The following is a 57,671-nucleotide window of genomic DNA, read 5'->3' as shown; positions in this document are numbered from 1 at the left end:
TGTACATGGAGGCTCAAGCGTTAAACGAGGAGCTGCAGGCTCAATCCGAAGAGCTGCAGGTGCAGACGGAAGAACTGCAGGTGCAATCCGAAGAACTGCAAATGCAGACGGATGAACTTCAGTCCTTGAATGAAAAGCTGGAAGTGCAGAAGGATCAGGCGGAAAGCGCAGCTATTGAGTTGGAGAAATATGCAGGAGAGCTGAAGACCAGCTCCAATTACAAATCGGAATTTTTAGCGAATATGTCGCATGAGCTTCGAACGCCACTGAACAGCATGCTGATATTATCCCAGATTCTGGCTGAAAATCGTTCGGGTAACCTAACCGAGGAAGAAACGAATTATGCATCTGTCATCCATTCATCAGGGACGGATCTGCTTCATTTGATCAATGATATTCTTGATTTGTCCAAGGTTGAGGCCGGGAAAATACAGCTTGAAATTTCTGCGGTGAATATCAGGGAATTGCCTGAATCGATGGAACGGTACTTTAGCAAAACGGCGGAGAACAAATCGGTTGAATTCAAATGTGATATTGCTCCCGACGTTCCGGATCTGTTCTATAGCGATGAGCTCAGGCTGCACCAAATTATCCGGAACTTGCTGTCCAACGCCTTCAAATTCACGGAGCGCGGGGAGGTCAACCTGAGTATCTCCAGGCTTGATTCGGTGAAAACCAGCGGATTCTCCATTCCGTCGGAAACCCTTGTCTTTGCCGTTCGCGATACGGGAATCGGAATTTCGGAAGACAAGCAGAAACTGATTTTTGAAGCCTTCAAACAAGCGGATGGAGCTACGGCGAGAAAATTTGGAGGGACCGGCTTGGGTCTTTCCATCTCGCAGCAATTTGCCCAGCTGCTCGGCGGCGAGCTGACTGTGCAAAGCGTGCCGGGTATCGGCAGCACCTTTACGTTGTATCTTCCTTGCACAACGGAGCATGTGGATGTTTCGCCGATGATGCTGATGCATTCGGAGGCGGCCGTGGGTGCCGCATCCCAAGCGGCGTGGCATGACGGAAGCAATCCGTATTCTGCCGAAGAACTGGCAGCCCGGGTACCGGCGCCTAACCACATGGTGGAGGAGCCGCTGATCCTCGAGGAAACGGATCTGTTCGACGGCAAAAAAGTGCTCGTCGTTGATGACGACATCCGAAATGTTTATGCGCTTGCCAACGCGCTTGAACGATATAATATGAAGGTCCTTACAGCTCAAAACGGTTATGAATGCCTCGATATTCTACAATCTGAGCCGGATATAGCCATGATCTTGATGGATGTCATGATGCCTGAAATGGATGGCTATCAGACCATGAAAAATATCCGCGGCACGCTTGAAATGAATGAATTGCCGATCCTGGCATTGACCGCCAAGGCGATGAAAGAGGATAAAGACAAATGCCTCGCTGCAGGTGCTTCGGATTATTTGAGCAAACCGCTGAATATTAACGAAGTGATTGCGCGCATGAAGGTCTGGATGACCAAAACGCAAATGGAATAAAGCAGGAAAAGGGCTGTCTCAGGGTTGTTACCCGGACAGCCCTTTGTTTGTTGTGAGAGTAAGGCTTAACCATGTAAGGCTATAAAGTCTGGGCAGCGAACAATAAATTTTTGACCTTCTAGTCAAGGATGACTATACTTAATAATAGGACAAGAACCAAAGGAGCATTAAATATGGATGAACGCGAATTGCTCGTTCTGGGGCTGTTAATGACCCAAAGCCAGCATGGCTATCAAATTAACGATTTTATAGAACGAAATTTGGGGCAAGTATCCGATATGAAAAAAGCGACAGCCTATTCCATTCTGAAGCGCCTTGACAAGCAAGGCTGCGTGGACGTGACCGTCGAGCAGGAGGGCAACCGCCCGCCCAGACAGATTTATTCCATCACCGATCACGGGAAAAAGGAGTTCTACGATTTACTTCGTTCCTCATTAGCTCACGCAGAGAACGTTACTCCTGCAGGTGAGATCGGTTTAATGTTTATAGACCATCTCTCCCGGAATGACGCCAGGGAGCTGCTAGAAATTAAGCTTGATAAAATGAACGAGCTGATCGAAACCTTAACCAAGATTCCTCCCCATGAGGAGGGGATTGGTGTTAATCTGTCCTTCCGCCACCGGCTTGCTTTGCTGGAATGCAACCGCAAGTTCCTGCAGGAAACGATAAAGGAATTGCAGTAATCATAGATATCATGTAGATTTTGAAATTAGCTTAAAACCGCAGCGATGCTGCGGTTTTCTTTGTTTTCAGAGAGTTAAGCCCCGGAATCCATCGCAATTGTTGAGCAATTCTGCCGCTATCCTACGTATATTTTTCCAGCCGCTATGCACACTAACCTTGTCTAATGTTTCCAAAAGAGAGGAGCTGGCGGCATGAAGGAAAACCCTGCACCAAGCCTGGAATACATTCTTCATGAATTTGATCAGTGCGTCGATCTGATTCATCGGAAATTTCCGCTTCTTGCCGCGGATATCTTATATTTCGATCATTTGATAGACAAGAATGAGCTGGAAAGAGAAATATTACAACCCTTCGCCAACGTTCAAGCCGATGAAATGGGTCCGCTGCTGTCGGGATCCCCATTCAATGCCTCTTTTAACAGCAAGGAAATTGTTCTTGGCATCTTAAAAGGCGATGCTGCCATATTCCATGATTCATGCGTTTACCTGGTTGCCTTATACGGTCCAAGCAACCGTTCCATAGAGCAGTCCGAAACGGAAACCGTTATTATCGGTCCCCACGATGCCTTTACGGAATCAGCCTTTACCAATTTGTCCTTGATCCGCCGCAAACTAAGAAGCTCCCATCTGAAGGTGATTCAGTTATCTGTCGGTGAAGTGGTGAAGAGTGATGTTTTTGTGCTGTTTATCGAGGGGATTGTGAATATGGAGTACGTGAATGAGATGATTAAACGGATACGCGATATAGAAGTCGATATCATCTCAGACAGTAATATGCTGGTGCAGCATATCGACGATTATCCCAATACCATTTTCCCGTTGTTTTTAACTACGGAACGGCCGGATGTGATAGTCTCGAAGCTTTCCGGCGGACGCCTTGTCGTCATTATGGATGAGAGTCCTTCGGTCATCTCGGGGCCCACATCGCTGTTTGAGTTTTTTATGTCGCCGGATGATTACTACCAGCACTGGGTGATTGGAACAGCGACGCGGATTCTGAGGTATATCGCATTTGTCATCACCATTACGTTTACAGCGATTTATGTATCGATTACGACCTACCATTATGAGATGATTCCGGAGAACCTGCTCTATACGCTCATCGAATCCCGCAGCCGTGTTCCTTTTCCGCCGGTGTTCGAAGCGCTCCTTATGGAAATCACGATCGAGCTTTTACGTGAAGCGGGAGCACGGTTGCCCAGCAAAATCGGCCAGACGATCGGGATTGTAGGCGGTATCGTGATCGGGCAGGCCGCGGTGCAGGCCGGCTTGACAAGCAATATTCTCATCATCGCCGTCGCACTGTCCGCAATCGCGTCTTTTGTTATCCCCAGCTATGTGATGAGCGCATCAATCCGGTTTGTGCGATTCTTCCTTATCATTCTGGCAGGCATTTGGGGGAACTTCGGCCTGATGATCGGAATTTCGGTGATTGTCATTCACTTAACCAAGCTAACGAGCCTCGGATCTTCGTATATTACTCCGATTGCGCCGCTGAAGGTCAATGACTGGAGGGATATTTTCATCCGCGGTCCGTTCTGGATGCTGAAGGACCGGCCTTCGCAGTCCCGGACCCGCAATAAAGTGCGCAATAAAATGAAGCGGTAAAGGAAGGCATTCATATGAAAGAGAGACTCTATGCATCCCATATCACCTTGCTTGTGTTTATGATCCAGACCGGCGTGACAGCGCTCAGTCTTGCGCGATCGGCGGCCATGTATTTCGGTACAAACGGCTGGATTTCCATCTTGATATTGGGCGGCGTAGCTTCGGTCAATATTATGCTGATTGGGATCGTTAACCGGATGTGTGGCGGCGAGTCGGTATTCGCGGTGATGGCAAAATCGTTACCGCGTTTCGTGACGATCCCCATCTATCTGGTGTTCACGGTCTATCTGGCTCTTATTGGCTGTATGGTTGGCAAACAGTATATCCATATCTTTCAGCTGATCGCCTTTCCCACGGCATCCACGTTCATGCTCAAGGCCTGCTTCGATCTAATGGTTATCTTCCTCGTAACGAAAGGGATATACAATATCGGCAAAGCAGCGACCGTCTTTTCCATTTTGATCCTATGGATGGTCTTCTTACTGTTTGCTTTTTCCAATGATTTTGAGTTTGACCGCATGTCGCCGTTCGTGTTCAAACAAGGACATCATATGTTGAGAGGCGCCGTAGATATGTTCGCCGCTTTTGCCGGCTATGAGCTGATATTATTTGTCATGCCTTATGCGGACAAGTCCAAGAAATGGATCCGATCCGTTCAAACCGGCAATCTCATGACAACGCTGACGTACTTCTCGTTTGTGTTCATCAGCTTTGGCTTCTTTAGCCTTGATCAATTGAAAATCATGCTGTATCCGTTGCTGGACATGCTTGCATATATACAGCTTCCCTTCGTGGAGAGGCTCGAAAATTTGCTGTTCAGCTTTCTGCTGTTCACGGTCGTTATCACCGTCGGAATGTATATTTGGTCGGCATGTGAATCCGCCCAGCAAGTATTTCCAAAGGCGAATCGCAACGTTATGGTAGTGTTTATCGTGTTTGTGAGCTTTCTGATTTCGATCCTCCCGGATACGCTGTTTCAACTGGAGCTGGTGCTCAAATATTTGACTTACGGCGAAACGGCGTTTTCGTTTGGATTTCCGTTATTTTTGATCCTGCTTCTGATGATTCAAAAACGATCGGAGGTTAAGGCCCGTGCGTGATCTGCAGCTCAAAAGGTTTGTCTGGCTTCTGGTCATTTTGGGGGTCGTTGTTAGCCAGACCGGGTGCGCCCGCAGCCAGAGAATACTGGAAAAGCTGGCGATTAATCATACCCTTGGCTATGATCTTGATGATGACAAACAGCTGTACGTCACGGCGGCGATCATCAACCAAGGGGAGGGAGGAAGCGAGGTTAAACAGGAGCTGATAAGCACGGAAGCAGATTCGAGCAAAGAGGCCAAAATCAAGCTCTCCCGCCAGACAAGCCGCAGTATTGTGAACGGTCAGATCCGAAACACGATGTACAGTATTGATGTAGCCCGCGAAGGAATCCGAAAGCTGATCGAAAATCTGGTTCGTGATCCTTCCATATCGCCCCGGGTAAAAATAACAATCGTTAACGGTTCCGTAAAAGAGCTGCTGGAAAGCAAGTTTCCCGATCACCCCAATACGAGCCAGTACGTGGACCATCTGCTTCAGAAGAACTGGAAAAATCAAAACATTCCTCAGGTTAATGTGTATCAGTTCGCGAGAGACTATCTGGAAGATGGCGTCGATCCGGTGGCTCCGGTTGTCCGCAAGAAAGGAGACAGTGTTGTCGTGGACGGATTGGGATTATTCCGCGATGACAAGTATGTAGGAAAATTAAGTCCGGATTATAACATGCTGTTTGCCATGACGAGGGGAAAGTATCGGCAGGGGGAAATATATATCAAGCTGGATCAGGAGAAATTGGACGGCTCCGTCATGTTGGGAACGGTGAGCAGCGATAAAAAATTCAATGTCCGGCGAAAACGGAACGGGGGCTTTATCGTTGAGCTGTTTCTGCAGGTCAAGGGAGACATCATGGAGTATAGCGGGAAGGTTCCGCTGGATAACCCCAAAGACATTCGGGTGATCGAGAATGGAATTTCCGCATATATCTCGGGCAAAATAGAGAAAATGGTCAACATCATGCAGGAAAAACGTTCCGATAATGTCGGTCTTGGCAAACAGGTTCGCAACAGACTCAGCTATGCGGAGTGGAAGAGACTGAACTGGGAAAAGGTATACCCTGAAGTGACTTTTCGATGCATAGTTCATACCAAAATCAAAAGCTCGGGTGAAATCCTGGAGATTCCGCCCCAGAGCAGCGAAAAATAAGAAAGACGCATTCCTGTCCGGATGCGTCTTTCGTTTTGAAAAGAAATAGACCTATCCTATTTTAATGAATCAGCTTGCTCTCCTTGGCTTTTTTGACAAGACCTGCCGCAAGCTGATTGATGATGCCTTTTAAAGCAAGTCCGACGATCAAGGTAATGGCCGCAAATATTCCCATGATGATCAGATCGTTCCGGACGATGCCCCAAATGATACCGCCCACAGACTCACGCATCATGCTGATACCGTAAGTAAACGGCAGAAAGGGATGGATCGCCCGGAAAAAAGGAGGCGTCGTCTGAATGGGGAACGTTCCCCCGGAACCTGCCAGCTGCAGGACCAGCATGACGATGGCCAGCGCTTTGCCTACGTTACCGAACACCGATACCAGCGTGTAGACCATCAGCATAAACACGGCGCTGTTGACCAGACCGAATACGACGAACCAGGGCTTGTCCACGACATAGGTTCCCAGCACGAACATGTCTCCCGTAGTCACGCAAATCGACTGGAGCAGGGCGAGCGTCAGAAAGGTCAGGAACCTGCCGAAATAAACCTCGTAGCTCTTGTAAGGATTCTCGTCGTGTACCTCGGTCGTCACCAGAGACACAAGCAGCGTGGCGCCCACCCACAAGGCAAGCGTCGAGAAGAAGGGCGACATGGCGGATCCGTAATTGGGAATCGGGTACAGCTGATTTTCCTTTAGAACGACCGGCTCGGCGAAAAACTGGCTTTCCAGCTGGAAATTGTTTTTCAAAAGCCCGATGACCTCCTGCAGGCTCCCTTCGGATTCAAATTCGCGCATCCGCTGGGCCAGCTCGGAAATTTTGGCCTCGACCGCAGGCAGCTCCTTTTGAATTTCGCTCACCTTTTGCGTGCCGATGGTCAGCCCTTTGGAAGCATCGCTAAGCACCTTTTGTACATCGGGAACGCTTTTAAGCGCATTGTTTAAAACGGTTTGAGTTTTAGCAGCGGTTTGCTGCGCTTTTTGCAGACCGCTCAGAATAGCGGGCTGAATTTCGCTGTCATATCGGCCGATGATATCTCCCAGGATTTTTGAAGTGTCCCCCGACACCTGATTCAGCCGGTCCACCAGATCGGCAGCTGGCTTCTCGCCTTTCTTGACGGCGCTGCTGATGCTGCTTACGAGCGTCTGCTGCTGTTTCATCTTGTCTTCAACCTGTCTCAGCTTGGTGCTGACGAAGCCGATGCGGTTGCCCGTTACTTGATTGAGCTGATCAAACCAGCCCACGAGCTGGCTTTGGACTTGGAGTCCTAGCTCCAGCCTCGAAGTAACATGATCCAGCGTGTCGGTAACCACGGACGGGTCGATGTTCGGGTCCTTCAGCACGGAGGTTAGCTGCTGCGTCGATTGCGCCGTCTGCTGAAGCAGCAGCAAATCCTGCTTGACGTTCGGACCGATGTCCTTGGCTGCACCGGAGGCGGCGGACAGAAACGTATCCAGCCCGCCGGCGAATGCCTGACCATTTTTTGCGATATCGGTGACGAGCGGCAGGTTCTTCTGCGCCGCTGTGACCAGCTGATCGGTTTTATGGATGTCGTCTATGGCAACCTTCACGGCCTGGTTGATCTCCGGAAAGTTTTTCTCCAGCCTGAATACGAGCGTCCGGACTTTTTCGATCGTCGGCAGCTGCTCCTGCAGCTCGATCCCAAGCTCATTGAAAATTTTGAAAATGGTGCCGTTGGCCGTCTTCACGAAGTTTTTGCTGACTTCCTGAATGATGCCGCTTGCTCCGGATGAAGTGATTTTCGGGGAGACGGCATTGATTTTTTCATTGACGTAGTACAAAATTTCCGCTTTGGTTGGATTATCGGAAAGAACGGTGGCAATGGTGGCTGAAAAGCTCTCGGGAATGATGATGCTCGCGTAGTAATCCCCGTGTTTCACGCCTCGCATCGCATCCGCCTCGCTGACGAAGCGCCAGCCGAGCTTATGATTGTCCTTCAGGGAGTTGATCACCTCGTTGCCGAGATTGATCGCTTTGCCTCTCAAGGTCGTACCCTTGTCATTATTGGCTACCGCGATAGCGATATCGCCTGTGTTGCCGTAAGGATCCCAGGATGCCTTGATATTAAACCAGGCATACAAAGAGGGCAGCATGACCAGTCCAAGCATGATGACCAGTGCCGCCCAATTGGTGATAATATTCCGGATGTCCCTGCTGAAAATGAATGCAATATTTTTCATGAGATCGCCTACCTCGCCTGTAAAACGGTTTTTGTTAGTATTTCATGGGACGGAAGGGAGCATACCCCTTGGTCGAAATTCCCTTGATTACCCACAAGTTAACCGTCACAGGCGAGAGCGAAACGCCGTTTACCAATCCATGCGCCGGCTCAGCGACGTAATATGAGCGAGATGATGTCGCCCGTGCCATGTGTAGAGCCCGAGGTGGCGGTCGAGTCTCGTTTTGCCGTTAACGGGATGAACATACGTGCGCTGCCAATCGCTTTCTTTGAAGTTTTTAAAGAGCAGCACCATGCGCGCATGAATGCCGTCCAGTATTTTGAGCGAAACTTCCGGCGGAGGAAGGAGTGAATCCGGGAGCTCCGCCCATAGCGTCTCTTCGTAGGGCTTGATGACGGGTTCTTCTTCTGTCAGTGCAAGTTTGATGCGGAGCAGCGCATTCATATGACTGTCCGCCAGATGATGCACCACCTGTCGCACGTTCCAGCCGCCGGGGCGGTAAGGCGTATTGAGCTGTTCATCGTTTAAGTTTTGAATGGCTTCCCGGACCTGGCCCGGGAGGGCGCGGAGCTGATCGATCCAGTAGCTGCGGTCGGCGGGACTGATCGTTTCGGCGGCTGTGAATTCACCAATCGGATAACGCAAATCTGAACTCATAACATGTACCTCCTCGATAAGTAAGTATGATTTCCATCCTCGTATGTCCTGTTATTATTATATGGCTGAGCGTCACGTAAAACGAATGTTTTCACAACTTTAACATAACGGCGGCTGATTCTACAGGAATTTTTTGGCCGTCAAACCAAACGGTTGACTCGCGGAAAGCGTATAGAAGGTGAGCTGGTAAGGAGGACGTAAAATTATGGACATGCAAGCATTATCCGAAGAGGAAGCAAGGGCTTTATATGAAACGCATTCGCCGTATGTCTACGGGATTGCATTCATGCTGACGCGTTCAGCCGCGGCCGCGGACGATATCATGCAGGAAACATTTCTGTGCGAATCCGAATCCCGCTGGATTGGTCTAAGCCATAAAAATGCTATATCCATAATTTCCCGCCTCCATTATAATAGGGAGCAACATCTGACTTGAACGGAGCGCGGGTACACTTGAAATGGAACCGGTCTTACTGGGTATTCAGCATTTTCTTCTTTGTTCACTATTTCGGCTTTTCTTCGGTCATGTCCCTTTTCGGCATTTGGCTTGGACAAGCGGTGGGACTGGATGGAACCGAGAAGGGCATCGTGTTTGCGATCAATTCCCTGGGAACGCTGTGCTTCCATCTATTATACGGATACATTTCGGATAAAATCGGACTTCGCAAGCATTTGCTTTCGGTCATCATCGGCCTTTTGATGCTTGCGGGTCCTTTTTTTCAGTTCGTCTACAGCCCGCTGCTGCACAGCAATATCTGGCTCGGGGCTTTGGCGGGGAGCATATACATAGGGGCAACCTTCAGCTCCGGCAATGCGTCGATCGAATCCGTTATCGAGAAGATCAGCCGATTGAAGGCTTTTGAATACGGAAAAGCAAGAATGTTCGGATCGCTGGGATGGGCCGTCGCTACCTTTTTCGCAGGCCAGACCTTCAACCGCAATCCGAACTGGAACTTTTGGATCTGTAGCTGCACGGCTCTGCTGCTGGCTTTTTTGCTGCTTCGAACCAAGCTCGCAAATGCATCCGCGGGGGAAGAGGGCAGCGGCGATGAGCCGAAATCCTCCGAGCCCTTCCGATTCGCCGATATCGGCAGGCTTTCCCGCAATCGGAAATTTTGGGCGTTCATACTGTATATTGTTGGCGTGATGTGTCTTGTTCCGGTTTACGATCAGCAGTTTCCGGTATACTTCTCCTCCTTGTTCGAGACTAAAGAAGCGGGCAACCGCATGTACGGCTATCTCAATAGCGTGCAGGTGTTCGCGGAGGCGCTCTGCATGTTTCTTGCGCCTGCATTGATCAATAAAATAGGCCCCAAACGGGGCCTGCTTCTCGGAGGAGTGCTGATGTTCATTCGGATTTCGGTTTCGGGCATGGTCGACGGTCCGCTGGAGGTCGGAGCAACGAAAATGATTCAGGCGCTGGAACTTCCCGTGATGCTGATCTCCATCTTCAAATACATTCGTTTGAACTTCGATCTTCGCGTTGCTTCAACCCTGTACCTTGTCGGTTATCAATTTACCGGTGCGCTTGGCGGTTCCATCATGTCTCCGCTTGCCGGCAGCCTGTATGACCGCATCGGATTTTCACACACGTATTTGTGGATGGCCGGTTACGTGCTCCTGTTTACGCTGATTGCCGCGTTTGCCTTATCCGGGGGTGAGAGGGAGACGGGTCAAGGGATGTTGTACCGCGCCAGCTCGGAGACGGTAACGAAGCGGTAGCCTCTTTTTTTCAGCTCGGGTAAAATTTCCTTCAGCGCGTCAATGGTTTGCGATTGGCCCTCCACATGGTCATGCATCAGGACGATATCGCCGTTGCGGGCGTTGCCCAGCACCTTTTTGACGATTTTACCGACGCCTGGTCGGTTCCAATCCCATGTATCCTGATGCCAGGACCACATGACGACCAAATATCCTTCTTTTTTACAGGTCTCGATCATCCGGTCGCTGTAATAGCCTCCAGGCGGACGGAACAGATAAGACCTTTTTCCTGTGGCTTTGAAAATGGCGTCCTGGGTTCGACTGAGCTGCCCGGTGATGCTTTCCACAGAGCTTCGACGGTTAAAATAGGCGTGATCATAGGTATGGTTGCCGAGCTCATGTCCCTCCGCTACCGCTCTTCTCGCAAGATCCGGGTTTTTCTCCACTTGTTTGCCCACCACAAAAAAGGTTGCCTTCGCATCATATTGCTTGAGCAAATCGAGAATATGCGTCGTTTCTTGGGGATCCGGCCCATCGTCGAAGGTGAGGGCAATGACCTTTTCCTTATTGGGAATTTCCCAAATCACGTCGCCTCGCTGCTCATAATATTCCCTCCCCCGATTCCCGGAAGGGGATGCAGCCGAGACTGGAGAGAGGAGCTCCAATGCCAGAGCAGCCGCGCAAGCGGCAAGCAGGGAACGGCGTATGTAAATATGCATGTTTAACCTCCTCTTATCATGTTGGCCGTGCCGCACCCGTCCATAAAGTCCGTTGGTAGTATGCGACAGGGCCTTCGTAAACATACATGCGGCGGATGAGCAGGCATTTTTTCCGGCTTCATGCTACAATGTTCTGGAACTTATGGTCATTCGGGAGGATGTTTATGTCTTATAAGCAAATCAAATGGATGATATTGATTGTCCCGACCTTGACGGTGGGACTGTGGGAATATGTCCGCCATACGCTATTAATGCCCTATATCTCAATGGAGGCGGGCAATTTTCTGACCCCGGTCTTCGTGTTTTTGATCAGCATGACGCTGCTCAGTCAGCTTTTTCACCGCCTGGAGCAGGTTCAGGAGGAGCTGAACAAGGAGCGTGCGGAGAACGCGGCGTTGGCCGCGAGGGATTTGCTTGCGCGCGAGCTGCATGACGGGATTGCACAATCACTTTTTCTTCTGTCCGTCAAAATGGACCGGGCCGAAGCCCGGCAGCAAAATGCCCAGGAACGATCCGATTTCCAGGAATTGCGCAAGCTGGTGCATGAAGTGAACCGGTACGTAAGACAAGCCATTGCCAATTTGAGATTTCCGTCCCAGACGGATGAAAAAGAATATGAGGATTCCATCAAATCGAGGATCGAGCATACCGCCAAGGAAGCATTCATCGACCCGGACCTCGATTGGTCCATACCGGATGACATGTTTACGGCCAAGGAAAAGGTGGAGCTGCTGGCATGCATCCGCGAAGCACTGCTCAACATTCAAAAGCATGCTCATGCAGACCGGATATCCGTAACCGGAATCCGGGAAGGTGCATCGTGGACAGTTCGCATCGATGACAACGGGAGAGGAACGGACATCGACCCGTTCCGCGTAAAAGACAGGTATGGGCTACGGATTATGAAAGAGCGGGCGCTGGAACTGCAATGGCAGGTTGATTTTATCCCCTTGCAGCAAGGGAGCAGGGTTGAAATTCGGAAAGGGGCTGACTAGCGATGGAATGGTTTCGGGTGTTAATAGCGGACGACTCCGCACACGCAAGGGAAGCGGTCAACGAAATTCTGGCGGCGGACGATTCCTTCGAGGTGGTTGGACAGGCAAAAAGCGGCGAAGAAGCGATCGCGATGACGGAAACGCTGATGCCGGATTTAATATTAATGGACATTCAGATGCAGGGGATCGGCGGACTGGAAGCGACACGTCAGATTAAACTGCAGTACCCATACGTGAAAATCGTCATAATTACCGTCTCTGACGATGCCTCGCATTTATTCGAAGCACTCAAACAGGGGGCCCAGGGATATTTGCTGAAAAATCTGTCTCCATCGACCTGGATCGAATACCTGCGCGCGATCATGAGCGATGAAGCGCCGCTCAGCCGGGAGCTTGCCACGCAAATTTTAAGGGAGTTTCCATTGGCGGTCAAAAGTCCGGAGCATCATGAGACGTTAACGAACCGGGAACGTGAAATATTGAACTGGGTAGCTTCAGGCCTGACCAACAAAGAAATTGCGGCGCAGCTGCATATTTCGGATCAGACGGTTAAGAATCATCTCAAAAATATTTTGCAGAAGCTGCATTTGGAGAACAGGGTCCAATTAACGCGGTACGCTCTGGAAAAGGGACTTGTCGGAAGAAAACAAGGCTTATTCACCAAGCTGTGGAAAGAATAATTTGACTTTCAAAGTTGATTCGAAGTTTCAGTCCATCCTACGAAAGCGACGGGAGCAATCTTGCTCTCCGTCTTTTTTTGCGTTTGGATGTTTCCGGCCAAAAATGGTAATAATAAGCTCATTAATCGACCGAGGTGCAGTCACATGTCCGGCTATTCCGTTTTCCTGAAAAAACAACCATCGAAGACTTCGCCGACCAAAGATGAGACGGAACATTTGATTAGCGGGCATCTATCGGAGTCCATGAAGGAAAACTTGCAACAGCTTCAGGACGATATGGGTCACAGCGTGGATTTGATCATACGCGAGATCGAGTCGGAGAAGCTGGGACTGCAAATGGCTTTCGTATATATCGATGGTCTTGTAGACAATACGGCGGTATCCGAATTCACGATTCAAACGGTGCTGGATGAGACGAGCCTGATTACAGACTCCGATAACAAGCCGGACATAGATGAACTGGGTAAAGTTTTCAAACATAGAGCCTTTTCCGTGGGACAGATCAGCAAATGCTCCGATTGGGCGAACCTGTATAGCCGGCTTATGTCCGGCTACACGATCTTGTTCCTCGACGGTTGCGAAGAAGTCATCATCGCTGGCACCGAAGGCGGCGAACGGCGCTCCGTTACGGAACCTACATCCCAAACCGTCATCCGCGGTCCAAGGGAGGGTTTCACGGAATCGATCCGTACGAATACTTCGCTTCTGCGCCGCAAAATCAAAAGTCCCAAGCTGTGGCTGGAAGAGATGCAGATCGGCCGTGTGACGATGACGGATGTAGGCATCATGTACATCAAGGGCATCGTTGCAGAAGAGATCGTCACAGAGGTCCGTAAACGTCTGAACAATATCGATATCGACGCCATCCTGGAATCCGGGTATATAGAAGAATTGATCGAAGATACGAATTTCACGCTGTTTCCAACGGTGTATCATAGCGAACGGCCGGATGTGATCGCGGCGAACCTGTTGGAAGGGCGGGTGGCGATTTTGGTGGACGGAACTCCGTTTGCCTTGATCGTGCCGAGCACGTTCAATATGTATTTTCAGGCTGCGGAAGACTATTACAGCCGTTTCGATGTGGGAAGCCTGATTCGGCTGCTGCGATTTATTTCCTTCTTCATCGGTCTCCTCATGCCATCACTCTACGTGGCCATCATTTCGTTTCATCAGGAAATGATACCGACGCCTTGGCTGATCAAGCTGGCCGTGCAAAGGGAAGGTGTGCCGTTTCCAGCTTTCGTTGAGGCTTTTATCATGGAGACGGTGTTTGAAATTCTCCGTGAAGCGGGTGTGCGTATGCCAAGAAGCGTCGGGAACACCATCTCCATTGTCGGTGGATTGGTGCTGGGGCAGGCGGCTGTTGAAGCCGGTATTGTCTCTCCGGCGGTCGTGATCGTCGTTTCCCTTACGGCTATCGCGAGCTTTGTCTCGCCTGCTTACAACATCGGAATTACGGCGAGAATGCTGCGTTTTCTCTTTTTGTTCGCATCGTCCTTCATGGGGATATATGGCATGGCCTGCCTGCTCCTGATCATTTTGCTGCATATGTGCAGCCTTAAATCCATGAATGTTCCTTATATGGCACCCTACGGTCCCGCCATTCTCTCAGACCTGAAGGATACGCTGCTTCGCGTTCCTATGACCCTGATGAAGACGAGACCTAAGCTGATTAGTGAAAATAATTCCGTTCGTCAAAGTCGAAGCGCTTCAGATAAACAGCATCATGAAATCTTGGCGGGTAGGCAAACGGACGCGGCCTCATCCTCACCGTCTTCGGGCGCGGGAAGAAGTTCAACATCGAAGGCTAATGAACAACCCGAACCTTCAGAGGAGGGGTGACATCATGCAGCGGAGGCTGTGGCTTTGTACAGTTTGTCTGATCCTGCTTCTTCCGCTTGGCGGATGCTGGGATAGCAAATATCTCGATGATTTGTCCATCGTCGTGGCCATCGGGGTCGATAAGGATCCGAAAAACGACGACAACATCCGGGTAACGCCTCAGGTCGTCGTGCCTAATCAAGTCTCCGACTCGCAAAGCGGAGGCGGAAAAGAGGGGATTCCGGTAACCAATTACACCGGAACGGGCAAGACCCTGCTGGAGACGTTTACGAGCATGACATCCCTCGCCTCGAGAAGGCTTTACTTCGCTCATAATCAGGTGATGATCCTTGGCGAGGAGCTGGCCCGTAAAGGAGTGGAGGATCTTTTTGACATCGTGGATCGCGATCCTGAGATTCGTACGGATTTCGATATGCTGGTCGCCAAAAATGGGAAGGCGGAGGATATCCTTAAAACGATCACCTCCATGGAGAAAATACCGGTGCAGCAAATATACAACATGATTAAAACCTATCATGAAAGAGTGGGCGTCATATATCCGGTGAGAGCAAGAGAATTTATAGCTGCGCTGCAAAGCGATCAGAATGATGCGGCTTTGCCAAGTATCGAGCTCATCGGGAACGCAAACGAAGCCCAGAAGAAATCGAACACCGAACAGATTGAGCCTGAGAACTATCTGCGAATGGATTCCATGTCCGTTTTTAAAGACGGAAGGCTGGCCGGCTTTTTGAATCATGAGGAATCCCAGGGCTTAACCATCGTGAAGAACAAGCTTAAACGCATGCTTATCGAAATTCCGGTTGGAGATAAAGGGATCGTCTCCATTGCGCCAATACAAAATCAGACCAAGGTGGAAGCCGTGTTCCGCGGCCGTAAGCCCGTGATTACCATCAGCGTGGAGCACAAGGCTTATGTATTGGACAATAACAACTCGATCGTCAAGCTTCAGGATAGCGGGCAAATCCATTGGCTGGAGCATCAGGCGGAAAAAATACAGCGCGAGCTGATCCTTCGCAGCATGGGCAGGCTCCAATCGATGAACAGCGATGCGGCCGCTTATGCCAAATACGTGTACCAAACCAACCCGAAGTTTTGGAAAAGGAACAAGAAAGATTGGGATGCCATCTTTCCAGATATATCGACGAAGGTAGAAGTAAACATTGCCATTGTCGGGACGGGAATTCGTACGAGAACCTATATCGGGGAGAAATAACAGCGATCAGCACGGTCATGCCGGAGGAGGATCTAACGTGAGTTCTTGGGTTGGAATTGTTGTTTCTGCTCTGCTGACGGGAATTGTTCAAGCGAATTACTTAAGAAGACACGGCATCACCCGCGACGTGGTTGCCGCGACACTGATTCTGGCTTCGGGATTGGCGCTTTATTTGTTGCTGCTGTTTGAGGCGCCCATGCCAACGCTGACCAAAATCGTAGAATGGGCGCTCGAACCGCTGTATAAACCGGTAGCGAAATGGCTTATGGAAGGAACGGAAAATGGATAAAGCCAAAATAACATCCGCACAGTTTGCCGTCCTGATGTACATGTATATCCTGGGGACGGCAGCGATTGTCCAACCGCATACGATCTCGATCATTGCCAGATCCGATGAATGGTTTACCATGGTGCTGTCCATCTTTATTCAGCTCAGTATCGCTTGGTTGTATATGAAGCTATCTATGCAGTATCCCGATGAAACGATCATCGATTACAGCCAGCGTCTCCTCGGTAAACCGGCAGGCTGGGTGTTCGGGTTGATGTATTTACTCTTTTTTCTGGTATTGGATGCATACATCTTGCGGGTCATCAGCGGATTTCTCGGCTCCGTTATTTTACCGAGATCCCCGATGGATGTAATCAGTCTTGTTTTTATGCTCCCGGTGGTCTACGGTGTGTTTTTAGGTCTGGGCGTCATCGGCCGGGCGACGGAAATTCTCCTGCCGATTGCGGTATTTGTGTTCATCGTGTCCTCCATCATGCTGATCCCTAAGGTTGAGGTGGATCATCTGCTGCCCCTTTTTCCCGAAGGCATCATGCCCTCGATCAAAGGGCTGTACCCCATCATCGGATTTCCAACGTTCGATGTTATCGTCGTATTGATGCTTGTCCGATTTATCGTGGATAAAGACAAAACCAGAAAATACTTTTACATTGCCTCCGCCGCAGCCCCATTCACACTGGTGCTCATCACGCTCTATACCATTGCGGTCCTGGGTATCGAGGAGACCATCCGTGCGCCTTACGCGGTGTATGATCTGGCAAAAGAAATCCGGATCGAGCGCATTTTCGAGAGGGTGGAGGCGATCGTCGGTATTATCTGGATGAGCACCACATTCGTGAAAGTCACGCTGTGCTTTTATGCGCTCACGATTTCTGCCGTCCAGCTTTTTAAGCTAACGTCTTATAAATACGCGATCGTGCCATTTCTGTTTTTGCTGCTTCCGATGTCGAAGTGGGTGGTGGCCAATCCGGCAGAGATGGAATTTTTTATAGGCTATGTATATACGATATTCGCTCTTTTTCCATGCCTTTTGTTCCCTGTGCTCTTACTAGCCGTCGGTGCATTGAAAAAAAGGAAAGCGAAAGCCGGCAAAGGGGAGGACAGTAATGCGCAAGGAAATGCAAAGAGTCCGTCTGCTGAATGATCTGTCAGCAGCGGACTCTTTTACGTATGAGGTCGTAAGGGATTTAGCCGATAATGATGCGGCCTTCCGGATAGTTGAACAAGTCTTTTTTACGGTCGCGGGACAGCGCGTAAATGAGCGTCAGCGGTCCAATCCGTCCAAAGAACATCAGGAAGACGATCCAGATTTTGCCGAGCGGCGAGAGATGCGTCGTCAATCCCATCGAGAGGCCGGTTGTTCCGAAAGCCGATGTGGATTCGAATAGAATGCTCATGAAGTCCTGATGCTCGGTAACGGACAAAAGCATGGAGAACAGGATGATCAGAAGCAGGGAAAGGAGCGTAAGCGTAATCGCTTTGTAAACGACGTCCTTAGCGATGCGTTTGCGAAACAAGACGACGTCTTCGCGCCCGCGGATCATGGCATGCACGGCACCGAGCAGCAGCACGAAGGTCGTGATTTTGATTCCGCCTCCGGTAGAGCCTGGAGCCGCTCCGGTGAACATGAGGAGGATCAGCATGAACTGCGTCGATTGCCGGAACGAACCGATATCAAGCGTCGAGACGCCCCCGGAGCGGGTCGTTACGGACTGAAACATGGAGGCCATGAATTTCCCCCCGCCATGCAGCGGCTTAAGCGTGTTGGGATTGCTGAACTCCATCGCAAAAATGACGAGGGTTCCGACGACAATCAGCACAAGGGTAGCGCTCAGAACGACTTTGCTGTGCAGTGACAATTTGCGCGTTTTCGGAAAATCGATGAGATCCGAAAGCACGATGAATCCGATACCTCCCAGAAAAATAAGTATCATCGTCACGAGATTGATATAGGGATCATTGATAAACGGCGCCATGCCGCTGAACGGTCCGTTTACGGTTCCCATCAGGTCAAATCCCGCGTTGTTGAACATGGATATGCTGTGGAAAATGCCGAAATATACCGCTCTGCCAAATGTTAAATGAAGCGAGAAATAAAAATGAACCGCAAGCAGGAATGCACCCGCCAGCTCCACGAGCAGAGAATACAGAATGACTTTCTTCACCAGACGCACGACGCCGTTAATGGTTTCATGATTGAGGGCCTCCTGCAAAATCAGGCGCTCGCGGAGCGAAATCCGCTTATTCAGCGCGAGGGCAATCACGGTGGCCATGGTCATGAAGCCGATGCCGCCGGTATGGACGAGCAGGATCATGACAACTTGTCCGAATGCGGAATACACCGTCCCGGTATCCACAACCGCAAGTCCGGTGACGCATGTAGCGGAAGTCGCGGTAAACAAGGCATTTAGGAAGGGAACCCGGACGCCGCTTGCCGAAGACACAGGCAATGACAGCAGAAAGGTCCCTAGCGTAATCATCAGCAGGAATCCGATAACGAGTATTTTAGCGGGAGTCAAAATGCTTTTGGTTATTTTTTTCGATCGAATGGGACGTCACCTTCTTCGTCAAGCGTTCTTCATATTGTACCCAATTATTTGCCGATTGTCCTGGCTGAAGAACGAATGATGAGCTCGGAAGGTAAAATGACTTTCCTGCTTTCAGGCACGGCGCTCCCTTGAATGCGTTCGACGAGCAGCTGAATGCCCATGGCTCCGAACTGATACGCCGGCTGAGCGGCCACGGTCAGGAACGGATCGAGCGCGGAGGAGAGGTCGAGATCATCGAAGCAGACGACGGACATGTCTTCGGGCACCCGTATGCCGCGCTTTCTCAGGGCGTTGATGACACCGACAGCCAGAAAGTTGTTGGCCGCGAAAATAGCGGTCGGCGGCGATGGCTGCTGCAGAAGCTGGAGAAGCTGGTCTTCGTCCTTGTATTCACGGTAGCTCTTATGGATAACGAGTTCTTCGTCCAGAGCGATGCCGTGAAGCTGCAGGGCTTCGGCGTAACCCTGATAGCGCAGCCGGGCGGTGGAGACATCCAGCGAACCGTTGACAAGCGCGATCCTGCGGTGGCCGAGGTTGATCAGGTATTCTACCAGATTACGCGCACCCTGCTTGCTGTCTCCGGAGACGATGTCCGATTCGATGCCGGGTACGGCGCGGTCCATGATAACAAAAGGAATGTTATGCGCACGAAGCTTCTCCAGATGCTTGAGAGAGTGGTCCCCCGCCGGAGCAAACAGCACTCCGTCCACACGGGTGGATAGAATCATGTCCACGTAGTCCTGCTCCTTGGTGTAATCCTCGTCGCTGTTGCCGAAAAGGAGGCGGTAGCCCAGCTTTTTGGCGCTATCTTCCGCTCCGCGCGCAAGGCTTGTATAGAACGGATTGGTAATATCCGTGATCAGCAGAGACAATATCTGTGTCTGCTGCAGTACAAGGCTGCGCGCATTCGAATTTGGAATGTAGTTTAATTCCTCCATCACTTTTTTGACGCGCTTTCGTGTCTGCTCACTGATTCTCCCCGTATTGTTGATGACCTTGGATACGGTCATGGCCGACACGTTGGCTTTGGCGGCAATATCATAAATGGTAACCATATATAAACCCCTTCGTGGACTTCAAATGAATAATATCTGTGTCTGTCGTATTCCAATTCTAATTAAATTACGGATTGACAGCAACCGTTTTCATTGCTATTTTAAAGTTATCGATAACCTCATTATACTACAGCTACGGCACATTCGACTACCGCTTAGAAGCAGCTCTCTTTTTGTAAGATTATGAAAGAACTAATCGAGTTGATTATTTTTTCACTGGCAAAACGACAGCTGCTATTGCTTTCTCATTAGGGTTATCGATAACCCTAATGTTGGCTGCCCTAATCCCATCAGCTTTTTCACAAGGAGGAAAAACAAAGATGACTACGAAGGACGCAAGATGGAAGCAGGATTTCCCGAAAATCGGTATCCGTCCAACCATAGACGGAAGAAGAAAAGGCGTGCGCGAATCGCTTGAAGACATGACGATGAATCTGGCAAAAGCGGTTGCTTCGTTTCTGAGTGAGCATATGCGCTATCCGGACGGCTCTAACGTCGAGTGCGTCATTGCAGACAGCTGCATCGGAGGCGTAGCGGAAGCGGCCGCCTGCGCGGATAAGTTCGTGAAGTCCGGTGTCGGCGTATCCATAACAGTTACGCCATGCTGGTGTTACGGCACAGAAACGATGGATATGGATCCGGCCATCCCGAAAGCGGTGTGGGGCTTTAATGGCACCGAAAGACCGGGTGCGGTATATTTGGCGGCCGTGCTCTCGGCGCATGCGCAAAAGGGCCTTCCTGCATTCGGGATTTACGGCAGGGACGTTCAGGATATGAACGATCCGTCCATTCCGGAGGATGTACAGGAGAAGCTGCTCCGTTTCGCCAAAGCTGGATTGGCGGCAGCGCTCATGAAGGGACAATCCTATCTTGCCATCGGTTCGGTATCCATGGGCATTGCGGGCTCCATGATCGATCCGGACTTCTTCCAGGAGTATCTGGGCATGCGGAACGAATACGTGGACATGTCCGAAATTACGCGCCGCGTGGAAGAGGAAATCTATGATCCGGAAGAGTTTGCAATGGCGATGGCCTGGGTCAAGGAAAACTGCAAGGAAGGCCCTGATAACAATCCGGAGAACATCCAGACCTCGCGCGAGAAAAAAGACAAGGACTGGGAAATGGTCGTCAAAATGACGCAGATCGTCCGTGATCTCATGGTCGGTAACAAGCGGCTGGAAGAGCTCGGCTTTGCCGAAGAAGCGATGGGCCATCACGCGATTGTTTCCGGCTTCCAAGGGCAGCGTCAGTGGACGGACCATTTCCCGAACGGCGATTTCCATGAAGCCATTCTGAATTCGTCGTTTGACTGGAATGGAATCCGCGCGCCTTATTTGGTTGCAACGGAAAATGACAGCTTGAACGGCGTGTCGATGCTGTTCGGATATTTGCTGACGAATACGGCTCAAATTTTTGCGGACGTGCGTACTTACTGGAGTCCGGATGCCGTGAAGCGCGTCACGGGACATGAGCTGAGCGGGCTCGGGCAAAATGGATTGCTGCATCTTATCAATTCCGGACCGGCCGCATTGGATGGCACGGGCGAACAGCTGCGGGACGGCAAGCCGGTTATGAAGCCGTTCTGGGAAATTACAGAGGAAGATAAGAACAACTGTCTGAAGGCAACTTCCTGGCGGCCCGCGGCTGTCGAGTACTTCCGCGGCGGAGGATTCTCTTCCGATTTCCTGACGCGCGGCGGCATGCCGGTAACGATGTCGCGGCTCAATCTTGTCAAAGGCCTTGGGCCTGTACTACAAATCGCCGAGGGCTATACGGTCGACCTGCCGGAGGAAGTGCATGAGAAGCTGGACAACCGCACGGACCCGACTTGGCCGACGACCTGGTTTGCGCCGAACCTGACCGGAGAAGGCGCCTTTAAGGATGTATATTCGGTCATGGATAACTGGGGAGCAAACCACGGTGCGATCAGCTACGGCCATATCGGCGCGGATCTGATTACGCTGGCGTCCATCCTCCGGATTCCGGTGAGCATGCATAACGTCAACGAGGATCAAATTTTCCGTCCCAGAGCCTGGGGACTGTTCGGCACCCATGATCCTGAAGGCGCGGATTACCGCGCATGCAAAAATTTTGGTCCAATGTACAAGTAAGCCGCGGAGAAAAGCATCCGAAATGCGCGGTCCTGCATGTTTGCAGCGGCCGCGCCGGATGTTTTTTCTGGATAAAGAGGTGAAAACATGAGTACAAAATCATTGCAGATGATGGCGGTGGACTTCGGCGCCAGCAGCGGCAGAGCGGTCGCGGGTCATTTTGACGGGCAGCGGTTGTCGATACAGGAGGTGCACCGCTTTGACAATGAGCCGGTTCAGCTGGGCGAAAGGCTTCACTGGGATTTTCTGAGACTGTTTCATGAGCTGAAACGAGGCATGATGAAGGCAAGGCAGGAGCTTGGTGCAGTGCCGGCATCGATCGCCGTAGACACCTGGGGCGTGGACTACGGGCTGGTGGATCCGAAAGGAAGACTGATCGGCAATCCGTACCACTATCGGGATCTTCGGAGTGAACCGGCGATGAAGGAAGCCCTGAAATGGATCTCGGAAGCGGAGCTGTACAGCCTGACCGGTATCCAATCCTCCAGCATCAATACGATATATCAGCTGTACGCGGATGAGCATTTGCGTATATACCAAAATGCGGACGACTGGCGGATGCTCTTCATGCCGGATTTATTTCATTATTATTTGTCCGGTGAAATGGCCAACGAATATACGATTGCCAGCACAAGCGGTTTGCTGGACCCGGTTCAAAGGACATGGAACAGCAAGGTGATGCACGCTCTGTCTCTGCCCGAATCGCTGTTTAGCCCCGTTGTTATGCCAGGCACGCGTCTGGGGGCACTCCGGCCGGACATTTGCGCAGAGCTGTCCATCCCTGCGATGCCTGTCATCGCGGCTTCCGGTCATGATACGGCGGCTGCGGTCGCATCCATTCCTGCCTCCACGAGCCGTTATGCTTTCATCAGCAGCGGTACCTGGTCCTTGATGGGCATCGAGCTGGATGAGCCGGTCCTTACCGCGCGAAGCAGGGAGCTTCTCTTCAGCAATGAAGGGAGCGCGGAAGGAATGATCCGCCTGCTCAAAAATATTATGGGGCTGTGGCTTCTGCAGGAATGCCGCCGAAGCTGGGCGATGGAAGGAGACTCTCTCAGCTACGCGGAGTTAACGGAAATGGCGCAGCATGCACCGCAAAACGCCAGCTACGTTGATGCTGGGGACGCCGTATTCCTTCCGCCCGGAAACATGCCGGAGCGGATCCGGGAATACTGCCGGGCGAGCGGGCAGACTGTACCGCAGTCCCGTCCCGAAATCGTGCGCTGCATCCTGGAGAGCCTGGCGTTCAAATATCGGCAAACGCTGGGCGAAATTGAAGAGCTCACCGGAGAACGGCTGGATCATATTCATATGGTCGGAGGCGGTATCCAAAACCGTCTGCTCTGCCAGCTGACCGCAAGCGTGACCGGCAGAACCGTCATCGCCGGTCCGGTCGAGGCTACCTCGATCGGCAATCTGATGATGCAGGCCAAAGCGCATGGCGAGGTCCACGGCTTGGGTGAAATCCGGGAGATTGTCCGTGAGTCGTTCCCGCCCGAAATATATGTGCCTGCGGATGCGGAGCTCTGGGAAGAACGCTATCACGGGTTCGAGCAGCTGCTTGGGTTGCTGAAAATGAGAGGCTGACGGGTGAATCCTTCGATATGAGGCGCCTTAATGAAATAGAGGATAGGAGAGTGGATAAAGAAATGACGGATTCACTGGAACAAAAAGTACGAGAGGAACTGACGCTGTATGCCCGCAAAATCGTCGCGAAAGGGCTGGTTGTCGGCCCGGGAGGGAATATCAGCGCGAAGGCCGGCGGGCTGATGCTGCTGTCGCCCAGCGGCTTTGCTTTGGAGGATATCGCCCCGGATCAATGGATCCGGGTGGAGATCGAGTCAGGGAAAGTACTGGATACCGAAGTTCGGCCGTCATCGGAGGTGCTGATGCATCTGTTCGCATACCGCGAAAATCCTGAGATTCAGGCGATCGTTCATACGCATCCTGCGTACTGCATCGCTTTAACGCTGGTTGCCCAGGAGCTGCCGATGCTGTTTCCGGATCAGGCTGCATTGGTGGGCGAAGTGGCTTTTGTGCCTTACGTGCTGCCAACGACCGATCTGCTGGCGGATGCTGTCGCCGCCAAAGTAGGGGACTTCAATTCGATCTTGCTTGAAAATCATGGGTTAGTGACCACGGGTAAAAATCTGCGTGAGGCGTATTACCGTACCGAGGTCGTAGAGGAGAGCGCAAAAATATACTTGGCGGCGAAGGCCGCTGGCACGCCAAAAACGCTAACGGACGCGGAGTACAAGGAGATTCAGTCGCTGGAAAGTGAAGCTTACCGGGTACAGCTGCTGCAGATATTGAAATGATATAAAATTAATCATAGCTGAATACTTGACATTAAACCTCGTCATCCTGTAATGTATGGAAAAACAAACATGATTGTTTGCCATACATCACGAAAAGCTATGTCCCGGAAGTGCATTGATTTCCCCGTCGTGCTCTGGTTTTCCGAATCTCGGATTGCCGGTACAGGACAAGGAATGAGATTACAAGACTGGCAGGCTGCCGGATGAAAGAATCGCGCAGATTCAAGTACTCCTGCCGGGAGCGCCCGTTATGATGCTAACTGCGTTTTTTCGCTCCGTCAGCGGCGGTAATAAGGTATATAGGGTATTTCCGTGAACGCATTTGTCCCTGTGAAGGGCGGATGCGTTTTTAAATATAGATGCATTAAATTACATAATTAATTATTCTTATTACTAGAATTCAACTCATCATATGACGTTGTTAGAGTGAATCTCGTACATTGATTTGGTTTTCGCAGCATTTTATTCGTTATTAGAATACCGATCACCGGGAAAACAGAAGAGAAAATTGTCGAATATTCGATAAAATGAAGAAAATTATGTTGTATATTATGCATGACGATGCTAAAATGCTTTCAAGCTTTACAGCTTTCCATAATAGAATGATAGAGAGCAAGCTGGAATGTAGAGAAGATCAAGGGGTGGAGAGGACATGAAGAAGACAACGTTCAGCAAGCTGCTGATCAGCCTTTTTGCGGTGGCGATCGTAGCTACGGGCTGTGGCGGCGGGGGAAGCAAAGCGCCGGAGAAGAAAGTGGTTGAAGGCGTACCGGATAAAATCGCCAAGGATGATCAGGTGAAAATTATGGTGGTCCGCAAAATCGGCGGAGACGACCATACGGCGCAGTTCCTGGCGGGAGCCAAGCAGGAAGGCACATCGATGGGCTTTACTGTGGATACCTTCTCCGCGAACGGCGATACGGCCAAATTCCATGATGCCATTTCGCAGGCTTTGGAAAAAGAATATGACGGCTTTATCATTTCCCATGGCGACGATGCTGCCACGGTAGATGACGTCAAGAAAATTACGGCAAAAGGCATTCCGGTCGTCACGTTTGACTCCAACACGGACCTCGCGAAGGTTGACGGCGTCACACTGACTTCCCAGGATGACGAGAACTTGGCCAAGCTCGCTTTGACCCAAATGAATGACGAGCTGAAAGGCCAAGGCAAAATCGTCTACCTGTGGGTGGACGGATTCCCGCCAATGGTAAGACGCAATACCGTTTATAAAGAGTTTATGACAGCGAATCCGGGCATTCAGGAAGTCGAACGCTTCGGAATCGCCTCTGCAGATACATCGGTTCAAACGCAAAACGCGGTTGCGGCGATGCTGACCAAGCATAAAAAAGGCGAGATTAATGCGATCTTCGCGACGTGGGACGCTTTTGCAATCGGCGCGGCACGTGCCGTGAAAGAAGCCGGACGCGACGAGATCAAAATTTACGGCATCGACGTTTCCAACGCGGATCTGCAGATGATGCAGGAAGACAAGAGCCCATGGGTATCCACGGCGGCCGTTGATCCGAAAGTAATTGGGCAAGTCGACGTGCGTCTCCTTGCCAAGAAAATCGCGGGCGAGGAAGTGCCGCAAACGTATGACCTGGCAGCGTCATTGATTACACAGGACAAGCTGAAGGGTTCGGCAGAAAGCGTGAATATGGTGAACCTGGCGAGCATCATGCCGGGCTGGGGTGTAAGCGATGCTTACGAAGAACCGTGGATGAAGAAACTGAAGGAAGCATACGCGAAATAAATAGCAAAGCGGCTAATGAGCGGCCGTAAGGAGAAGGGAAGTGCTGCCGAGCAGCACTTCCCCTACTTGCGATAACATCCTTTTTTAGAAGGTGAAGACATGGGCGAAGGTAAGCCGATACATTTACAGATGAAGGAAATATCCATAGAATTTCCAGGCGTAAAAGCACTCCATCAGGTGGATTTCCAGATGACGATGGGAACCTCGCATGCCTTGATCGGAGCCAACGGCGCAGGGAAATCGACCTTGATGAAGGTGCTGTCGGGCGCATACGGTCATTATACCGGCAGCATTCACATTGACGGGGAGCCTGTGCAGATCCGGAATCCGAAGGATGCCAAGGATTTGGGCATTCAAATCGTGTATCAGGAAGTGGATACGGCCCTGGTGCCGTATTTAACGGTAGGAGAAAACATTATGCTGGACCATACCGTGAACGATATGGGCAAAAAGCAGATCATATCCTGGAAAGCCATCCATCAACGCTCGAAGGAAATTCTGGACAAGATGAACGTGAACGTGTCCTCGAAAAAGCTGGTCAGCGAGCTGACGCTCGCCGAGAAGCAGATGGTTTTGATTGCCAGAGCCATCTCCAAAACCTGTCGGTTTCTCATTCTGGATGAGCCGACGGCACCGCTTAGCCATGCGGAGACCGAAGAGCTGTTCCGTATCGTCCGCAATCTTAAACTAGAAAACGTCGGCGTGATTTTCATATCCCACCGCCTGCCGGAGCTGTTCGAAATTTGCGACGAAATCACCGTCATGAGGGACGGGGAATTTGTCGTCCGCAAGAGCATCGAGGATATGAGCCAGAATCAGGTCGTTGAGTATATGCTGGGACGCAAGCTGGGGGACCAGTTCCCCACCATGGATATCGTAAAAGGCGAAACGATTTTTGAAACGCGGGGCTTCAGCGACGGGGAGAAGATCCACGACATTGACATGCACGTTAAAAAGGGCGAGATCGTTGGCATTGCCGGGCTCGTCGGGGCCGGAAAAACGGAACTGTGCAAGGCGCTGTTCGGTATCGGTAACGGGCATTCCGGGGAGGTTGTCCTCCACGGCAAGAAGCTTCGTTTGAAGAGTCCGCATGCCGCTGTTAAGGAGGGCATTGCGCTTGTGCCGGAGGAACGACGCAAAGAGGGCATCTGGGTAGGGGAATCGGTCGCTACGAACCTCAGCGCGGTAAACCTGAAAAGGTTTAGCCGGATGAATCTGTTCCTGAACTTCCGGAAGGAACGGGAGGCTGCGCGCGACATCATCCAGACGCTGGACATCAAGACGCCGGGCGAGCAAGCCAAAGTGCAAAACCTGTCCGGAGGCAACCAGCAGAAGGTGGCGATAGGCAAATGGCTGATCACGGACGCGGAGGTCTATATTTTCGATGAGCCTACCAAAGGGGTCGATGTCGGCGCGAAAAAGGATATTTTCGAGCTGATCCTGCAGCTTGCGCAGCGCGGGAAATGCGTGATCTACGCATCCTGCGAAATGTCCGAAATGATGGGCATCACCGACCGGATGTACGTGCTGTACGACGGGCGCATCGCGAAGGAGCTGCAGACGAGCCACACCAATGAAGAAGAAATTCTGTTTTATTCCACGGGAGGAAACGAAGCATGAACACAGTCAAAACCATTCAAACCGCAAAAGCTCCCAAGACGTTTGGCTTTTTCGATTTTCTGTATAAATACGGCACCTTAATTACGATCGCTCTGCTGATTCTCGTCTTTGGTCTGCTGTCTGACAGCTTTCTGCAGCCCTCGAACATCATTAATATTTTGCGGTCGATTTCGATTGTGACGATCATTGCGATCGGCATTACAATCTCCTTGTCCGTAGGCGGATTCGACCTTTCCGTCGGCTCGGTCGCTTCGTTTGCGAATGCGCTTGTCATTTCCATGTTTGTGTGGCATGGTCAAGGCGTATGGGTGAGCGTCATCCTGACGCTGCTGATCTGCTTGTCCGCAGGCATCATGAACTCATTCATGATCGTCAAGCTGAAAATACAGGACATGCTGCTGACGCTCGCGATGATGTTCGTATTCCAGGGCATCGCCCAAACCTATACCAAAGGGGCAACCTTGTCGCAGAACATGATCATGCAGGACGGATCGTTCTCTACCGGCATCATCAGCCCTGTTTTCGCGAAAATCGGCCAGGTGCCATGGATTATCATCATCATGCTCATCGTCGTCATTATTGTCCATGTGTTCCTGACGTACACCAAGCATGGACGCTACATGTACGTTATCGGCGGAAATAGGGAAGCGGCGAAGCTGTCCGGCATTCCCGTCAATAAATACCGTGTCGCAGCCTACCTCTTATCCGCACTGTTTGCGGCTATCGGTGGCATTATGCTGGGAGCGCGGGTGATGACGGCAGAGGTGAATTCGGGCGCTCCATACCTGATGGATTCCGTTGCCGCTGCATACATCGGGTTCGCCGTGCTGGGCGCAGGCAAGCCTAATGCCATCGGCACGTTCGTGGGTGCTATTCTGATCGGCATATTGCAAAACGGATTAGTCATGCTCAGCGTACCGTATTACGCGATGGACATCGTGAAAGGCACGGTACTCGCATTCGCGCTTGCGATTACGTATTACAGATCCAAATAGATAAATGGAACTTTAGTTCATTTCAAATCGTTAAGGGAGAGCTGGAATGAGGGGAAAATATAGCGAATATTTCACGATGAACGAAAGCGATGCCGCAGACTATGCGGCGACGCAGCTGGATATGTTCAGTGAGGGCGCCAGCCTGACTTGCAAGGAAATCGGGGACGGTAACCTGAACTATGTGTTTCGCGTGGTCGATGCCCATAGCGGCCAATCGATCATCATTAAGCAGGCGGGTCCCGTAGCGCGCATTTCGGCGGATATTTTCGTGTCCACGGACCGCAACCGGATCGAGAGCCAAATTCTGAAGCTTCAATATGAGCTGGCTCCCGGGCTGGTACCGCAGTTTTATCATTACGATCCCGTGATGAACTGCTGCGTGATGGAAGATCTGTCCGATCACGTCATCATGAGAAAAGCGCTGCTGGAGTATCGGCAGTTCCCGCTGTTCGCGGACCATATTTCCAAGTTCATGGTTAACACGCTGCTGCTTACGTCCGATGTGGTCATGGACCACAAAGCCAAGAAGGATCTGGTGAAAAGCTTCATCAATCCGGACCTGTGCGAGATTTCGGAGGACCTCGTGTATACCGAGCCGTTTTACGATTGCCCGCGGAACGATATTTTCGGACCGACCCGCGAGTTTGCCAAGGCTTTTTTGTGGGAGGATGAGGCTCTGCTGCTCGAGACGGCCAAGCTGAAGTTCGAATTCATGAACCATGCGCAGTCGCTGCTGCACGGAGATTTGCATTCCGGCTCCATTTTCGTCACAGAGGATTCGACCAAAATCATCGATCCGGAGTTCGCCTTCTTCGGCCCGGCGGGTTATGATGTAGGTAACGTGATTGCGCATCTGATCTTCGCATATGTTAACGCGGACTGTGTGATGGAGGATGCTCCGGCCCGCGAAGCCCAAAAAGCCTGGCTGCTTTCCAGCGTACGGGAAGTCATCGATTTATTCCGCGAGAAGTTCTTAAGCGCGTTCCGGGAGCATGCCACGGACCGTTCGGCGAAAATTCCGGGCTTCGACCTGTATTATCTGGATCAGATCATTCAGGATGCATCGGCGGTCGTCGGACTCGAACTCGTTCGCAGAATCCTGGGTTTGGCTCACGTCAAAGACATTGCCGGCATCGAGGACGACATGGCGAGAGCGCGCGCGGAGAAGCTGTGTCTGCAAATGGGGAAAGCCTTCATTATGGACCGTTCCGGCATGAAGGACGGAGGAGATTTCGTTCGTGCGGTGGAGGAACATATGAGCGGAGCGTCAACGAGATAAAGAAGGAGTGGTCTGGAGATGGACAACCATGAATCCGAATTCACAATGATCCAATCGGTGCTGTTGGACGATGAGAACGATACATTGATCATACTGGACCAGACGGTATTGCCGAACGAGAAGGTATTTTTGCATTTAAAGGAAATGAAGGATGTTTGGGAAGCCATTTATGCGTTGAAGGTGCGGGGTGCGCCGGCGATCGGGATTGCTGCGGCATACGGGCTTTATCTCGGTACGAAAGCATCCAAAGCTGCCGATTACGATCAGCTGCGCCAAGATTTTGGCAAGGTGAAGGAATACCTCGCGTCTTCCAGACCTACGGCGGTCAACCTGTTCTGGGCACTGAACCGGATGGAAAACCGTCTGCTGCAGGAAGCTGATCGGTCCGTCGCCGAAATCAAAGAAGCGCTGCGGCAGGAAGCGGAGCTGATTCGCGAGGAGGATGCCAAGGTTTGCGAGAGCATCGGTAAGCATGCGCTGACGCTGCTGAAGGAAAACTGGGGCATTCTTACCCACTGCAATGCCGGGACCATCGCCACAGCGAAATACGGCACGGCGCTCGCGCCGATCTACCTCGGACAAGAGCAGGGCTACAGCTTTAAAGTGTATGCCGATGAAACCCGTCCGCTCCTGCAAGGGGCACGTTTGACCGCTTGGGAGCTGAAGGAAGCCGGAGTAGATGTCACGCTGATCTGCGATAACATGTCCTCGATCGTGATGAAGGAAGGCAAGATCCAGGCGGTTCTGGTCGGATGCGACCGCGTGGCTGCAAACGGCGATACGGCCAATAAAATCGGGACGTCCGGCGTTGCCGTACTGGCGAAGCATTACGGCATTCCGTTCTACGTCTGCTCGCCGCTGTCAACGATCGACCTCGAATGTAAGACGGGGGACGACATCCACATCGAGCTGCGCCCGGATGCGGAAGTGACCACGCAGTGGTACGAAAAACCGATGGCGCCCGAGGGCGTGAAGGTTTATAATCCTGCCTTCGATGTGACGGATCATTCCCTGATTACGGCCATCGTGACGGAAAACGGTATTGCCTATGCGCCGTTTGAGGAAAGCCTGCCGAAAATGTTTGCGCAGAAATAAATTCATAAGACCGATCCCGCCGATGAGCAAGCTCTAATGGCGGGATTTTTGCTTTGCGGGAGCGGAAAGCAGCGCACTCTTGACAACAATCTACAGGTTCATGTAATGTATGGAAAACAACGCTAGCGTTATATATCATGAAAAAGCTGTGACCAAGACCAATAGTTCATGTACGACCGCCGTGCCCCAGAGAAGAAACCCGAGGCTGAAAGGTTTCGCACGCGAAATGAGCTTCCTATCTTGCGAGCTGCCGGATGACGGATCTGCAGATTCGTTTCACTTCGGCCGGGGAATCCCGTTATCTTAGCCATGAGGATGGCTTCGGCTGCTTGGATAGCGGCCGGGCCGTTAAACATAGGGTGGTACCACGAACGCATTCGTCCCTGAGCCGGGAAGGATGCGTTTATTTGTTGTTCCACGGAAAAATGAAAGAATGGAGCTGATGGATGATGAGACAAAAACATATGCTCGTGCCAACCTTGCGGGAAGCGCCGGCGGAAGCCGAAGCACAGAGCCATAAGCTGCTGCTGAGGGGCGGATATATCCGGCAGCAGGCTGCGGGGATTTACGCCTACCTGCCGCTTGGTAACCGGGTGCTGCAGCGGCTGCAGCAAATCATACGCGAGGAGATGCAATCGGCTGGGTTCGACGAGCTGCTGCTGCCCGCGATGCAGCCGGCGGAGCTGTGGCAGCAATCCGGCAGATATGAGGAATACGGTCCGGAGCTGGTGCGATTGAAGGATCGGCATGAGCGGGATTTCGTTCTTGGGCCGACCCATGAAGAGGTCATTACCTCGATCATCGGAGCGGAAGTCAGCTCCTACCGTAAGCTTCCGGTGCGCGTATATCAGATCCAGACCAAATTCCGAGACGAGCGCCGGCCTCGCTTCGGCCTGCTGCGCGGCAGGGAGTTTCTCATGAAAGACGCCTATTCGTTCGACACGGATTGGGAGGCGCTTGATGTGTCGTATCAATCCATGTTTAAAGCGTATGAGCGGATATTCACGAGATGCGGACTGCGCTTTAAAGCCGTTGAAGCGGAGGCAGGTTCCATCGGCGGAGAAGGCGAAACGCATGAATTCATGGCGCTGGCCGACATCGGGGAGGATACGATCGCTTCCTGTGTGTCCTGTGATTATGCGGCCAATTTGGAGAAAGCAGTATTCTTGCGGCCTCAGGAGGACCGGGAGGCGAACGAGCGGACCACCGCTCCGTTGGAGGAGATCCATACGCCGGATATCCGGACCATCGACGAGCTGAGTGCTTTTCTTGCGGAAAAGCCGGATGTCTTTATGAAGACGATGATTTACTTGGCCGATGGGCAGCCGGCGGCCGTCGTCGTGCGCGGCGATCATGAAGTGAATGAATTCAAACTGAAAAATGCGCTCGGTGCGGCGCAGGTTGAGCTTGCCGATCTGGAAACGGTCGAAAGGCTGACCAGGGCGCCCCATGGATTTGCCGGTCCGGTTGGATTGGACGTTCCGGTGTATGCCGACCGGGATGCAGCAGCCTTGAACGAAGCTATTACAGGGGCTAATCGGAAAGATTATCATCTGCGCCATGTCAGCATCGGCAGGGACTATCAGCCTGCCCAGATCGGGGATTTCCGAAATGCCGTGCCAGGGGATTGCTGTCCGAACTGCGGGGAACGCCTGTCCTTTCATCGCGGCATTGAGGTGGGTCATGTGTTTAAGCTTGGAACCAAATACAGCCAGGCGATGGATGCGACCGTTACGAATGCGGAAGGCAAGGAAGAGCCAATGATCATGGGCTGTTACGGCATTGGGGTATCGCGTCTGATGTCGGCGGTCGCCGAGCAGCATGCGTCCGATGAGGGGATGCGGTGGCCGCTGCGCCTGGCTCCCTTCCAGGTACACATCCTTCCCGTTTCCGTGAAAGACGACACTCAGATGGCGCTGGCAGAGGAGATGTACCACAGGCTTGAGCAGCGCGGAATCGCCGCCCTGCTGGATGACCGGGATGAGCGTCCCGGCGTGAAATTCAAAGATGCCGATCTGATCGGGTCTCCGCTGCGGATCATCATCGGCAAGGCTGCCGGGGATGGCGAGGTCGAGTGGCTGGACCGTCTGAACGGGAGCGGCAAAGAGCAGATCAGCTCCGATGAGGCGGTAGAGCGGGTGCTGGCGATTTGTTCCGCCGATAAGGGTGGATTATAATGGGTAAGAAGAAGCAATGAAATGAACAGGTGGTACGGGAGGATTAACAACATGACGATCAGACAGGCTTTGCCGCAGGATGCGGTACCGGCAGCCAGGCTGCTGTATGATGCGCTGCATGATGTGGCCCATCAGCTGACCGGAGAAGAGAACGAGCAGGATGTGCTGCCCGTACTGGAACAGTATTTTGCTGCGGAAGACGGGAGATTGTCCCATCGCCAGGCACTCGTCAAGGAAGTGGATGGGGAGGTCGCCGGGGTCATCGTCGTCTACGGCGGGGACGAAATCGCGAAGCTGGATCAGCCGATCCTGGATCGGCTGCGCAGGCTCACAAACGATCCGAGCCTGAAGCTCGACAAAGAATCGGATGAGGATGAATACTACATCGACACGCTGTCGGTATCTCCGCGGTTCGGCGGCCGGGGAATCGGCACGGAACTGATCCGGGCTGCCGAAGAACGGGCCCGGGAGCGTGGTTACCATAAGAATGCTATGGCGGTCGTGACGGATAATACGAGAGCCTATGCACTTTACCAGCGCCTGGGGTACGAGGTGGACAAAGAAATCATGATCAATGGCCATGTCTATTATCATATGGTCAAGCATGTCTAAAACCTTGCTGAACAGCCGAGTCATCGGTAATTCAAGAACAATCGATCGTAAATTTCAAAGATCAACTCGTTGATAGAACATAATCAAAACAAAAACGGTCCCCGAAGGGACCGTTTTTTATGCGTTATTCCCAATCTTCGCGCGTGATCGCATAGAGAATATGATCCTCCCATACCCCGTTAATGCGCAAATACCGCTCTGCCAGTCCCTCTCGGCGGAAACCCGCTTTTTCGAGCACCCGTTGCGAAGGAGTATTCCGGGGCATGACGCCGGCTTGCACGCGGTGCAGCCCAAGCTCATCAAAGGCATACCCGACGCAAAGCCGCACCGCCTCGGTCATAAAGCCTTTGCCTTGCTGTTCCTCGGCGATGAAATAACCGAGATTGGCGTTTTGAAACGGGCCGCGGGCGATTCCGGTGAGCGCGACCCGGCCGACGAGCTCGCCCGTTTCCCGCAGGAAGATGCCGAACAAACGGGAGGATGCCAAGTCCTTGTCTCCCATTCCCGATAAGATATCCGTTTCCTGGCTTTCCAGCGTAAAGTACGACGGATCGCGGAGCGGCTCAAACGGCTGTAAGTAATTGTGATTTCGACGTCTCAGATCAAGCAGCGCCTGCGCGTGCTCCTTATGTAACAATTGCAATTCACAGCGTCCGTCCTTGTTCGTCAGCAAATCTAGCAGCCTCCTCTGATCAAATGGATTGGAGAATAGATTATATGGCTCTATCCGGTCAATTGCAAGCCCTTTCTTGCAGTGCCCTTCCCGGCTTACCATCATTTGGACATCAACCTCGTATCGGCTTTTTGATAGTATTAGAAGGTAGCGAACTCAGAGCTATGGCTCTCTGAAATGGGAAGAAAACCGATGAGTGGATCCGTCTTCAGTAAAAGTAAGTGATCGGGGTTTTTTCAAGGATATTAAGAGCGCTCTTTGGGCTCATCTATGCCGTTATTCTATGAATCTACTATAAATAAAAAGCGAGGCTTGTTCCTGTTGAAGAGATATCAGAAAGTACTGTCCCTCTGCATGGCATCCGCATTCATGTTCGGGACATTAACCCCCGTCTCTGCGGCGTCCGCATTGCCCTTTAATGACATTTCCGGCAGCTTTGCCAAAAGCGAAATCGTAGAGCTTGTCAAGGAAGGCGTCGTCGACGGCACGGGCAACGGGAAGTTCGAGCCGAAGAAAAACGTCACCCGCGCCGAATTTGTAACCATGACCGACCGTCTGCTGAAGCTTTCTTCCGTGCAGGCGGACATGGCATCCTTCAGCGACGTTGCGCCGAAAAGCTGGTATTACGGGTGGGTCGAAGCAGCTGTTCAGCTTGGCATCGCGGAAGGCAAAAGCAAAACGCAATTCCAGCCTGCCACGAACATTACCAGGCAGGAAGCGGCCGTACTGATCGTACGCGCTCTTAAGGTGGATCCGGGCACCAGTTCGGCGGGCCAACTGCCGTACACGGACTCGAAGCAAATTGCCTCTTGGGCCTCTTCCTACGTCATGGCCGCGCATACGTTGGGTCTGATGAGCGGCGCCAAGGGGCAATTCCGCCCGAGTGATCCGATGACCCGCGAAGAAACGGCGGCCGTGCTGGATCGTGTATTGCAGGATAAGGTTTGGGCAAAAGCGATTCATCAAACGACGGATCTTGGCCTGCAGCTCGGCTGGCAAAACGGACTCACCACGGCGCAGTTTAAGGAAAAAATCAAAAAAACGAACGTGAACACGCTCATCCCGCGCTGGTTTTTCCTTGAAAATGCGGCTGTGCCCGTATCAAATTATGCGGATGCAACCCTGTCGACATGGGCTAAGCAAAACAATAAAAAGGTATGGGCGATGCTCGGCAACCATTCGGATTCCGCCTTGACGCACCAGATTCTGTCCGACGAAAGCAAACGCAAAGCCGTCATTCAGAAGCTGGCCGGTTACGTGAAAACCTATGGGCTATCCGGTATCAATGTCGATTTTGAAAATGTCAGTCCGGAGGACCGGCTGCCGCTGACCGCCTTTATTTCCGAGCTTGGCACATCCCTGCGCTCTGCTGGTGCTGTGCTGTCCATTGACGTTTCTCCCGATTTGGGTACGGACTGGACCGAGGCCTTCGACTATGAGGCGCTGGGACGCTATGCCGATTATGTGGTGCTGATGGGGTATGACGAGCACTGGGACGGCGATCCGGTCGCGGGCTCCGTGTCGTCGCTGCCTTGGGCGGAAGCGGCATTGAACCGGATGCTGGCGAGCGTGCCGGCTTCCAAAACGATCTTGGCGCTTCCGTATTATACGCGGGACTGGACACTCCAATCCGGAGGCGCGGTGTCCGAGGAGTTATCCTTGATTCAGCAAGGACAGCGCATCAAATCCGTCGCGTATAACCGGGTCTGGGATGAAACGTCGGGCCAATATGTGGTGAGCTACAATCGTCAAGGCGTTCAGCACCGGATCTGGGTCGAGGACGGACGTTCCCTTGCCCTGAAGACGATGATGGGCGCGAAACGGAATATTGCGGGGTATGCATATTGGTATATCGGTGCGGAAACCGATGATATTTGGAGCAGCTTGAAAAATGCGATGCGGTATGCATCCTACTAACCTATGTAACGAAATTCGATCCTTGGCAGAGGGTCGGATTTTTTTTGTGATTTATATTATAAAAACATTGAATAATACATTCTAATAAAATAGAATAAACGTAGATGGAAAATATGGGTAAGGGGAATGACGGGATGAACCTCATCGATTTGTCGTTTAAAAAAGATGCTTACCGGGTGGAGCTGCAGAGCTCTCTATTGTTTGAGCACGCGCTCGGCATAGCCGCGGCCACGAACAGAAGGCTGCATGGCGCACTCGAGCAGCCGGAGGACTACTGGATCAAGCTGCGGAACGAAGTATCCGAGCCGCTGCGTTGGGAGCTGGATTACTGCGAGCAGCATCAGACATGGAAAATGCTGCTGCAGCTGCTCCATACGGAAGTCTTTGACACGTTCGAACAATTTGCGGATGATGTAATGAAGCTGGAAGAAGAGCGGTTCATCTATGAAGTGTTGCCGTTTTTGGGCAGCGGGATGGAGGATTTGCGCCGCAGTACCGCGCAGAAAGATGTCGGAGCGGCGGCAGAGATGAAGAAGGTATGCGCTCGACATGCTTTTTTTTCGGAGATGATCGATACGGCTTTGAATACATCCGCGGATCGATTGAAGGATCATTTGATCAAGCTGCTCCAGCTATGGAAGCAGGAGGTCGCAGGAGCGGAGGACGCGGCGAAGGAGGAGATTCTCCGCCGGGATTTGGCCGCGAAGAAGGGATGGCTCCGGTCCGTTTCGCCGGAGGAGACCGTGCTGCGGGCGGCAGGCGTCGAATATAAGCCGGAGGCCGGAGTAAGCCGCGTGCTTCTCATCCCTCATGTCATCTATCGCCCCTGGACGATTGAAGCGAACATGATCGATACGCAAATCTTTTATTACCCGGTCAGCGACGCCAGCATGACCGCTGGCGGGGACCCGTACGAGCCGCCGGGACAGCTTGTTCAGCTGTATAAGGCACTGGGAGACGAGAAAAGGCTGCGTGCGCTTAAACTGATCGCCGAGCAGGAACGTTCGCTCAAGGAGCTTACCGAACAATTGGGCATGGGGAAGACGACGGTCCATCATCACCTGGCTATTCTGCGTGGGGCGGGACTGGTGAGGGTCAAGGACGGAAGCTATGTGTGGAACAAGGGATCGCTGGACCATCATGATGACGACCTTCGCGATTTTCTGGGACTTGATGAGAATAAGCCATGATCCATAGGGGGATCAAGGACGTTAAAGAAGAAGACGGTCGCCCTTCGAATAATCATAACCCTTCGAATAATCATAACCCTTCGAACAATCATAACCATCGGAACAAGCCCTTTTTGTGGCTGTGCGCCGATCAGATGCGCTCCATCCTTGCCGCAACCTCGGGAACGTTTATTTTGTCCTGGATGCTGTACGAGCTGACCGGTTCCAAAACGGCTATGGGCGTGTTATGGCTGCTTAGCATTGCGGGTCAGTGGGCGGTACAGTGGATCTTCGCGCCTCTCATCGACCGCTGGAAACGTACGACGGTTATGAAATTGTCGGAAACTGTTCGCGGCATGGGCTATGCATTCGTATGGCTGATGTGGATAGCCGGCAACCAGGAAGCATATGTTATATGGATCGGCACTTTTATCGGCTCGCTTCAAATCTATGATGCGGCGGCTGGTGCGCTTTTGCCCAAGCTGGTATCGAAGGAGAGGCTTATCCGTGCCAACGCGACCCTGGCGGGAGGAGGGCAGCTGGTGCGGGTATTGGCTTTGCCGCTGGCAGGCATGCTGACCGGCATGTTCCGGCCCGGGGTGCTGCTGCCATGGCTGATGCTTCTTTTTTTCAGCTGCTGGGGATTTACCGCTTTCATGAATGAACCCGCACGAAACGCGAAACAGGGAATGACCTGGAGGGGGAGTCTGCATCAAGGGATACGGGTGTACCGCGATCATACAATATTGTACGCGCTCGCGCTGCTGATCTCGGTAACCAGCTTCGGCGTATTTGCCACGCAGTCGATGTATGTTCCCTTCGTCATGGACGTGCTGGGCGGCGGCCCGATGGATTTCGGCTTGTTTTCCGCGTCCTTTCCGCTGGGCTATGTGCTGGGCTCTTTGATTGTCGGCAGGCTGAAGGAGCCCGGGCCTTATATGTACGTAATGATGAGCGCGGCGCTGTTCGGCGGCGGACTGACATATTTGCTGCTCGGATCAACGGTTCACATGGCTGCAGCCCTTTGCATTGAAGCGGCGGCCGGAGTGCTGATGCCGTTTTGGAACGTTTACAGCAGCGCCTTGTATTATAGGATCGTCCCGGAAGCCGTCCTTGGACAGGTTTTGGCCGTCCGCTCGCTGCTCACCAGAGCGATGACGCCGCTCGGCATTATGTACGGAACGTTCTGTGCAGAACGCTTCGGCGTGCCGCAGCTGTTCATCACGGTGGGCCTGTTAATCTGTCTGGTTTCGGGAATGGGGCTGATGTTTGCAGGCAACGCGGCATATAGAAGCATGAGAAAGCGAGTGCCGCCCGAGGATAAGCCGGGCTGAACCCAAGAAGTTTGACATCGTTTCTTACATATGAAGCACCGGCCTCGGTTGTCCGTTCTCCAGGAAATGGTTGAAATGTATATGACTTCTCCATGAAAGGGGTATGATGTTGTCGCGTAAAACAGGGTTGATCTTCAGTTCACTGTTTGCCACATGCCTGCTGCTTGCAGCCGGGATGGAACGAATCGGCCGGGACGGGAGTACAGGCGGCCTTCCCATGGACAGGATGCTGCTCTATCCAGGCTGGCTGCTGCTGGCACTCCTTATGTTATTAACCTTCGTTATCGCCGTCCGCTATTTCGACACGCTGCAGGATATGATTGCAAAAATGTTACATCATGATCTTGTCCCCTTCCTCGCTTCCTGCACGCTGCTGCTCTCCTTTGCCCTGCAGCTGCGCCGGGTCAAGCTTGCGGCTGTTTCCCCCGCTGTAACCGGCGACGACGGGATCCCTCAGAGCGGATTCGAGAGCAGCAGCATGCTATCCGCCAACCTGATCTTCAACGCCAATATTGTGCTATTTTGCGTATCGTTTGCGATTCTATGCGGCTGGTGGGCCGTCGAGAAAAGAAAAAATTGACTCCTTATCGAAAATATTCCTTAACTTTTCGCGCAAGGCCATTCTCTATAATAGTATTCAGCCGTTTCAGGTAATGGAGCAAGAACGTTCATCGGCCTGAAGCGAGCAGGTAATTCGGCCTCAACTCATGCAGAGCATGCCTGCGCTGAAGAAGTAAGGAGGACTTTTGCGATGCGAATAAAATCATGGAATTTACACGCAGCTGCCGTTTTGGTCGTTTTGGTGGCTGTGTTATCCGGCTGTACTCTGGCTTCCGCCGGACATGCCGCTCCCGCGGCGAAGACCCAGGCCTCCGTCGCTGTCGCAGTCTCGGAAAAGACTGCTCCCATACCACCAAAGACCGGACAGGAATCTGCCCGGGAGATACAGGCGGCTGCGGTCGCGGCGGGCAAGCCGGCGGCAGTGCTGGACCCGAAGAAGGGCAGCGAGGTGAAATGGACGACATCCGTTCATTATGACCTTCCGGTCATCGATTTCGTGGATACGCAAACGGGCTTTGCGATGAAGGAGATGGGTGATGCCACCCTCCGGCTGCTGACCACGGCAGATGGAGGCGCGCATTGGCAGGAACGCAAGGTTCCGGGCGAGTATGTCCGCAGCCTGGACTTCGTCAATGCACAAACCGGGTATGTTCTGATCGAGGACCAGTGCTCCGAGAGCGGCAATCTGCAGTGCAAGCAGATGCGCCTGCTCAAAACCCGGGATGGCGGACGTACGTGGAATACGTCATGGCAGGCGGTTTCCAAGGAAGACCGAAGCCGGGCGAACCCGGTCATGCATCGGTTATCGTTCGTGGACGAGAACAACGGCGCGATGCTCGTGAACGGCAGTTTGTACATCACGGCAGACGGAGGCGTCCATTTCAAAGCGGCTTCGTTTGGAGTCAGGGATTTCAAAGCGCTCAGCGCAAGCTTTCCGAAGGCGGGAATTGGTTATGTCATTGGCACGGTAGGCAAGAATGAGGGCAAGCTCGCGGTATTGAAAACCGCAAACGGCGGACGTACCTGGAGCAAGCAGCTTGACATTACGGGCAAGGATTCGCCTTTATCCGCATTTCAAATCCAGTTTGCGAACGAGAATGCCGGATGGCTGCTGACGAATGATACGGGAATGATGAACGGGGATGTGTACCGCACGCTTGACGGCGGGAAGCATTGGAGCTACATGAGCACGCAGCGCACCGGTCGTCCCTATGTGGACGGTATTCATCTGATCGACGGGAATACGGGCATGGTCTCGCTGCACCCCGGTGCAGGTCCGATCGAAGGCGGAATTTGGCTGACGAGGGACGGCGGGCGAACCTTCACCGGCGTCGGCACGGTCACGGCCGTCAATCAGCTGCAGATGCTGTCGGCGAAGGAGGCATGGGCTGCCGTGGACGGGATGAACGGAAACGATGTTCTCATCCACTCCCGGGACGGGGGTATCAGTTGGCAGGAGTCGTACCCGTTAAGCGACCCTTATGGACGGCCGACGGAGGATATCACGTTCATCGATCCGCAGAACGGGTACGGTATAGGCACCCACATTAATGGCAATCAAGTGCTGAAAACGACTGATGGAGGAGCAAGCTGGAAGATCATCGCTTCCTTGAAATCATGGATTCGGCTGGAGAAAGTAAGCTTCGTGAACGAGAAGTTAGGATATATCGTCGCGCTTCAGGAGAAAGCTCCCCAGCATGTGCTGCTCGTGACAAACGATGGTGGAATGACATGGGGAAAAGCTTCCGGCGACGGACTGAGCAAGCTTGATCTGTTCGACATCTACGATATACGGTTTTTCGATCGCGAGCATGGCGTTTTGTTCGGCTTAGGCGATGGGAAATCGGTATACCGGACTTCGGATGGGGGAAAGACATGGACGCAAACCCTCTTGAGCCGAGAGCCGGGCAAAGATATGAAAGTCGCCTTGACATCCTATACGGACGGCTGGCTGCTCCAGCAGGGAGACACGAAAGGACGGCTGGAGCTGATTCGCTTCCAGGATGGAATAACCGCCACGGTGTCGAGGCTGAAACGAGACTGGCTTCCGGCAGGGATTTATTTTACGGATGAACGGCATGGCTACCTGCTATGCAATGATATCCATGCGAACGATGGTTACGGGTACCATTTGTTAACAACCGCAGATGGCGGGATGACGTGGACAGATCATCCTTTTTCGGCGAAGACGGAGCTTGATGACGCCAACCGGATCTATTTTGCGGATCCGCTGCACGGATGGCTTCAATCTTACGAGGGAATGGCCGAAACGAAGGATGGCGGACTCAGCTGGACCGTGCTAGAATGAATTGTTATTAAGCTTAGCGCGTGAAAGGAAGCATCATGAGAAAAAAAGCGTCATTCCCAACGGCCATCCCATTATTCATCGGAATTATTGCCGTTTCTTTTTCATCGATTTTCGTCAAATGGGCGTCCGCGCCCGCATCGATTCAAGGCATGTACCGCTTGTTATTTACGGTATTGCTGATGCTGCCCTTTATCGGGCCGTATTGGTCGGAGCTGAAGTCGTTATCTTTTAAAAAAGCATCCATGCTGTTTACCTCCGGGTTTTTCCTGGCGCTGCATTTTTTGCTCTGGATGGGCTCGCTCAAGCTGACGACGGTCTCGAGCTCGACGATCATTTTGGCGCTTGAACCCGTATTTATCGTCTTTGGAGCCTTTATTCTTTATAAAGAACGCACGTCGCGTGTTTCCATGCTCGGCATGGGCGTGGCGATCGTCGGGGCGGTTTTGATCGGCTGGGGAGATATCGGGGTGTCCCGGGACAATTTGATCGGCGATATGCTGTCGGTCTTCGGTACGCTGGCCGTTTCGGTCCATATGCTGATCGGTCAGAAAATGGTCACCCAGGTATCCTCGTTCATCTACAGCTTTGTCGTGTTTGTTTCGGCCGTGGTTGTATTTGCTGTCTATAACCTGTTCACCGCCACCCCGTTCATCGGGTATCCGGGCAAGGATTGGCTCATGTTCTTGCTGCTTGCGGTCGTCCCGACGGTATTCGGGCATTTGCTGTTCAACTGGCTGCTGCAGTACGTTTCGGCCACGACAATTTCCATGAGCATTTTGGGAGAGCCCGTCGGATCCAGCTTGCTGGCGTTCCTTCTGCTCGGCGAACAAATGACCTGGTTCCAGATCATCGGAGGCTTGCTGGCCATTTCCGGACTGGTCGTCTTTTTGAACGCAGGCCGGCTGAGTAAGAAAGCCCTAGGAAGCCAGGTGGGGGAACCGTTAAAATCGGCTTAATGCACGAATGAATCATCAAACTCAATTTGGCCAACACCTGCTTTAGACCACGGATAATACGGTAGCTTGGCAGAAAAAAAACGCCGCTTCAAGGGGATTTGACCCCGGAAGCGGCGTTTTTCATGCTTGTTTAATTGTTTTCGGCCATCTGCCGATCTTTCCACAGGGCGGTGATCACCAGGCCGACGACCATGATGACGGCAGCGAAAAGATAGGGATACTGAATATTCACGTCAAACAATACGCCTCCAAGCGCCGGCCCGACGATATTGCCGAGGCTCGTATAGGTGGAGTTCATTCCGGCAACAAAGCCTTGCTCTTTCCCGGCTGCTTTGGATAAAAACGTCGTTAAAGCCGGACGCAGCAGATCGAACGCCAGAAAAATAAAGGACGTGACGACCAGTACCGTTACAAACCCGGAGATCATGACGGATACGACCGCCAGAATCGCGCCGACAACCAAGCAGGCTTGGATAAGCTTTTTCTCGCCGAGCCATTCCACCATTTTGCCGAAAAGGAAAATCTGAACGATAACGCCGAAAATGGAACTGATCGTAATGATGGCGGCAATATCCTTGGGCGTAAAGCCGAATTTATGATCGGAAAACAGGCTGAATACCGTTTCATAGGCGGACAGGCCGAATGCAAGTACAAACACGATGATAAACGCAATAAAATAGAGCGGGTGAAGCGATTTTTTCAAATCGCCGAAAAAGCTTGATTTCTTTGCGTTCTCCGAAATTTCGGCTAACTCTTCTTTGGTCAATGGCTCTTTCAAAATAAAAACGGATGACAAGCATGCGATGAAGGCAACGACAGCCGCGAAGAAGAAAGGAACCCGAATTCCGTATTCCGCTATAAAGCCGCCGATGCCGGGGCCAATAATAAATCCGGTGCTGATCGCGGCTGAAATGTAACCCATCGCTTTGGGCCGCTCTTCAAGAGAAGTAATGTCCGCCACGTACGCCGTCGCGCTTGGCATGATGAACGCGGCGCTGATGCCTCCAAGAATCCTAGCCAAATAAAGAATCCACACACTCGTGCCGATCCCGAAGATCAGCTCGGACAATCCGAAGAGGAACAGGCCGATCACGATCATTCTCTTCCTGCCGTAACGGTCGACCCAGCGGCCTGCAAACGGCGAAATGATCAGCTGGGACAAAGCGAAGACGGCGACGAGATATCCCATCGTTTTTCCCGATAAATGCATCATGTCCATGAAGGACGGCATGACCGGGATGATGAGGCCTACCCCCAAAAAAGCAATGAATACATTGCTGAGAAGAATCATTAATACTGCTTTTTGTTCCCTTATTGTTTTTTTCATCACTGATCAACATCACTTTCTGTAAGAATCATGGCTGTGAGATGCCTCTCCAAAATACGGCCCAGCAGGCATCCAATTTCTCCTGGAGCCGCGTTTCGTCATTTTCATAAACCAGGCTGATCATAATCGTATCGACAATGCCTAAAAATGCGAGCGTAGGCGTTTTTGGCGTGTTTCCGTAAATGGCTTTGGCACCGATCCAATCATCGAATTTTCGTTCCAGCATCGCCTGTACTTCCGTGTCAATCTCGACGACTTCCTTCCCGACCGCTTGCGTAAGATGAACCGGCGGAAAAAATGACATGCGCAGCCAGAACTTTAACTGCTCGTCTTTCTGGAAAAGATCGATGACCAATCGTAAAAATCCATACAGGTCTTTGCCGGGATCAACAGAATCCATCCGATTAAGGTATTGGATTTTGGACGCTAGCTCCGCTTCTTTCGCATCCCGTAAAACCTGCAAAAACAAATCGTCCTTTCCTTTGAAGTAAGCGTATAAGGATTGCTTTTTCATGCCGACTTCTTCGGCAATTTGGGAAAGAGACGCGCCCTCATAACCATGCATCGTGAAATATTTCAGGGCGGCATCTTTAATTTCATTGATTTTCACAACACACACCTCCAGCTAACGAACGGTCGTCAGTCATCATATCAAATTCCAGGCATAGAGGCAAGCATAGAATCATACAATTAATAGTAATTATTACGATTAACTTGCCAACTTGGTCACTTTATGGTTTAATGACTATTAAACGTAAATATTACGATTAAGCGAGGGGATTGTTAAGGATCGACAAAGCGCTGAGAAGAAGTCATTTATTTTTTTTGCGTTTTATTAATCGTAATGATTACTAATAATCACGAGGAGGATACATATGCCGTTATGTACCATGCGCAATATTGTATTCGGCTACGATCAAGAGCCCGTCATCCGCGATTTTTCGGCGGATTTTCATAAAGGGGAGTTCATCGCCATCAGCGGACCGAACGGAGCGGCCAAAACCACGCTGCTCAAGCTGCTGCTTGGGATTGCCAAGCCTTGGAGCGGCACGGTCCATTGGTCCGCAGATATGAAAAGAGGCTCTGTCGCATATGTTCCCCAGCAAGTAGCCTCTTTTAACCCCGGCTTTCCCAGCAAAGTGATCGAACTCGTCAAATCGGGTTGTTATCCGGGGCTCGGTCTTTTTCGTCCCTTTCATTCTCGCCAGCATGCGCTGGTAGAGGAGGTTTTGAAAGAGGTCGGTCTATGGGAACTGCGGGATCGAAAGATCGGCGAGCTGTCCGGGGGGCAGAAACAGCGGGTATGCATTGCAAGGGCTATGGCGCAGCAGCCGGACCTGCTGGTTCTCGATGAACCGGTTACCGGCATGGACGCGGCGAACCGTGCTTCGTTATACCAGTGGTTGCACGGGACGGTCAAATCCCAAGGGAGGTCGGTTGTCATGGTGACGCATAATCTGCATGAGGCTGAACCGTATCTGGATCGTGTGATTTACCTCGAAGGGAAGGAAGCGTGCGAGCATGTTTCAATATGAGTTTATGCAGCGTGCTTTTCTGGCCGGAGGCCTGATTGCGCTGATCGCGCCGATCCTTGGCATTTACCTGGTTTTACGGCGGCAGTCCTTCATGTCCGATACACTGTCGCATGTCTCGATGGCCGGCGTCGCGCTCGGGACGGTCATTCATGTGGAGCCGGTTCTCTCCGGCTTTCTGTTTGCCATTCTAGGGGGGCTTTTGATCGAGCAGCTCCGAAGAACCTACAAGACATACAGTGAGGTTCCGGTAGCGATCATCATGACCTCGGGTCTTGCGCTTGCGATGGTGCTGATGAGCATGAAAGCCAGCTTGAGCAAAAGCTTCAGCTCTTATTTGTTCGGCTCGATCGTGGCAGTCAGCCGAACACAGCTGATCATTATTGCAGCTGTAACGCTGATCGGGCTTGCATTTTTCGTGCTCCTCCGGCGGCCGCTCTATGCAATGACTTTCGAAGAAGATACGGCGGCGGTAAGCGGTGTTCCTGTCAAGCTTATGTCGTTTGCTTTTGCGGTCATGACAGGCATGATTGTGGCCGCAGCCATGCCCATTGTCGGCGTACTGCTTGTTTCTTCGTTAATCGTGCTGCCTTCGGCCCTGGCGCTTCGCTTCGCCCGCGGGTTTGCTTCAGCTGCCCTGCTGGCAGTCATCGCGGGGATGACTGGGGTATTCAGCGGTTTGACCGCTTCTTATTATACGGATACACCGCCGGGAGGCACCATTGCCCTTATTTTGCTTGTGTTCTTATTAGGCGGGATTGCCATTCAGCGCGCAGCGAAAATGCTCGGCATATGGAAAGCAGGAGATGTCTCTGCTTCCGGAGTGCCGCAGTCCCGTAAACGTCAATCGAACCAAACCATTCATAAAAGGAGTTATTAACCATGAAAAAATGGATTCCGTTATTATCCTTACTAATGATCTCCGCTCTTGCCGTTACGGCGGCAGGCTGCGGTCCGAAGAAAGAAGCCGAGCCAGATGGCGGTAGGGTTCCGGCTGCGACGGCGGCGAATGGCAAGCTTCAGGTGGAAGCCAGCTTCTATCCGATGTATGAATTTACACGGCAGGTAGCCGGGGACTTGGCGGATGTGCATTTGTTGATTCCCTCTGGCGTGGAGCCTCATGATTGGGAGCCGACACCGCAGGATATCGCAAAGATTGCCAAAGCGGATGTCCTGGTGTATAACGGTGCAGGCATGGAAATCTGGGTGGATCAGGTTGCCAAAGGTTCGGATAATGCGAACCTGAGTCTTGTCGAAGCCAGCAAAGGTTTGGAGTTAATGGAAGGCGTCGATGAAGAAGAAGAGCATGCCGATGCCAAAGACCACGAGGGACATGATCACGGAAGTTTGGACCCTCATGTTTGGTTGTCTCCCAAGCTCGCCATTGAGGAGGTCCGCAGCATTGAAAAGGCGCTTGTCGCCAAGGCGCCGCAGCATCAAGCCGAATTCACGAAAAACGCTGACGCTTATGTTGCCAAGCTGGAGCAGCTTGATGCGGATTACCAGAAAGAGCTCGCCGGTACCAAACGCAAGGATTTCGTTACGCAGCACGCCGCTTTCGGCTATTTGGCCCATACGTATGGTTTGACGCAGGTTCCGATCGCCGGGCTTTCTCCTGAACAGGAGCCCTCTGCTGCAGCCATGACCGACGTCATCAAGTTTGCGAAAGAACATCAGGTCAAGACGATCTTCTTCGAGACGCTGGTCTCCTCGAGCGTAGCCGAAACGATCGCCAAAGAGGTCGGAGCAAAGACGGACGTATTGAACCCGCTTGAAGGGCTGACCCAGGAAGAACAGGATAATCATCAGGATTATATCGCAATCATGCGCTCCAATCTGGATGCGCTGAAGAAAGCACTTGAGGAATAATGTTCTGAGGTCAGAACAAGCGCTTAATCTGTAATAATATTCATTGATATCGGAGGAACAACATACATGAGCGATAAAAGAATACCTGTAACCGTACTGAGCGGCTATCTCGGTGCAGGTAAAACGACCGTCCTGAACCATGTCCTGAACAACCGCGAAGGGCTCAAGGTCGCCGTGATCGTCAACGACATGAGCGAAATCAACGTGGATGCCGCATTAGTTCAGTCGGGCACCAGCTTATCCCGCACCGAAGAAAGGCTCGTGGAAATGTCCAATGGCTGCATTTGCTGCACGCTGAGGGACGATCTGCTTGAGGAAGTAAAAAAGCTCGCGGAGGAAGGAAGGTTCGATTATATTCTGATCGAATCGACGGGGATTTCCGAGCCGATACCTGTCGCTCAGACTTTCAGCTACGTCGATGAGGAAACCGGCATCGATCTCACCAAGTTTGCCCGCCTGGACTGCATGGTGACCGTGGTTGACGCATTCCGGTTCTGGAAGGATTTTGCCTCCGGAGATACGCTTCTCGACCGTGCGGAAGCTGCAGGAGAGAATGATGAACGGGATGTGGTGGACCTACTCGTCGAACAGATCGAAACCTGCGACGTTCTGCTGTTGAACAAATGCGACCTGGTGGACGAAACGGAGCTGAACCGGCTTGAGGGGCTGCTCCGCAAGCTTCAGCCGTCTGCGAAGTGCATCAGGATCGTGAAGGGCCAGGTTGAACCTTCTGCCATCCTGAACACAGGGCTGTTTGATTTTGAAAAAGCTAGCATGTCTGCCGGCTGGATTCAAGAGCTGGAAAAAGAAACGCACACGCCTGAAACCGAAGAATACGGCATCAGCTCCTTCGTTTACCGGAAAAGGGTTCCCTTCCATCCGGGTCGACTGTCGGATTTATTGACCGATTGGCCGGAAGAGGTTGTCCGGGCTAAGGGCTTGGTCTGGCTGGCAGTCAAGGATGATGTCGCGGCAAGCTTCAGTCAGGCGGGGCCATCCATCCAGTTTGGTCCGGCAGGATACTGGCTGGCAGCCATGCCGGAAGAAGAACAGCAGGCCGTGCTGGACGCGGAACCCGAATTGCGGCATAAATGGGACGCAGTCTGGGGTGACCGGATGAATGAGATCGTTCTGATCGGCATTCACATGGACCCGGCTGTCATTGAGGAAATGCTGGACGCCTGTCTTCTCACCGCCGCCGAGATGGACTTGGACTGGTCGCAAATCCATAATCCGCTGCCATGGATGGCGGTGTAAATGTTTATAATTTCCTCCGGGCACACTTAGGAAAAGTGCCATGGAGGAAATGTGAATGTTTCCTTTCGGTCATTTGGACAAGCCTAGAAAATGAAATGAAGAAACAGGAAAAGACGGAGGACCGTATTGATGCGGATTTCCGTCTTTTTTTATGGATATGCCCTGCATCAGATCATGGATTTTGGCTGCCCCCCCAATATGTTACTTGCCCTCTATTTATTTAGCGTTTGAACAAATTCTAAAATGTGTTCTCTTACCTGTTGAGACTGTACTTGTGTTAGATTCATCAATTCTCCGTAACCATCTTTAAGTCTAGGAGCAAGTATTGTTATTGGCTCATTCAACTTCTTTTTGTTTTCAATTGGTTTTTCAAGTCCGGGAGTTAACAGATTCTTTTCGAGTTCTGAATAGATGATTATACTTTCAATAAATTTATCATCCATATCGAAATAATCTTCTAATGAATACAACTTATATTTTTCTAGATTATTTGACTTTTCTACATAAGTTATAGAATTAACTTTTTTATAGGCAATTTTCACCGGTAGGTCTTCATTATTGGAGGTATCAGAATAAACTTCAACAGAGAATGCTTCAACCGTATCATGTATTTCTTTATTCGAACAACCCGCTGTAACTAATGAAAGAATAAAACAAAAAACCGCCATATATTTCTTCATCTTTTTCGTTCCCCCTGACATGAATATGAAGATGTTAACCCAGTTCTCGATGATAGGGTGATAAGGAATACGCAACTCAATTATACCATATTATGGATTTTTATTCCGGAGGAATAACAACACGGTTCTAGACTTGGAAAACGGGATTCGGATGAAAAGGGAGGCATTATGGGGGGAAAGCATAAAGGAAATCGTCCTGATCGGCATCGACATGGATGGCGGTATAAATGTTTATGATTTCCTCCGGACAAACTAAGAAAAAAGTCTTGGAGGAAATAAGAATGAAGGCTGTCACGTATCAAGGGCGCAAAAAAGTCGAGGTTAAGGAGGTCCGGGATCCCGGCCTTGAAAACAAGGATGACATTTTGGTGAGAATTACTACCACTGCCATCTGCGGGTCGGATCTTCATATTTACCATGGCTTGATTCCGGGCATGTACGACGATTATGTAATCGGCCACGAGCCGATGGGCATAGTCGAAGAGGTGGGGCCGGATGTCACGCGCGTGAAAAAAGGAGACCGGGTCATCATCCCGTTTAACGTTTCCTGCGGACAATGCTTTTTCTGCCAGAATCACATGGAGAGTCAATGCGATAATTCCAACGATAACCGGGATACCGGCGGGTATTTAGGATATTCGGACTCATACGGCGGATTCATGGGCGGACAAGCAGAGCTGCTTCGCGTTCCTTACGGAAATTTCATGCCTTTTGTCGTTCCCAAAGAGGCGGAACTGGAGGATGAGCAAATCCTCTTTCTCTCGGACATTATGCCCACGGCTTTCTGGGGCGTCGATCATGCGGGCGTGAAAAAGGGCGATACGGTTGTGATTCTCGGCTGCGGCCCCGTGGGTCTGCTGGCACAGAAATTCGCCTGGAAAAAAGGCGCCAAACGCGTGATCGCCGTCGACAGCATCGATTACAGACTGGAGCATGCGAAAAAACATAATCATGTTGAAACCTATAATTTCGAAGCGATCGAAGATTTGGACAAACACTTACTCGAGCTTACCAAAGGCGGAGCGGATGTTGTGATTGACTGCGTGGGCCTGGATGCCAAACGGACGCCGATGGAGAAGATCGAAACGACATTGAAGCTTCAAGGTGGGTCGCTCGGGGCTTTCGAAATGGCGGCGAACATTGTCCGCAAATTCGGCACAATTTCGGTCGTAGGCGTGTACGGATTAACGTACAACATGTTTCCTTTCGGGCATTTATTCGAGCGCAACATCACCGTGAAAATGGGGCAGGCACCCGTGATCCACTACATGCCGGAGCTGTTCAAATGGGTGCAATCCGGCGAAATCGATGTAACCGACATGATTACGCACCGGCTGCCGATATCCGAGGCGGAGCGAGCTTACCGGATATTCGACGACAAGGACGATCACTGCATTAAAGTGGTGTTGAAGCCGTAAAAGAAGAAGGATAAGAAATACAGGGGAAAAGACGGAGTACCGCGAGAATGCGGGCTTCCGTCTTTTTGTTTAAATCGACATGTCGTGCGAGAAACTCCAGTTTCCTTTTGAAGATGAAATGCCATCGAAATAATCAAGGCGTATAGCGTGAAACAACAACCTTCACATTATGCCTTAGCCAGCCACAAAGTCCATGGATCCTTCTCGATGATCGGGTGGGATCCTTTCATTTTGGCGGAGATGTACGAAACCAGCTCTTCCAGTTCTGCGTCCGTGCACTCATGCAAGATGGACCGTCCGGTGCGGGAGCGCAAGTCCTCGAATAACGCATCCGTACTGCTATAAACAGCGCGGGTTTCCCATAGCTTCAGTTCCCGGATGTCATGGAATCCGGCAGTCTGCAGCGCTGAGATCACCTGCTCGGAGCTGTGCCTGCGGGAAATCTCGGTCTTGGCGAGATGCGGATATTTCTCGAAAAAGAAACCGCGGATATTCGTCTCGGAGCCGGGCAGCAGACTGTCCTCGGGAGTACGGTCCTGTATAACTAAGGTTCCGCCAGGCTTTAGAATCCGGCGCGCTTCCCGGAAACATGCCGGCAAATCCTGCAGATGATGAATCAAGGCCCGCTCCAGTACAAGATCATAGCTTTTTGACGACAGTGGAAGCTGGTATGCATTTCCTTGAATCCAGGTCACCTGATCGGTATATCGACCGTCCATGTGAGCCTTCGCCCCCTTCAGCATTTCGGCTGAAAAGTCTACTCCTGCAACATGCTTCACGCCAAGTTCCAGCAAGGCAAGCGTGTAAATGCCTCCGCCACAGCCGATATCAGCCGCATGTTTTCCGTGCACATCCACCTGCTCGGCTAGCAGCTTCAACCAGGCATCATCCGCTTGGCGAGTCGTGTAAGAAGTCCGATTATCGGGATCATGAAAATTCATTGGCATCGAGTTATTCACTCCTTCATAAAAATTGTTTCGACAGATGAAACGATGTTTTGATATATGAAATGATTTTGATTGTATTATAGAATATTTTTCCGCAGATGAACATGATTTTAATAAAAAAATTCAGGGACGTTATAAAATCTTTAGAATTGCCTTCTAAGCTGAATAGCAGGAGGGGGTGGAACATGAAAGTACTGGAAATCGAGCATATTACGAAAAAAGCCGGACGGCGCACGCTTGTGGACGACATGTCATTCGATATTTTACAGGGGGATGTCTGCGGTTTCGTCGGTCCGAACGGTGCGGGCAAAACGACGCTGATCCGCATGATAACCGGCTTGATCCGGCCGGAAGACGGGAACATCCGGATTGAAGGCTTTGACGTGCAGAGGGACCGGATGAAGGCTCTTGCTCAGGTAGGAGCCATCGTGGAATCACCGATCTTTTTCCCGTATATGTCGGGACAGGATAATCTTCTTAACCTGGTCAAGCTGCACGCCAATATTCCCAAGGAGCAGCGGGCGCCGCGCGTTGACGAGGTGCTCCGGATCGTGGGATTGGAGGCGCGAGGCAAGGACAAAGTCAAAACCTACTCGCTCGGCATGAAGCAGCGCCTTGGCATTGCCCAGGCCCTTCTCGGAAATCCGAAGCTGATTATATTGGATGAACCTGCCAACGGTCTGGACCCGATGGGAATCCGGGAGCTTCGGAATCTGATTCTGGAGCTGAATGCGAAGCATGGGATTACCTTTTTCGTGTCCAGTCATCTGCTCGATGAACTCCAACGGATATGCAGCCGTTTTGTCATCATCAAAGAGGGGAAGCTGGTATGGCAGGGTACGCAGGAACAATGGCAGCAAATCGCCGGCAGCATCAGCCTGGAGGATCATTTCGTGGAGATGATGACCTCATGATGGCGCTTCTGCATAGTGAATGGGAACGGCTTTTGAAGCGGAAAATCTTCTGGCTGTTTCTGGCTGCCATCCCGCTGATCATCGTGGCCACGGCCAAATACTATTTGGGTCATAATGCGGCGATTCCTATGGGGAGTCCGGAGCATACGACGGCGGAGAACTTTCCGGTGATGGCCATGATCGAGCAGCTGATCATCGTGTTTAACGTGCTCGCGCTCATTTTGCTGACGCTGTCATTTACGGAGGAATACCGTTCGGGCCAGCTTCGGATGATCATGCTCAGGGCATACAGCAGCGCGCAGCTGTTCTGGGCCAAATGGCTCGCGTTCGCGCTCATGATGGCTTTGTTTTTCATCTTCTATTTGATCGCGGCCGTCATCGCGGGTGCATTATTTTTCAAGTCATCACCGGAGCAAGTTCTGTTCTATTACGACCATGTGGTGTCAAACAGAGACATGATCCTTTATACGCTGAGTTACTATGGCATGGCGTATGCGAGCATCATCGGTATGGCTTCCGTATTTATCGGCATCGGCGTCATCTCGCGTTCTTCGACGGCTGCGATCGGCCTTGGCATGGGATTTCTGCTGTGCTCGCTGGGATACCCGCTCATATTCGAATTGTCGAACCGATCGTTTGGTTTGGGGCTGCCCTCCATGCTGAAATATCTGTCGCTGTCGGAAATCCAGTTCAGCGGCATCGCGGTTATGATGTCCGACGCACAGGGGCTGAAGCCCTTGCATGCAGGCACATGGATGTCAGGCGTAATTGCCGTGTATACGGCCGTGTTCATGGGAGCTTCGTGCCTGATCTTCACCAAATCGGATCGTTGGATATAAGGAGGAAAAGCTAATGTGGCAGCTATTGCAAAGCGACTGGCAGCGGATGTGGAAACGCAAAAAAACTATGGTCAGCCTGCTGCTCTTCGTTGGTATCGTTTTATTGGATTGTATGTTTCTGCTGATGCAAACCCTGGGGGCCTTCGATAATGTCTCGACGGTACCGCTTACCGCGCAGAACTTTCCGTTGTTCCTGTTAAAAGAAGTGTCCTTTTTTCTGGTGCTCATTATCGGTCCGATCCTGATGATCGACAGCTTTAACGGCGAGTATCATGCAGGACAGCTTCGACTGGTACTGATCAGACCGGTTTCAGTGATGCGGATGTTTGCGGCGAAATGGATCAACTTGGCGTTCATGATGGGGATCTTTCTCTTGGTTACTTTTGCCGCCGGAGAGATTGTCGGCCATATGTTTAAGCCGAGTGTAGACGAAGTCGTATTTTTAAATCCGGAACGATCTTATCATAAGCTAGAGGCGATGATGTATTGTCTTGAATCATACGGGCTATTCCTATTGATCCTGCTGGCGCAGCTGAGTCTGACAGGACTCGTTTGCACCATACTGCCAAGCCCGATCATCTGCTATCTCGGCTGGGTTGCCGTTGCGGTCGGTTCCATGTACCTTTCGAATACGTTCAGCTTTTTGCTGTTCGGCATCTCGACGATTTTTCAATGGATGGCGGGAAGTTACGCTCACCCGTTCATTTTACCGGTGATGGTTTGTATGATTCCTGGTTTTGCCGTTACAATGTGGTGGTGGAATCGTAGAAATTGGGTGAAGTAATGCCCGGATTGCGGGAGTGTGGAAGATGCAAGAAAAGATAATGATCGTGGATGATGAGGCCGACATTGTATCGCTGATTGAGCAGGCGATGACAGCCGAAGGGTATGAGGTGATTACGGCTTCTGACGGGGCTTCGGCCCTGAATATGCTGTCCCGTTCGCCAGACTTGATTATCCTTGATGTCATGATGCCGGGCATAAACGGCTTCGAGCTGTGCCAGATGATCCGGGACGAGGTCAGCTGTCCCATCCTGTTCGTCAGCGCAAGACAGACGGAGGCTGACCGCATTCAAGGCTTGTCCATCGGCGGTGATGATTATATTACGAAGCCCTTCAGCCTGCGCGAGCTCAAAGCCCGGGTTGGCGCACATTTGAGGGGGAGCCGGCGGAAAATAGAAGGCGCCGCAGTCCGGTCGCTCCTACGTTACGGCTTGCTGCGCATCGACCTGAAAGGACGCGAAGTGCTGCTTCAGCATGCCGCCGTTCCGCTGACAGCCAAGGAATTTGATATCGTGGAGCTGCTTGCGCTGCATCCGGGCCAGGTATTTTCCAAAGAGCAAATTTATGACCGGATCTGGGGACTCGAAGCCAGCGGCGATATTAGCACGGTGACAGAGCATATCAAGAAAATTCGTGCCAAGCTGGTCCATGTGGATCCCGTGAACAGCTACATTGCAACGGTATGGGGGGTTGGCTACAAATGGGAAAGATCGGACGTATTGAACGGCTCCCGTTAAAAAGACAGCTGATGCTGACATTTGTCTGGATTATGCTGCTCAGCTTGCTCTGTTCCATCGTGACGATCGGTTGCGGCGTCTGGTGGTTGTCGAACAGCAGCTGGATCCAGCCGGCCAATGCATATGAAAACCAGCTTCCGGAAATTGCGAAATATATCCGGATACAGCATGCAGACATCATGAAGCCTGAAGCAAGGCAGGGGCTTGAGAATAGAATCCCGTCCGAAGGCATCCGATATCAGGTGGCGGATTTGGATGGCGTGCCTTTGTACGGGACGTTACCCGGACGGATAATCGGGAACAGAACCGCATTGATCGATACACTGAACAAAACCGTTTCGGCGGATGCCTCGTTTGGCTTTGGCGGGAGATTCATCAAAATCGTTCCTGTGACCTCATACGCGGGAGATTTGAAGGGTGCCGTTTTGCTTCAGTATAAGCTGGAAGTCTCCGGCAAAAACCAAACCGGATTCAATTGGATTCAACTGTTGATCATCCTGATCTTTATTGTGTCGCCGTTTCTGTATATTGCGCTGTTCACGTACCTGTTTGCGGCCAAAACCGGCAAACGGATCGCCCGCCCGGTGCATGAGCTGATCGAAGCCTCGCGGCGCATCCGCGACAGGGATCTCGATTTTACGATCCGTTATATGGCGGACAACGAGCTGGGACTGCTGACGGAATCGTTTGAAAATATGCGCAGTGAACTCAAGGATTCCTTGCTGAGGGAATGGAAGCTCGAACAGGAACGGAGGGACATGATGGATGCCATTGCCCATGATTTTCGGACGCCGATGACGGTGATCCAGGGGAATGTCGAGCTGCTGGCCGACGCACCGGAATTGACACGGGACAAGGCCGAAGCTCATCTCAAGGTTATCGAGGACAACATCCAGCGCGTGAACCGTCTCATTCAGGACGTGCAGATCGCTTCGGAAAAGGATATGGAGTATTTTCCATTGCGGGTCGAGCGGGTTCGGCTGCATGCATTTTTGCAGGACAAAGAGCGGGAAATACGCTATATGTGTTCCGCCCACCGAACAGAATGCGATTTTCGCTATGAGGATTTATCGCCTGATGGTTCTTCGGACGTATACATCGACGTTCAAAGAGTCGGCCAAGTGCTCGACAACCTGATATCGAACAGCTTGCGGTATCTGCCCGGCACAGGGGGATGGCTGGGGGTATGCGTGAAAAGGCAGGCGAAGTATCTGGAATTCGAAGTTTGCGATAACGGTCCGGGATTCAAGGCGCGGGAGCTCCCCCGGCTATTTGACAAGTTTTACAAGGGCGACAAAGGGCAATCCGGTTTGGGCTTGTATACGGCAAAGGTCATTGCGGAAAAGCACGGAGGCAGCATACAAGCCATGAACAGGCAGGAGGGTGGAGCGTGTGTTGCGTTTACGGTTCGGATGGACGCCTCGGAAGCCAATCATGTGGATTTTTAAACCAAAACGTAACCCGCTTGTAACCCTACGGATGGGCAAATCTACTAAAATGGAATTGTAAATAAATAACAGACAGTTCCGTTAGGAGATTATGCGATGAAAAAAAGATTCAAGATTATGATTGCCGCTTGCTCTGCGTTTATGCTGATATCAGGCACCGCATTAGCCTTAACGTCCGGCCCGGGAATTTATATTAACAAGGCCGGATATGCAAGCTCTTATTTTAAGCTAAAGGTCGAGAATGGAACGTCCATGGTTTCTCTGCGAGAGATCGTAGAGACGCTAAAAGGGGAAGTGACGTACAAGGACAATAACATCTATGTGTCCCTGCCTGAAGCCTCCCATTTATCCCATCAGGTTAACGGTTATCTGAATGGGCTTGAAGCGGAAACGCCTGAAGAGGCGGTCCGGACCTGGATTCGCGGGGTTCAGCGACGAAGCGGGCCGCTGCAGTATGCGGTCATGACGCCTGCAATGCAGAAGTCAACCAAAGCCGAATTCGAGGATGATTTTTGGGTCACGGGAGGCTCCAGTCCGCATATGGGACCCGTGGATAAGCTGACGTCCAAAACGCTGACAGCGGGAAAAGTGCAAATCACTTTCGACTATCCCCTGATTGCCCAGACCCAAACGATCGCCACCGGCAAAGCTTTAATCATCGTCGAGAAGGACGATGACCCTATCTATGAGAGATGGGCTATTTCGGACATATATCTGCAGGACCCGGATGATACAGGCATTACGGTCGGCGTTAAGCCGATGTCCGACGCCCCAAATCCATAAGCTTCAAAGCAACAGCCAGGATACGGATATCCTGGCTGTTTTCATGACGGTCTGATCCGATCGCCGTGTAATCCAAGCCTGCTCAGGTTCGATATCTTTGGCGTCGAAACGTCCTGCGGAATAATCTCAGCGGAATGACATACCATTTTTCTTGAACGCTTTGTTTCTTGTTTAATTGATGCACCAGGTGTTTTTCCTGTTCCCTTTTGATTTTTATGGCATTATGGCGATCAGCCTGTTCGTATTCCAGCAGCTTTTCAAACGTATAATGTTCCAGCATTTCATTTCCTCCACTTCGTCTCTATTTGTTTCCAATTATGATCTA

General features: G+C 51.6%; 50 protein-coding genes (1 of these 50 only partly in view). 40 read left to right on the top strand and 10 right to left on the bottom strand.

Features of this window, described 5'->3' with window-relative positions; genetic code table 11:
- The 5 genes from PCH05_RS10370 to PCH05_RS10350 form a co-directional block, all read left to right on the top strand.
- Nucleotides 1-1,496, top strand: partial view of a CHASE3 domain-containing protein gene (locus PCH05_RS10370; protein ID WP_127602310.1) — the 3' portion only. The gene continues 1,279 nt to the left of window position 1, outside the view; only the last 1,496 of its 2,775 coding nucleotides appear in the window; its start codon lies off the left edge, out of view; it ends in the stop codon at nucleotides 1,494-1,496.
- Nucleotides 1,497-1,669: 173 nt separating this feature from the next.
- Nucleotides 1,670-2,179, top strand: coding sequence for a PadR family transcriptional regulator (locus PCH05_RS10365; protein WP_127602309.1), 510 nt, complete (start codon nucleotides 1,670-1,672; stop codon nucleotides 2,177-2,179).
- Between the two features lie 192 nt (nucleotides 2,180-2,371).
- Nucleotides 2,372-3,787 (top strand): spore germination protein, encoded by a 1,416-nt coding sequence (locus tag PCH05_RS10360; protein ID WP_127602308.1) that lies wholly within the window; start codon nucleotides 2,372-2,374, stop codon nucleotides 3,785-3,787.
- Nucleotides 3,788-3,801: 14 nt separating this feature from the next.
- Nucleotides 3,802-4,887 (top strand): GerAB/ArcD/ProY family transporter, encoded by a 1,086-nt coding sequence (locus PCH05_RS10355; protein WP_127602307.1) that lies wholly within the window; start codon nucleotides 3,802-3,804, stop codon nucleotides 4,885-4,887.
- On the top strand, nucleotides 4,880-6,028 hold the full coding sequence (locus tag PCH05_RS10350; RefSeq protein WP_127602306.1) for a Ger(x)C family spore germination protein: 1,149 nt from the start codon (nucleotides 4,880-4,882) through the stop codon (nucleotides 6,026-6,028). The genes PCH05_RS10355 and PCH05_RS10350 overlap by 8 nt, the downstream gene beginning before the upstream one ends.
- Nucleotides 6,029-6,089: 61 nt before the next feature.
- On the opposite strand, the gene PCH05_RS10345 is transcribed toward PCH05_RS10350, so the two are convergent.
- Nucleotides 6,090-8,234 (bottom strand): YhgE/Pip domain-containing protein, encoded by a 2,145-nt coding sequence (locus PCH05_RS10345; protein ID WP_127602305.1) that lies wholly within the window; start codon nucleotides 8,232-8,234, stop codon nucleotides 6,090-6,092.
- Between the two features lie 129 nt (nucleotides 8,235-8,363).
- Nucleotides 8,364-8,891, bottom strand: a complete 528-nt coding sequence (locus PCH05_RS10340) for a YfiT family bacillithiol transferase (RefSeq protein ID WP_127602304.1) — start codon at nucleotides 8,889-8,891, stop codon at nucleotides 8,364-8,366.
- Between the two features lie 205 nt (nucleotides 8,892-9,096).
- On the opposite strand from PCH05_RS10340, the gene PCH05_RS27890 reads away from it, so the two are divergent.
- Both PCH05_RS27890 and PCH05_RS10330 read left to right on the top strand, forming a co-directional pair.
- On the top strand, nucleotides 9,097-9,327 hold the full coding sequence (locus tag PCH05_RS27890; RefSeq protein WP_127602303.1) for an RNA polymerase sigma factor: 231 nt from the start codon (nucleotides 9,097-9,099) through the stop codon (nucleotides 9,325-9,327).
- Entirely contained in the window at nucleotides 9,324-10,613 is a 1,290-nt protein-coding gene (locus PCH05_RS10330; protein WP_307719526.1) for an MFS transporter, read from the top strand. The genes PCH05_RS27890 and PCH05_RS10330 overlap by 4 nt, the downstream gene beginning before the upstream one ends.
- On the opposite strand, the gene PCH05_RS10325 is transcribed toward PCH05_RS10330, so the two are convergent.
- Nucleotides 10,565-11,311, bottom strand: coding sequence for a polysaccharide deacetylase family protein (locus PCH05_RS10325; protein WP_127602302.1), 747 nt, complete (start codon nucleotides 11,309-11,311; stop codon nucleotides 10,565-10,567). The genes PCH05_RS10330 and PCH05_RS10325 overlap by 49 nt on opposite strands.
- A gap of 164 nt (nucleotides 11,312-11,475) precedes the next feature.
- Here PCH05_RS10325 and PCH05_RS10320 point away from each other — a divergent pair, with 164 nt between their 5' ends.
- The 6 genes from PCH05_RS10320 to PCH05_RS10295 all read left to right on the top strand — a co-directional run bounded on the left by PCH05_RS10320 (nucleotide 11,476) and on the right by PCH05_RS10295 (nucleotide 17,471).
- Nucleotides 11,476-12,306, top strand: a complete 831-nt coding sequence (locus PCH05_RS10320) for a sensor histidine kinase (protein WP_127602301.1) — start codon at nucleotides 11,476-11,478, stop codon at nucleotides 12,304-12,306.
- A gap of 2 nt (nucleotides 12,307-12,308) precedes the next feature.
- The gene (locus PCH05_RS10315) at nucleotides 12,309-12,986 is read left to right on the top strand and encodes a response regulator (RefSeq protein WP_127602300.1); all 678 of its coding nucleotides are present in this window, start codon (nucleotides 12,309-12,311) and stop codon (nucleotides 12,984-12,986) included.
- Between the two features lie 243 nt (nucleotides 12,987-13,229).
- The gene (locus tag PCH05_RS10310; RefSeq protein ID WP_246049447.1) at nucleotides 13,230-14,828 is read left to right on the top strand and encodes a spore germination protein; all 1,599 of its coding nucleotides are present in this window, start codon (nucleotides 13,230-13,232) and stop codon (nucleotides 14,826-14,828) included.
- Between the two features lie 4 nt (nucleotides 14,829-14,832).
- The gene (locus tag PCH05_RS10305; protein ID WP_164766613.1) at nucleotides 14,833-16,041 is read left to right on the top strand and encodes a Ger(x)C family spore germination protein; all 1,209 of its coding nucleotides are present in this window, start codon (nucleotides 14,833-14,835) and stop codon (nucleotides 16,039-16,041) included.
- Nucleotides 16,042-16,078: 37 nt separating this feature from the next.
- The gene (locus PCH05_RS10300; protein ID WP_127602297.1) at nucleotides 16,079-16,330 is read left to right on the top strand and encodes a hypothetical protein; all 252 of its coding nucleotides are present in this window, start codon (nucleotides 16,079-16,081) and stop codon (nucleotides 16,328-16,330) included.
- A complete protein-coding gene (locus tag PCH05_RS10295; RefSeq protein WP_127602296.1) occupies nucleotides 16,323-17,471 on the top strand; it encodes a GerAB/ArcD/ProY family transporter in 1,149 nt (382 codons plus the stop codon). The genes PCH05_RS10300 and PCH05_RS10295 overlap by 8 nt, the downstream gene beginning before the upstream one ends.
- Nucleotides 17,472-17,514: 43 nt before the next feature.
- On the opposite strand, the gene PCH05_RS10290 is transcribed toward PCH05_RS10295, so the two are convergent.
- Together PCH05_RS10290 and PCH05_RS10285 are read right to left on the bottom strand one after the other, a co-directional pair.
- Nucleotides 17,515-18,846 (bottom strand): TrkH family potassium uptake protein, encoded by a 1,332-nt coding sequence (locus PCH05_RS10290; RefSeq protein ID WP_371860538.1) that lies wholly within the window; start codon nucleotides 18,844-18,846, stop codon nucleotides 17,515-17,517.
- Nucleotides 18,847-18,920: 74 nt separating this feature from the next.
- The gene (locus PCH05_RS10285) at nucleotides 18,921-19,931 is read right to left on the bottom strand and encodes a LacI family DNA-binding transcriptional regulator (RefSeq protein WP_127602295.1); all 1,011 of its coding nucleotides are present in this window, start codon (nucleotides 19,929-19,931) and stop codon (nucleotides 18,921-18,923) included.
- A gap of 320 nt (nucleotides 19,932-20,251) precedes the next feature.
- On the opposite strand from PCH05_RS10285, the gene PCH05_RS10280 reads away from it, so the two are divergent.
- The 10 genes from PCH05_RS10280 (at nucleotide 20,252) to PCH05_RS10235 (ending at nucleotide 33,894) form a co-directional block, all read left to right on the top strand.
- Entirely contained in the window at nucleotides 20,252-22,042 is a 1,791-nt protein-coding gene (locus PCH05_RS10280; protein ID WP_127602294.1) for an L-fucose isomerase, read from the top strand.
- Between the two features lie 87 nt (nucleotides 22,043-22,129).
- A complete protein-coding gene (locus PCH05_RS10275; protein WP_127602293.1) occupies nucleotides 22,130-23,629 on the top strand; it encodes a rhamnulokinase in 1,500 nt (499 codons plus the stop codon).
- A gap of 62 nt (nucleotides 23,630-23,691) precedes the next feature.
- Complete coding sequence (locus PCH05_RS10270) at nucleotides 23,692-24,360, top strand: class II aldolase/adducin family protein (protein ID WP_127602292.1); 669 nt, start codon at nucleotides 23,692-23,694, stop codon at nucleotides 24,358-24,360.
- A 652-nt stretch (nucleotides 24,361-25,012) separates the two neighbouring features.
- Nucleotides 25,013-26,116, top strand: a complete 1,104-nt coding sequence (locus tag PCH05_RS10265; protein WP_127602291.1) for a sugar ABC transporter substrate-binding protein — start codon at nucleotides 25,013-25,015, stop codon at nucleotides 26,114-26,116.
- Between the two features lie 99 nt (nucleotides 26,117-26,215).
- Complete coding sequence (locus PCH05_RS10260) at nucleotides 26,216-27,736, top strand: sugar ABC transporter ATP-binding protein (protein ID WP_127602290.1); 1,521 nt, start codon at nucleotides 26,216-26,218, stop codon at nucleotides 27,734-27,736.
- Nucleotides 27,733-28,731, top strand: coding sequence for an ABC transporter permease (locus PCH05_RS10255; protein ID WP_127602289.1), 999 nt, complete (start codon nucleotides 27,733-27,735; stop codon nucleotides 28,729-28,731). Before PCH05_RS10260 ends, PCH05_RS10255 begins: the two co-directional genes overlap by 4 nt.
- Before the next feature lie 46 nt (nucleotides 28,732-28,777).
- Nucleotides 28,778-30,010, top strand: a complete 1,233-nt coding sequence (gene mtnK, locus PCH05_RS10250) for an S-methyl-5-thioribose kinase (RefSeq protein ID WP_127602288.1) — start codon at nucleotides 28,778-28,780, stop codon at nucleotides 30,008-30,010.
- Between the two features lie 18 nt (nucleotides 30,011-30,028).
- Nucleotides 30,029-31,105 carry an S-methyl-5-thioribose-1-phosphate isomerase gene (gene mtnA / locus PCH05_RS10245; RefSeq protein ID WP_127602287.1) on the top strand — a complete coding sequence of 359 codons (1,077 nt, stop codon included), beginning with the start codon at nucleotides 30,029-30,031 and terminating at the stop codon, nucleotides 31,103-31,105.
- 449 nt (nucleotides 31,106-31,554) lie between these two features.
- A complete protein-coding gene (locus PCH05_RS10240; protein ID WP_127602398.1) occupies nucleotides 31,555-33,282 on the top strand; it encodes a proline--tRNA ligase in 1,728 nt (575 codons plus the stop codon).
- Nucleotides 33,283-33,333: 51 nt separating this feature from the next.
- On the top strand, nucleotides 33,334-33,894 hold the full coding sequence (locus PCH05_RS10235) for a GNAT family N-acetyltransferase (protein ID WP_127602286.1): 561 nt from the start codon (nucleotides 33,334-33,336) through the stop codon (nucleotides 33,892-33,894).
- Nucleotides 33,895-34,018: 124 nt separating this feature from the next.
- Here the strand turns inward: PCH05_RS10235 and PCH05_RS10230 are convergent, their stop codons facing one another.
- On the bottom strand, nucleotides 34,019-34,564 hold the full coding sequence (locus tag PCH05_RS10230) for a GNAT family N-acetyltransferase (protein WP_246049465.1): 546 nt from the start codon (nucleotides 34,562-34,564) through the stop codon (nucleotides 34,019-34,021).
- Between the two features lie 357 nt (nucleotides 34,565-34,921).
- Between PCH05_RS10230 and PCH05_RS10225 the strand changes: the two genes are divergently transcribed.
- From PCH05_RS10225 to PCH05_RS10200, 6 genes are all read left to right on the top strand, one after another.
- Entirely contained in the window at nucleotides 34,922-36,484 is a 1,563-nt protein-coding gene (locus PCH05_RS10225) for an S-layer homology domain-containing protein (protein ID WP_164766612.1), read from the top strand.
- A 134-nt stretch (nucleotides 36,485-36,618) separates the two neighbouring features.
- The gene (locus tag PCH05_RS10220; protein WP_164766611.1) at nucleotides 36,619-37,674 is read left to right on the top strand and encodes an ArsR/SmtB family transcription factor; all 1,056 of its coding nucleotides are present in this window, start codon (nucleotides 36,619-36,621) and stop codon (nucleotides 37,672-37,674) included.
- Nucleotides 37,671-38,987 carry an MFS transporter gene (locus PCH05_RS10215; RefSeq protein WP_127602284.1) on the top strand — a complete coding sequence of 439 codons (1,317 nt, stop codon included), beginning with the start codon at nucleotides 37,671-37,673 and terminating at the stop codon, nucleotides 38,985-38,987. The genes PCH05_RS10220 and PCH05_RS10215 overlap by 4 nt, the downstream gene beginning before the upstream one ends.
- Before the next feature lie 109 nt (nucleotides 38,988-39,096).
- Nucleotides 39,097-39,567: a hypothetical protein gene (locus PCH05_RS10210; protein ID WP_127602283.1), complete on the top strand. Its 471-nt coding sequence runs from the start codon at nucleotides 39,097-39,099 to the stop codon at nucleotides 39,565-39,567.
- Between the two features lie 171 nt (nucleotides 39,568-39,738).
- Nucleotides 39,739-41,856, top strand: coding sequence for a WD40/YVTN/BNR-like repeat-containing protein (locus PCH05_RS10205; protein ID WP_127602282.1), 2,118 nt, complete (start codon nucleotides 39,739-39,741; stop codon nucleotides 41,854-41,856).
- A 35-nt stretch (nucleotides 41,857-41,891) separates the two neighbouring features.
- Nucleotides 41,892-42,812 (top strand): DMT family transporter, encoded by a 921-nt coding sequence (locus PCH05_RS10200; RefSeq protein WP_127602281.1) that lies wholly within the window; start codon nucleotides 41,892-41,894, stop codon nucleotides 42,810-42,812.
- Between the two features lie 130 nt (nucleotides 42,813-42,942).
- On the opposite strand, the gene PCH05_RS10195 is transcribed toward PCH05_RS10200, so the two are convergent.
- Both PCH05_RS10195 and PCH05_RS10190 read right to left on the bottom strand, forming a co-directional pair.
- A complete protein-coding gene (locus tag PCH05_RS10195; RefSeq protein ID WP_127602280.1) occupies nucleotides 42,943-44,139 on the bottom strand; it encodes an MFS transporter in 1,197 nt (398 codons plus the stop codon).
- A gap of 28 nt (nucleotides 44,140-44,167) precedes the next feature.
- Nucleotides 44,168-44,749 carry a TetR/AcrR family transcriptional regulator gene (locus PCH05_RS10190; RefSeq protein WP_127602279.1) on the bottom strand — a complete coding sequence of 194 codons (582 nt, stop codon included), beginning with the start codon at nucleotides 44,747-44,749 and terminating at the stop codon, nucleotides 44,168-44,170.
- Nucleotides 44,750-45,014: 265 nt separating this feature from the next.
- Here PCH05_RS10190 and PCH05_RS10185 point away from each other — a divergent pair, with 265 nt between their 5' ends.
- From PCH05_RS10185 to PCH05_RS10170, 4 genes are all read left to right on the top strand, one after another.
- On the top strand, nucleotides 45,015-45,674 hold the full coding sequence (locus PCH05_RS10185) for a metal ABC transporter ATP-binding protein (RefSeq protein ID WP_127602278.1): 660 nt from the start codon (nucleotides 45,015-45,017) through the stop codon (nucleotides 45,672-45,674).
- Entirely contained in the window at nucleotides 45,661-46,551 is an 891-nt protein-coding gene (locus tag PCH05_RS10180; protein ID WP_127602277.1) for a metal ABC transporter permease, read from the top strand. Before PCH05_RS10185 ends, PCH05_RS10180 begins: the two co-directional genes overlap by 14 nt.
- 2 nt (nucleotides 46,552-46,553) lie before the next feature.
- The gene (locus tag PCH05_RS10175; RefSeq protein WP_127602276.1) at nucleotides 46,554-47,540 is read left to right on the top strand and encodes a metal ABC transporter substrate-binding protein; all 987 of its coding nucleotides are present in this window, start codon (nucleotides 46,554-46,556) and stop codon (nucleotides 47,538-47,540) included.
- A gap of 66 nt (nucleotides 47,541-47,606) precedes the next feature.
- A complete protein-coding gene (locus tag PCH05_RS10170) occupies nucleotides 47,607-48,797 on the top strand; it encodes a GTP-binding protein (RefSeq protein WP_127602275.1) in 1,191 nt (396 codons plus the stop codon).
- 212 nt (nucleotides 48,798-49,009) lie between these two features.
- Here the strand turns inward: PCH05_RS10170 and PCH05_RS10165 are convergent, their stop codons facing one another.
- Complete coding sequence (locus tag PCH05_RS10165) at nucleotides 49,010-49,477, bottom strand: hypothetical protein (protein WP_127602274.1); 468 nt, start codon at nucleotides 49,475-49,477, stop codon at nucleotides 49,010-49,012.
- A gap of 281 nt (nucleotides 49,478-49,758) precedes the next feature.
- Here PCH05_RS10165 and PCH05_RS10160 point away from each other — a divergent pair, with 281 nt between their 5' ends.
- Nucleotides 49,759-50,895, top strand: coding sequence for a zinc-dependent alcohol dehydrogenase (locus PCH05_RS10160; RefSeq protein ID WP_127602273.1), 1,137 nt, complete (start codon nucleotides 49,759-49,761; stop codon nucleotides 50,893-50,895).
- A 167-nt stretch (nucleotides 50,896-51,062) separates the two neighbouring features.
- On the opposite strand, the gene PCH05_RS10155 is transcribed toward PCH05_RS10160, so the two are convergent.
- A complete protein-coding gene (locus PCH05_RS10155) occupies nucleotides 51,063-51,842 on the bottom strand; it encodes a class I SAM-dependent methyltransferase (RefSeq protein ID WP_127602272.1) in 780 nt (259 codons plus the stop codon).
- Between the two features lie 185 nt (nucleotides 51,843-52,027).
- On the opposite strand from PCH05_RS10155, the gene PCH05_RS10150 reads away from it, so the two are divergent.
- The 6 genes from PCH05_RS10150 (at nucleotide 52,028) to PCH05_RS10125 (ending at nucleotide 57,346) form a co-directional block, all read left to right on the top strand.
- A complete protein-coding gene (locus PCH05_RS10150; protein ID WP_127602271.1) occupies nucleotides 52,028-52,756 on the top strand; it encodes an ABC transporter ATP-binding protein in 729 nt (242 codons plus the stop codon).
- Nucleotides 52,693-53,595, top strand: coding sequence for an ABC transporter permease (locus PCH05_RS10145; RefSeq protein WP_164766610.1), 903 nt, complete (start codon nucleotides 52,693-52,695; stop codon nucleotides 53,593-53,595). Before PCH05_RS10150 ends, PCH05_RS10145 begins: the two co-directional genes overlap by 64 nt.
- 13 nt (nucleotides 53,596-53,608) lie before the next feature.
- Nucleotides 53,609-54,379 carry an ABC transporter permease gene (locus tag PCH05_RS10140; RefSeq protein ID WP_127602269.1) on the top strand — a complete coding sequence of 257 codons (771 nt, stop codon included), beginning with the start codon at nucleotides 53,609-53,611 and terminating at the stop codon, nucleotides 54,377-54,379.
- A gap of 25 nt (nucleotides 54,380-54,404) precedes the next feature.
- Nucleotides 54,405-55,115, top strand: coding sequence for a response regulator transcription factor (locus tag PCH05_RS10135; protein WP_127602268.1), 711 nt, complete (start codon nucleotides 54,405-54,407; stop codon nucleotides 55,113-55,115).
- Entirely contained in the window at nucleotides 55,079-56,563 is a 1,485-nt protein-coding gene (locus PCH05_RS10130; RefSeq protein WP_164766609.1) for a sensor histidine kinase, read from the top strand. Before PCH05_RS10135 ends, PCH05_RS10130 begins: the two co-directional genes overlap by 37 nt.
- Before the next feature lie 96 nt (nucleotides 56,564-56,659).
- The gene (locus PCH05_RS10125) at nucleotides 56,660-57,346 is read left to right on the top strand and encodes a hypothetical protein (protein WP_127602266.1); all 687 of its coding nucleotides are present in this window, start codon (nucleotides 56,660-56,662) and stop codon (nucleotides 57,344-57,346) included.
- Nucleotides 57,347-57,671: the final 325 nt, after the last annotated feature.

Origin of the sequence: Paenibacillus chibensis (assembly GCF_004001045.1) — a bacterium.
GTDB classification, from domain to species: Bacteria; Bacillota; Bacilli; order Paenibacillales; family Paenibacillaceae; genus Paenibacillus_AQ; species Paenibacillus_AQ chibensis.
This window is presented reverse-complemented; position numbering and strand designations above follow the sequence as displayed.

What these genes read in the sequence shown, in the direction of transcription:
- PCH05_RS10365 (WP_127602309.1), top strand. Translation starts at nt 1,670, where the DNA reads ATGGATGAACGCGAATTGCTCGTTCTGGGGCTGTTAATGACCCAAAGC.
- PCH05_RS10360 (WP_127602308.1), top strand. Translation starts at nt 2,372, where the DNA reads ATGAAGGAAAACCCTGCACCAAGCCTGGAATACATTCTTCATGAATTT.
- PCH05_RS10355 (WP_127602307.1), top strand. Translation starts at nt 3,802, where the DNA reads ATGAAAGAGAGACTCTATGCATCCCATATCACCTTGCTTGTGTTTATG.
- PCH05_RS10345 (WP_127602305.1), bottom strand. Translation starts at nt 8,234, where the DNA reads ATGAAAAATATTGCATTCATTTTCAGCAGGGACATCCGGAATATTATC.
- PCH05_RS10340 (WP_127602304.1), bottom strand. Translation starts at nt 8,891, where the DNA reads ATGAGTTCAGATTTGCGTTATCCGATTGGTGAATTCACAGCCGCCGAA.
- PCH05_RS27890 (WP_127602303.1), top strand. Translation starts at nt 9,097, where the DNA reads ATGGACATGCAAGCATTATCCGAAGAGGAAGCAAGGGCTTTATATGAA.
- PCH05_RS10325 (WP_127602302.1), bottom strand. Translation starts at nt 11,311, where the DNA reads ATGCATATTTACATACGCCGTTCCCTGCTTGCCGCTTGCGCGGCTGCT.
- PCH05_RS10320 (WP_127602301.1), top strand. Translation starts at nt 11,476, where the DNA reads ATGTCTTATAAGCAAATCAAATGGATGATATTGATTGTCCCGACCTTG.
- PCH05_RS10315 (WP_127602300.1), top strand. Translation starts at nt 12,309, where the DNA reads ATGGAATGGTTTCGGGTGTTAATAGCGGACGACTCCGCACACGCAAGG.
- PCH05_RS10310 (WP_246049447.1), top strand. Translation starts at nt 13,230, where the DNA reads ATGAAGGAAAACTTGCAACAGCTTCAGGACGATATGGGTCACAGCGTG.
- PCH05_RS10305 (WP_164766613.1), top strand. Translation starts at nt 14,833, where the DNA reads ATGCAGCGGAGGCTGTGGCTTTGTACAGTTTGTCTGATCCTGCTTCTT.
- PCH05_RS10295 (WP_127602296.1), top strand. Translation starts at nt 16,323, where the DNA reads ATGGATAAAGCCAAAATAACATCCGCACAGTTTGCCGTCCTGATGTAC.
- PCH05_RS10285 (WP_127602295.1), bottom strand. Translation starts at nt 19,931, where the DNA reads ATGGTTACCATTTATGATATTGCCGCCAAAGCCAACGTGTCGGCCATG.
- PCH05_RS10280 (WP_127602294.1), top strand. Translation starts at nt 20,252, where the DNA reads ATGACTACGAAGGACGCAAGATGGAAGCAGGATTTCCCGAAAATCGGT.
- PCH05_RS10275 (WP_127602293.1), top strand. Translation starts at nt 22,130, where the DNA reads ATGAGTACAAAATCATTGCAGATGATGGCGGTGGACTTCGGCGCCAGC.
- PCH05_RS10270 (WP_127602292.1), top strand. Translation starts at nt 23,692, where the DNA reads ATGACGGATTCACTGGAACAAAAAGTACGAGAGGAACTGACGCTGTAT.
- PCH05_RS10265 (WP_127602291.1), top strand. Translation starts at nt 25,013, where the DNA reads ATGAAGAAGACAACGTTCAGCAAGCTGCTGATCAGCCTTTTTGCGGTG.
- PCH05_RS10260 (WP_127602290.1), top strand. Translation starts at nt 26,216, where the DNA reads ATGGGCGAAGGTAAGCCGATACATTTACAGATGAAGGAAATATCCATA.
- PCH05_RS10255 (WP_127602289.1), top strand. Translation starts at nt 27,733, where the DNA reads ATGAACACAGTCAAAACCATTCAAACCGCAAAAGCTCCCAAGACGTTT.
- mtnK (WP_127602288.1), top strand. Translation starts at nt 28,778, where the DNA reads ATGAGGGGAAAATATAGCGAATATTTCACGATGAACGAAAGCGATGCC.
- mtnA (WP_127602287.1), top strand. Translation starts at nt 30,029, where the DNA reads ATGGACAACCATGAATCCGAATTCACAATGATCCAATCGGTGCTGTTG.
- PCH05_RS10240 (WP_127602398.1), top strand. Translation starts at nt 31,555, where the DNA reads ATGAGACAAAAACATATGCTCGTGCCAACCTTGCGGGAAGCGCCGGCG.
- PCH05_RS10235 (WP_127602286.1), top strand. Translation starts at nt 33,334, where the DNA reads ATGACGATCAGACAGGCTTTGCCGCAGGATGCGGTACCGGCAGCCAGG.
- PCH05_RS10225 (WP_164766612.1), top strand. Translation starts at nt 34,922, where the DNA reads ATGGCATCCGCATTCATGTTCGGGACATTAACCCCCGTCTCTGCGGCG.
- PCH05_RS10220 (WP_164766611.1), top strand. Translation starts at nt 36,619, where the DNA reads ATGAACCTCATCGATTTGTCGTTTAAAAAAGATGCTTACCGGGTGGAG.
- PCH05_RS10215 (WP_127602284.1), top strand. Translation starts at nt 37,671, where the DNA reads ATGATCCATAGGGGGATCAAGGACGTTAAAGAAGAAGACGGTCGCCCT.
- PCH05_RS10205 (WP_127602282.1), top strand. Translation starts at nt 39,739, where the DNA reads ATGCGAATAAAATCATGGAATTTACACGCAGCTGCCGTTTTGGTCGTT.
- PCH05_RS10200 (WP_127602281.1), top strand. Translation starts at nt 41,892, where the DNA reads ATGAGAAAAAAAGCGTCATTCCCAACGGCCATCCCATTATTCATCGGA.
- PCH05_RS10195 (WP_127602280.1), bottom strand. Translation starts at nt 44,139, where the DNA reads ATGAAAAAAACAATAAGGGAACAAAAAGCAGTATTAATGATTCTTCTC.
- PCH05_RS10185 (WP_127602278.1), top strand. Translation starts at nt 45,015, where the DNA reads ATGCCGTTATGTACCATGCGCAATATTGTATTCGGCTACGATCAAGAG.
- PCH05_RS10180 (WP_127602277.1), top strand. Translation starts at nt 45,661, where the DNA reads ATGTTTCAATATGAGTTTATGCAGCGTGCTTTTCTGGCCGGAGGCCTG.
- PCH05_RS10175 (WP_127602276.1), top strand. Translation starts at nt 46,554, where the DNA reads ATGAAAAAATGGATTCCGTTATTATCCTTACTAATGATCTCCGCTCTT.
- PCH05_RS10170 (WP_127602275.1), top strand. Translation starts at nt 47,607, where the DNA reads ATGAGCGATAAAAGAATACCTGTAACCGTACTGAGCGGCTATCTCGGT.
- PCH05_RS10165 (WP_127602274.1), bottom strand. Translation starts at nt 49,477, where the DNA reads ATGAAGAAATATATGGCGGTTTTTTGTTTTATTCTTTCATTAGTTACA.
- PCH05_RS10160 (WP_127602273.1), top strand. Translation starts at nt 49,759, where the DNA reads ATGAAGGCTGTCACGTATCAAGGGCGCAAAAAAGTCGAGGTTAAGGAG.
- PCH05_RS10155 (WP_127602272.1), bottom strand. Translation starts at nt 51,842, where the DNA reads ATGCCAATGAATTTTCATGATCCCGATAATCGGACTTCTTACACGACT.
- PCH05_RS10150 (WP_127602271.1), top strand. Translation starts at nt 52,028, where the DNA reads ATGAAAGTACTGGAAATCGAGCATATTACGAAAAAAGCCGGACGGCGC.
- PCH05_RS10145 (WP_164766610.1), top strand. Translation starts at nt 52,693, where the DNA reads ATGGCAGCAAATCGCCGGCAGCATCAGCCTGGAGGATCATTTCGTGGA.
- PCH05_RS10140 (WP_127602269.1), top strand. Translation starts at nt 53,609, where the DNA reads ATGTGGCAGCTATTGCAAAGCGACTGGCAGCGGATGTGGAAACGCAAA.
- PCH05_RS10135 (WP_127602268.1), top strand. Translation starts at nt 54,405, where the DNA reads ATGCAAGAAAAGATAATGATCGTGGATGATGAGGCCGACATTGTATCG.
- PCH05_RS10130 (WP_164766609.1), top strand. Translation starts at nt 55,079, where the DNA reads ATGGGAAAGATCGGACGTATTGAACGGCTCCCGTTAAAAAGACAGCTG.
- PCH05_RS10125 (WP_127602266.1), top strand. Translation starts at nt 56,660, where the DNA reads ATGAAAAAAAGATTCAAGATTATGATTGCCGCTTGCTCTGCGTTTATG.